Genomic DNA, 57,671 nt, shown 5'->3' on the forward strand with positions numbered 1-57,671 from the left:
GGCGTTAACTCCTAGGCTATATTGTTTTTCGTAAAAATCTTTTCTTTTTTTGAGTTCAATTACTTCGTGTTCATCTAATGACACGATTCTATTTTCAAAATTTGCTATAAGTTCTTGTTTAAATGCCGCCATTTCAGAATCCACACTATTCTGAAAAAAATAGATATTTATTGGTACTGATATTATAAACCCCATGAACCCTATAAAACTTAAACGAAGAAGCTGAGGGAGTTTAAAAATATCAGATACTTTTCTTCTCCTATCTGTAATAACTTTATCATCTTCATGCTCATCTTTGCCGCCTTGCTTTGAAAACGTATTTATAATGAGCAGGTACATAAACAGTAATAGAATTGAAAAAAAGCTGGACAAAGCAAATTCTACAAACCATCTATGAAAAAGCAATTCGAAAGCATAAAAAACAGAAACAAGACTCAAGGCTACAACAAACAACACAAGGAATCCTGTAAAATAAAAACGGTAAATAACCTTACTTTTCGTTTTTAGTAATATTCTGTAATCTATACCTATAAGATCAATTAACCTTTTAGGATATAACAGCAAATTGTTTCTTTTTAAATTTGCCATTACGCTTCGTTTATATAGTCATCAGGGTTTTGTGATACATCTTTAAGTTTTTTATCCTTCCACTCATTAATAGCCTTATCACTAATTTCACTTTGGCTCTCCAAAAGTTTAATCTTCTCTTTTAATAATTTTATTACCTGATGATGTATTACTAAATCTCTTTGTCTTCCTTCTCTATCTTGGTAGTAATCAGACTTTATTTCAATCCCTTCCTCTGCCTTAATTAACTCTTTTATATTTTCTTCCATATAATCATATGGACTCTTTATTAGCATTAGTTTAAAAAATATTGGGGTCAATTCAATTGCCATGAATAAAAGTGTAATGAATAGCGAGATCATCCATCCTGCTTTTTCATGTGCTAGCTTTATCCTCTCTAACAAGCCATCAAGTCCAGCAGCAACTTTTTCACTTACTTTCAACTTCTCTTTTCGCTCTACTTCTAGCTCTCTTTTTTCAGCTTTGATTCGCATATATTCAGAATTATTTTCAATAGAGCTTATCTCCCGTTTTATAGCATCCATTTGAGACTTAATGGCTTTTGCCCTCGGTCCAACTGTGACTATTCTAGCCTCTTCAATATACTGTTCTTCTAAACCAGCATACCTCTCTCTTTTATCTAATAACTGTTCTTCAAATTTTACTATTTCAACATCCTTTTTTCGTATTTCCGCATTAAAAATCGAGTCGGTTTGAGATATATAAATTTGTTGCTGTTCTATTTGCTTTTCGTGTAGTGCAATGTCTATTTCTGTTTTAAACATTCTAATTTCAACAGGCTTAGATATTGTCAATGCTATTATTGCCCCCATTAGCAATCTAGGTAAAGCCCCTCTAATTTCTTGCTTAGTAATTTCCTCAGTGCCGTCGCCTTTTCCAGTACTCGTAATAATAAACCTATCAATATTGAATATTATTAATCCCCAAATTGTACCGAAAACCATTGATAATATCATCGTACCAATATGTATACTATCATAATCTCCAGCAATATCAGATACTGTCTTAAAAGAATTAATCGCATTCCCTTTAGGTTCGAAAATAGTATAGAATGCATATCCACCGGCAATACCTGCCATTACCCCAGTTGCAATAATTATCCCCCCCAAACACAGGTACTTTATCTGGTCTCCATATGTGCTTCGTTCAAGAATATATCGATCAGCACCTGCCGCTTTCCAAAACAAGCGCATTATTTTGGTTGATCTTGGAGTTTTATAATACTCCCTTTCGGTTGCATATTTACTTTTACTCATGGTGTATACTTTGGGTGATTAAGTTTAGGAATTTTGTTGACTATTCTGCAATTTGAACTTATTAATCTGGGATTATTGGGTCTAGAATTCAACTTTGCATTAATTTGAATTAGCTGACCTGAATTATTCTTTATAATCCTACTGACTTCATCATTTTGTGATGCTAAGACTGATTTTAATAAATCTGAAAAATCACTATTAATTTGATATTTGTACTCTATCTCAATGCTTACAAGAGAAATCTTGTCTACTGTTTTCTTCCATAAATTCTTAATTAATATTTCTACTTGATCTATATCTTCTGGAAGACTTATAATTAGACTAGACTTTTTTTGAGATGAATGATAACCAAGCTGATCAATTGATAACAAACTTGCATTTTTAGTATTCCAACTAACAAGTAATAATTTATTCCCCTCAATTATTACATGCTCATATTTTAGAAAAGTAAACAGAGGCTTTCGAAACACCCAAAACCTAGACAGTAAGACCCCTGCCTTTTTAATTCTTTTTAGTGAAAATGTTTTCATTTTTCGGGTGTAAATCGGGTTGACAATACGTAATTATATAAAAAATATTTATATTTTAATAATTACGACTATATTTATACAATACATCTACTAGTAACAAAACCTCTAATCTGTTAATACGTCCAAACTATGAATTGCCGATTTGAAAACATTAGATGTTATTTTAGATAATGCTCTTCACAAGTCCTCTTCTTTGCATAAAGAGATCGCGCCCAATGATACTCATTCGTTTTATGTTATTGTTCTGTATAATCGCAGAATAGAGGGCGTGGTCAGGTCGGCACTAACTTTAAAAGGACAAGAGTTTTTTTATAGAGTGAACGAAAAAGAATTCTCTTGAGGCCAACTTTTTTAAACTGATGGTAATATTATCTATAAGATTATATCTACTGTTCAAAAGTGTATTCAATCTCATAAACTCCTTTTTTCAGTAAGTCACAATAAAATCATATAACAACAAATTTACTAAATATTAACAGCTGGAGTTTGGAGGTTTATAGCATTATAATTACTGTTGTAGAAGTAATTTTTACTATCAACTACCAAATATCCTTACATGAAACCCTTAAATCACAATCTACCATGGATTGAATCTCCTTTTTTCAATGCAGAATTAGAAGCTTCCGATCTAAGCAAGGAAGACAAATCATTTGTTAAACAATTTGCAGATGAAGGTTATGTGACGTTTGACCCTCAAATCAGTGATGAATTAATTGACAAGGTAATTAGAGAGCTTGAGCCGAAATTTAAAAAAATTGAAGGTGATGACTTGCGCATACAGGATGCATGGACTTTTAATGACAATGTTCGAAGGATTGCAACCATGGAAATAGTCTATGAAAAGCTTAGGTTGCTATACCAGCGAGAACCGATTCCTTTTCAAACTTTAAATTTTCCTGTAGGTACACAACAAAATACCCACTCAGACATGATACACTTTAATTCGATCCCTCAACGGTTTATGTGTGGGGTTTGGATAGCTTTTGAAGATATTGATGCTAATAATGGCCCTTTACATTATTACCCCCGAAGCCACAAATTACCATTTTACGACCTCTTGGATATGGGAATAAAAGCTAGTGACAATAGGGAAAAGAAAAAAGCAATGATGACATATTTAGATAACTATGAAACTTTTATTCAAGAAGTAGTTAGAACATTAGAATTAAAAAAAGAGATATTAAACATAAAAAAAGGGCAGGCATTAATATGGGCTGCTAACCTTTTGCATGGAGGAGAAAAAATAAAAACACCAGGAAGATCACGTCACTCACAAGTTACTCATTACTACTTTGAGAATTGCATGTATTATGCCCCGAGATACTCTGACATAGCTATCAATAAAATATACATGACAGACCTTGTCAATATAGAAACAGGAAAAAAATTAGAAAACAAGTATTTTGATTCAGTCGTACATAGAGATAGTAAATTACAGTTTCAGATTCAAAGCATAAAAATGCTGAGCAAAATATCACATTTATTTCCACGCTCTATAGTGGATATTGTGAGAAAAGCATTGCAATAGTCCTGATATTGTTCCTAATCATACTAAACCAATCTTTATTTATAAGCTCAAGACAATAACTATTCTTGGTAGGCTTATTAGGCATGGAAAAGCTCGCACATTCTTAAAACAAGGTTGCCTGTTTTATTTGTGGGGTTGAAGGTGTGGCATCAGTAGTAATATGAAAAAGTTCACTATGCCCATAGCGAGGAGCTACATGCACCTCTACATCATCGGCATGCTGCTTGAATAAGTCTAATGCCAGATCAGGGTTATTGTTATCTCTGGATAGGTGAGACAAGAAAAGATGGGTCATATATTCAGGCTTATACGCTTTGAAAAACTCTACAGCTTCTTTGTTAGACAGATGCCCTAAACCACCACGTATACGGTTTTTGAGTCTTATATGATACCTACCGTTCTCCAACATCTCTTCATCGTAGTTGGACTCCAGATAAGCCGCATGGCACTGCTGCATATAGTGAGTAAGATTATCACACACAGCACCTATATCTGTAAACACACCTATAGTGATACCTGCATAATTGACTACATAGCTGTAGGGGTCTATTGCGTCGTGTAGTTTACTAAAACCCGTCACTTGCATACCATGCACATCTATCACTTCATTATGTTCTATTCTACGATATAGATCAGGCTTAAACTTTAGATGACTAGCATAATGTGTTTTATGATTCAGATAGGCTGGTATCTTATATCGAGACGATAGTAGTTGTGCTCCTTTTATATGGTCGGTATGCTCATGGGTGATGAATATGGCTCGCACTTTGGTGATGTCCAAGCCCATCTTCTTCATACGTATCTCCGTTTCGCGGCAGGAGATACCCGCATCTATAAGCACGGCGTCTTGCCCGTTACTGATGTAGTAACAATTGCCATTGCTGCCCGAGTTGATAGATGCTGTATATAAAGACATGGTCGAGGCTGCAAGTTAACGATATATAATCTTTACTCCCTTAATATGCTTTTCATTTTCTTTCCTCTTGCCAGCTCATCTACCAGCTTGTCCATGTAGCGTATTTTTTGCATGAGGGGGTCTTCTATATCTTCTACACGGTAGCCACATATCAATCCTTTTATTTTTGTCACATTGGGGTTTAACTGGGGTGCTTCTTCAAAAAAGGCAGCTAAGTCGACTTTATTATCTATCTGCTTTTGTAGTAGTTTTTTATCGTAGCCTGTTAGCCAATGTATGATAGTATCCAACTCTTCTTGTGTATGTCCTTTCTTTTCCACCTTTTGTATATACAGGGGATAGATACTGGCAAAGCTCATCTTAAATACTCTAGCGTTATCCATTACATGGTAGTTTAATTAGAAATATTACTTAGGCACCTGCCTTTCTCATTTCTTTTATTACACGTTTAGTTCTTCTTTCAGCTCTGGCATTTTGCAGAGACACTACGGCCCATATTGCCGCAGGTAGCCATCCTATTAGTGTTATTTGCAAAATGAGACAAAGTAATCCACTCAATATTTTCCCCCTTAAGAAAAATGACAATGGCGGTAAGAGTATGGCTATTAGTAGCATGTTGGATTATTATATCTCAATTTATATCAATCTATTTGAAGCGCCAATTATAAACTATGCTTTTATGGTATAGAAGATTACTTATTAATGAGTAACTCCTCCTTCAAACATTACAGGTTTATTATTTTGTTCGCTTATGCCCATATACCCCCTGTCCATGAGCCAGGCTCTATAAAAATACACAAGCATTTCTGGCGTCATCACAGCATACCAAGCTCTAAAAAGGTTACTACTAGCCTTATCAAGATAATCAACTGACATTTCGCAATCTTCAACATCAATCTTTTTAAATGAATAACCACCACTTCTCATCAAATGCAGTTCTGCAATTTCACTTATAGGGTACTTGTAAACTTTATAATCTTCTTTGTAATGCTTGGAGGTATTACTATTCAGACTACTCGTGATATAAATAGAGTCTTTAGAAATTCGCTCTACAACTCCGAATAATGTTTTATTACCATCTTTAAATTTGATATGATAGCACGCATCTTCATGTATCATGAAAGTATCTTTCCTATTCTTATTTTTTGTACAAAGCTTGATAACCCATTCTTTCCCTGTTGTAAATATCTTTTCCAAAGAATCATTTTTCAACCTTACAACTGATATTGCGCTATCCAAAACTCTTTTAACACTATCTAAGTCATAATAAGCCACCACCTCTTCATTATACTTTTTATAAACAGTGAATGTACTTACATGATGCATATTAAAATAGCTTACCTTTTTGCTCGCCCATAGTGCGTTGTATTCAACACCTTCAATAGTATCATCATAATACTTAATGGTATGTAGTAGCAGTAGTTTTTCTTGATCGTCTTTCATCTTCAAACCTACCTGCGTATTATTAGTATACTTCAACCACACTTTATTTGCATTTTCATCAAAACAGTATACCTGCCCCATAACATAAGTATTCAACCCTGTAGCATTTATAAGGCCAGCTACTACGCTACTATCACGTTGTTTAAGTGTGAGGTTAGTAAACTGACCAATAAAGTCAACATTGGACATGGTGTATATTTTTTTACCCGAACATTGGTTATTAGTAAAAACTAATAAGACAATAATTAACCAATTTTTTATTATTGAAAACACACTCATCATAGGTTTAATTTCATCTAGCAATCTATTGAAATAGTTTGACACAAAGCTTTTATAAGTTACCGCTTTAAAAATTATAAACGTCTCTACTGTCTACAAGCCTTGCCTACGCACTGATTATATTATATTTTTATACCAAATAAGCAGTTATGAAACCTACATACATTCTATCAACTACACTATGTTTAGTAGTCATATTAGCCTCTTGTACTAAAAAACAAGAAGACGATAAAACAAACAATACAACCTCATCTGCAAAGCAACAACTACTAGAAGCCGGCAAATGGCAACTATCTGCTAAAACAGCAACTATTAACTACATGGGTAAAGACACTACTGCCGATCTATACCCTGATGTAGACAATTGTGAAAAAGATGATTTTGTAGAATTTTTCTCTAACAAAACTGTTATCAGAAATGAGAACATCATCAAATGTAATGGCAATCCACAGAGTAGTACATTTACATGGCAGCTATTAGACAATGAGTCCAAAATAGCCATATACGATAGCAACCCTGACACTTTGAATTTGGAAGTATCTCAAACACAATTGAAATTAAGCCAAACAAAACCTAATAGCTCAGGCATACCTGTTACCTTTAAGGAGACTTATAAGAATATTAAATAGGCAAGAGGCTTATATTATCTATATCTGCAACTTACACTGCTATGCGTAGCTCAATGCAGGTTCTACAAAAGGCTCGGGAATGCCATGAGTTTGATAGACCTCCTTCTCTTCAACAGCTTTTTGTAAAATAGTTTTATAGGTCTCATTCATCTGATATATCATGATACCATAGAAGAATGCTTTATCCAGCATTTTTCTATTATTAAATACGCTCCACGATATCATCTTCCAGAAGTACTTTCTGTTTCTATCTACAACACCCAATCTATACATGATCAGCAAAGCCATTTTCACTTGAGCCATGCTTAGTTTTTCTTTGATCTTCAGTGTATTCTTAGGGAAACTATAGGTCTCAAAAAACTTCATCAATCGTTCATAAGAACCTTTGGGAGTATAAATATGGTCGATAACATCAATAAACCCTTCGTATAACACTACAGGATCCATCACAGGTATCAGGTTGGTATCTCCCTCTGTAAATGCAAAAGGTTTTGATAAGCGTCGTTCCATCTTCATACGCTTGTACAGATCTGTACCCGGAGGAGCCTTAAGAATATTTACAATAGGTAAAGGAATACCACTTTCTTGTATAAACTGTATTTGCCTTTGAAAGATACTTGCATCGTCTGTATCAAACCCTACAATAAATCCTCCTGAAATAATAAACCCTTTACTATGGATATAATGAATAGTATGTAATAGATTTTTCTTAAGGTTCTGTGTTTTATGAGAAACTTTCAGGCTCTCTTCCGAAGGTGTCTCAATACCGATAAAGATGTGCCTGAAACCTGCATCTATCAATTTCTGCATCAGCTCTTCATCATCGGCCAAGTTTACCGTGAGCTGTGTAGCAAAATAAAATGAAGGTTTTGTCTTCTTGCGCCATTCTATAAGTGCCGGCAAAAGCTCTGCTTTAAGAATACGTTTGTTACCTATAAGGTTATCATCGGCAAACAATACCAACTGTGTATTGCCATCATCGTTTATAGCATCTAGCTCTTCTATTATTTGTTCAGGTGTTTTGGTTCTTGGTCGCCTGCCTAGCAATGCCGTTACATCACAAAAGTCGCACATGTATGGGCACCCTCTTGAGTACTGGATAATATCATACAAATACTCGCTTTTATCTATCAGGTCGAAAGAAGGTAATGGCGAAGTGCTAACGTCTGCAAACTCTTTAGTTCTATATATAGGCTTTAGCTCACCTTTCTCCAAGTCTTCCAGAAAAAGAGGCAATGTTATTTCCGCCTCATTTAGTACAAAGTAATCTATCTCAGGAAAGCGGTAATGCTCATGGGTAAACAATGTTCCACCCGCCACTATTTTTACACCCACCTCTTTACATAGCTTTACTATTTCTCCTACAGACTCCTCCTGCACATTCATAGCCGAAAGAAAAACATAATCAGCCCACTGTAGGTCAGTCGTTTTAATAGGCGCAACATTAAGGTCTGCCAATCTCTTCTCCCAACTATCGGGCAGTAGCGATGCTACCGTCAATAAACCTAATGGAGGGTATGCCGCTTTTTTATCTACTACGTGCATAAAATGCTTCATAGCATAAAAGGTATCCGGCATCTCAGGATATACTAAAAGTACTCTCAATTTCTCTAACGTTTAGGTTTACTTAAATGTAAAAAATATTTACAAAACAGGTGTGAAGTTACGGCTTATATAGCCATATCTCCTAGCTATTACTCTTCTTTATAGCTTTTTGAATAAATACATTACTAGGTATGGTGATCAGCTCCCCTTCCTTGGTTTTTATACTAATAAAGAAAATCCCTATATCACTTACTTTACCTTCTACCACTGCATCTTTTTCCGCTACAGATATATAGTCACCTATGCGTACCGGATGGTTGAAGAACAATATGATCGTTGCAGTAATATTGGAAAGTATAGACCATTGTGCCACAAACGCAACACCCAATACGGTTAAGAAAGAAGACAAGAAGAATAGTAACCTCGATTGGTTTACCCCCCATATGAGCATAAGCAGTAGCAAGCATACTACCACTACTATAAAGTGCAGTACTTTTTTAAACATTTTCACCCTAGAGCGCTGATACTCTAGCCTTACGGCTACTTTCTCTATAGCCTTTGTAAACAATGCTCCTACCAATAGGTATAATAGCACTACCGCTATCGACTCTACTATTTGTACTTTATACAGGTCTAACCATTCCATACTTTTTTAAAAGTACTAGAAATAGTAGTATAAAATATCTTTTATCACTACAATTATCAGACACTTTTCTTTTTTCTATTATACCATATAAACAAGACACTTATTAGCACATACGGTAGTGCAAAAAGCATGATCTTGATATTGGGACCAAGGAAACCAATAAAAAACAAGAAAAACATAATAACACTAAGGCAAACCATGCCTATAATGCTCAACACCTTACTAGGTTTCTTCTGAAAGAACGTAAACAATAACAATAGCTGCCCTAGCAAAGGAATAAGTATAAATGGATGTAGAAACGATTTTGACTTATCTGTTATACTAGTGAATAGACCATACTCTACCTCATAGACAAAGTTGCTGTAGTTATTTCCCCACTCCATATAGCCAAACAGTGAGGCAAGCAATAGACCTATATTAATAGCTTTTTTCATAATGCAAAGCTATAGAGCTATTTGCTGAAAACATTTGACAAAAGTCAAATTCTACGCACTTAGCTTTTTTCTTATTCTGCTCAAAGTCTCTAAACTCATACCTAGATAAGAAGCTATATAGGTAAGCGGCAGTCGTTGTATCAAATCCGGGTGGTTTTCCATAAAGAACAAATAACGTTCCTGAGCACTATTCTTCCTGAGCATTAATAGTTTTTCATCACTCATTATACAATAGTGCTCCGTCCATACCCTTGCAATAAAGTTAAACTCGGGGTATTGCTTATAAATATTTTGCAGGTCTTCATAGTTCATTTTCACCAATGTGCAGTCCTCTACCGTTTCAATATATTCTACGCCGGGTTTTCTTGTATAAAAACTATCAATAGACAATGCAATATGTTCCTCCTGCATAAATCGGGAACATATCTCTTCGCTATCTCTAATATAATAGCTGCGAATCAAACCTTTCACTATATAATAAACATGATTACATGTTTGCCCTGCTTTTAAAAGCAGCTGTTTTTTAGGGCAATCAACTACTTCATAATATTGTGTAAGCACCTCTTGCAACTCATTGCTAAGCGGGTAGATATTATTTACCTCATCAAGAAAAGTTTGAGACATTTTTAAATTTAGCAAACCTCTTTCACATTATTATAATCGAACCTATATACATAATGGCATAGTATTTGAAATACACAGTAGCCAAACATAAAAACTATGAAAAAAGCATTACTTCTAAACATAGCCATAATGGCAAGCATTATATTATTGTCTTCTTGTGAGCGCAAATACACATGCATATGTGTTTACCCAGGCTCTTCTATCAGTACTTCTAAAACCACTTTTAAAGCAAAGAGAAGAAGCGAAGCCGAAACAGCTTGCAGCAGACAACATACGGGAGCTATGGCAAGTGGTGGTTCTTGTGCTTTAGAGTAAGGCTATTTTTTCTTACCAGATGTAGATTGTGGTTTATCTAATTCTTTTATGCGAAGTAAGGTCAAGTCATGTTTATCAAAACAGATCAAATGATGATTACTCTTTTTAAATAAGAAGTCCTTCTTTTCGTATTTGTCGTATACGACCTTTATCGTATCTGCATCTAGAGATATATCTATGTTAGCATAAGCGTAAGAAGCACCTCCTTCTATCCATATTATTTCGGGAATGTAGGTCTCTGCCTTTCTTCTTATATGATAACCTTCTATGCTCTGATAAGCTGGGAATAGAGACTTAACATGAGTCCTATTTGTCTTATACAAATGAGACACATACTCTCTACCCTGCTCTGTGATGCACAAAATACCGTAATAGATAAACAGACTGTCTTCATGTACTATATCATACCTATAGCTTTTACCTTTATATGCCTGTCTATTATCCATTCTTTTTTTGAAAAACTCCTTGAAAGATTCGCGGGTGGCATGCTCTTTATATTCAGTTATTTCAGACACATAAATTCTTTCTTGTGCAAAAGTGTTTGCAGCTAAAAAAAACAATAGGGTTACAAGCATAGTTCTCATGCTTAAATATACCTTCAATCTGACAAATACAGTTAACTTATAACATAAAAAAACACGGTCTACAATAAAGCAGGCCGTGATAACAATTAATGCAAGTGATATTAGGTTGTAGGTGTAGCAGCATTTATTTTTTCCATAAACACTCTTTCTTCATGTCTTTTCTTAGCAATTCTTTTTCCTCTGAAGAAAAGGTAGAGATTAAAAAACAACATAACACCTAGGTAAATGCTAAAGCCTCCTATCTTGTAGCTTAGTGCCTCTATAGTGTCTTGTGTGCCTGCCAGCACTCCGTTGATCTCCAAGATATAAAGTGCAAAACCTAAGTTGAGTAGGTAAAAGCCTATTTTAAATAGTGTATTGGTAGCTACAGCTATCTCTTCTCTGCCAAAGAATATATCGCGCATAAATACCAAACCATTTTTAAACAATGTATGTGCAACAAATCCTGTAAGCAGTAATGCTATTGGTAAATAAATTAAATACGCGGTGACGATCAGTTGGTTGTTCATAATTGAAACTATTTATTAGTGAATGATTGTATTTGCCTTTTTGATAAAAAATAAATGAGTGCCATATTGAAGTAATGCGTGGATGCTAATATGAGGATCAACAAACCAATATTGCCTCCCAAGCTCGACAGTAATACCTCTATACTATCTACCTTGATCCAGTAACGAAGTTTTACAAATGCATATCCAATATTGAAAAGGTAATAGGCCAACAGCAAGATATTGTTCATCGTATCTGTTTGAGCTACATCCCCTTTAAAAAGAGCCAGAATAAAATGACGACCATTACGATGAAACAGCTTGCCTACATAAACAATGATAAAGACCATGGTAACCAGATAAACACCGTATGCAAGTATGTTGTAATTCATGACTTATCTTTTAAATGATCAATGGCTTCCATTTCTTTCTCCCAAATTCCTTTTACATAGTAAAGCTAATACATTTTTACTAAACTTTCAATAATTACTGAAAGTTTATTTTAAAAAGAAAGTTTTATTGATTTCTAGTACTTAGTACTTTAGGAGAATGGCTATCAAGTACAGCACAATAGATGAGTATCACCTATCCTTCCCTAAGGATACCCAGGAAATATTAGCAGTAATAAGAAAAACGATTAGTGCCGCAGCACCAGATGCCAAAGAAACTATCAGCTATAATATGCCTGCATTCAAACAAAATGGCATGCTGGTATACTATGCAGCCTACAAAAACCATATTGGCTTTTATGCGCTCCCGTCAGGCAATGCCGCATTTAAGAAAGAGTTGTCTAAATACAAAACGGGCAAAGGCTCTATACAGTTTCCTATAGACGAGCCTATGCCATTAGATCTTATTCATAAAATGGTAAAAATGAGGGTGCAAGAGAATCTAAATAAGGCAAAGAAGTAGATGCGCCGTCCCTTATTCATAGCCATACTATTCTTTCCCTTCAGGCATTCTTTCGTTATAGCTTACCATCCAGTTTATGTCAAACTTATCGGTGCACATACCAAAATAATCGCCCCAAAACGTAGGGCCAATAGGCATAGTAATATTACCCCCTTCTGATAAGCCATTAAAAAACTTATCTGCATCTTCTTTACTATCCGTACTAATTGAGATGGTGATATTATTACCTATAGTTACCTTAGGAGCCCACTCACCTCCTGTATCACTACCCATAAGTATGGTTTCTTTGCTGATGGGCAATGATATATGCATAATGAGGTTCTTCATCTCCTCTGGCAATGGTGGCTGCCCTTCTTGAGGTGGCATGTCTGAGAAACGACCTACGTAAGTAAAGTCGCCTCCGAAAATTGATTTATAATGATTGAAGGCAGCTTCGCAATTACCCAAAAAAGTAAGGTATGGATTAACAGTTGTCATACTAAGTAGTTTGTTTTAAAAATACTTAATAAAACAACACGGTCTGCACGTGCTACGAAACGACTAGTCGATTCTCAATAAATTCAGGTAACACCATTTTGAACCAAGCTGTGAATAATTGAGGTTCTTTTTTCATCCACTCGTAAAGGTCGTCAATAGCCACGTATTTATAACTAGCCACCTCCTCTTTATTGGGTATGATTTCGCCACTATAATTTCCGATGTAAATATGGTCGTACTCATTTTCTATTAAGCCCTGCCCTACTTCAGCCTTATATCTAAACGTAAATATCTTCTCAATCGAACAATCAAACCCCATCTCTTCTCTCATTCTTCGGTGGGCTGCTGCAGTGGTACTTTCACCAAAGCGTGGGTGCGAACAACAAGCATTACTCCATAAACCCGGAGAGTGATATTTATTCTTTGCTCTCTGCTGCAACAGCATCTCACCACTATCATTCATAATGAATACAGAAAATGCTCTATGCAATGTACCATCAATATGTGCTTGCATCTTATTAGCAAGACCTAAGTATTCATCTTGCTCGTTTACACATATCACCTTTTCTTCTCTACTTATTATCATGCTTCTTCAAGTTTTACATTGTTAACACTTATTGTTTTCGACACTGATTTACTTTTCAACCATTCGTACCCAGACACATTCATTAGCAGCATGAGCAATGCGTACATAGTATCTTCTACAGGTATTGTAAAAAGTCTTATCTCTAAATTATGGTTATCGTCATACCACACGATAGGACTAGACAACCAACTACCGGTAAGCAAACCGTTAGACAGAAAAAATGGTACAAGGATAATTAAGTACGTGATATAAAAGCGATCTATATAATTTACTTTTTGTCTCATTAACAACACTAAGAATACACTTAAAGAGAAAAAAGTGATAGCAGTGTACAGGCGCTCGTAATTAAATATCACTAATAGTAATAATACTCCTACTAGCAGATAGGTTCTTTGTCTTGCTACTTTTGCAAAAGAAAATTTTATATACTTACTCAATACATAATAGGTGTAGGTGCATGCGTAAGGGATGCATATAAAGAACAAGACCTCTTCTAGCGGCAGATTTCCTAATCTTATACCCATAATGTAATCATCATTAAAGCCCCAAATACCCATTCGGGTAAAAGCAGCATCCCATATTAAAAACAATACAGCAACAGCAATATTAGCTGGTACAAACCACCTCCACTCCTTATAAAAAGGAGATTTTGGATGAAATGATGCTATCAATGGAACGATGATGCACATCAAATCAATAAGTAGGTATATATATTGTTTATCCAATAGCTTTATCTTTTCTAAGCTCTTCTTTAAAATATTTCATGGGCACCCACAACATGCCAAAACACTCACCGTCTTCTTTACCCAAATGTTTATGGTGCATTTTATGAGCCCTTCTTATAGCACGGAAATAAAAATTATCTGTATGCCTTAGTATTTTAAACCGTTGATGAATAAAAATATCATGCACAAAAAAGTAGGTGAACCCATATATCGTGATACCTATACCTGCAAATAGTAGAATTGTAAGCGATGGCACAAAAGTGCCAACAGCCATCAGTGCAATACCGGGCAATGCAAATATTAGAAAGAAGTAATCATTTTTTTCGAAAAACGAACTTGAGGTCTTTTTATGATGGTCTGCATGCAGATTCCATAAAGAACCATGCATTAGGTATTTGTGTGCCAACCATGCTACTCCTTCCATAGACACGGCTGCCGTTATCGTTACGAGTATGTATATCCAAGTCATTATATTAGTCTTAAGCTATGTTTGAAATAAGATGTAAATAATAGACCTAATTTATGATGGTTAGGTATCCTTACTCTGGTTTCTAGCACATGGTCTGATGGCATTGATTTTATTTTTGCAAACAAACGCTTGTAGTAGACATAAGCAACGTATACGCCAAATCTTGAGCTTTCAGGTAATTGCTTAATCCCTTCTAGCGCCGCTGCAAAATCTCGTTCTATCTCATACTCTATTTTTATTTTGTCCGTTCTGGTAAACTCTTTCATATCTACTCCCGGGAAATAGGTTCTGCCCAATGCTTGATAGTCATCCTTCATATCGCGCAGAAAGTTTACTTTCTGGAAGGCTGCGCCAAGCTTCATGGCAGATGGTTTTAGCTTTTGATACAATGCCTTATCTCCCTCTGTAAAAACATGCAAGCACATCAAACCTACCACTTCTGCAGAGCCCAAAATATACTCCTCGTATGAAAGGGTATCATGGTCTGCTTTCCCCAAATCGGTTTCCATACTATTTAGAAAACAGTCAATTAGTTCTTGCTCAATACCATATTGATTCACCGTTTGTTGAAAGCTGTTCAATATAGGATTGAGGCTAATACCTCTTTCTATTGCTTTGTAGGTCTCTTCTTTAAATTCTTGTAATAACGTTTCTTTATCATAATCATGAAAAGTATCTACAATTTCATCAGCAAAACGCACGTAGCCGTATATATTGTATATCGCCGACCTTAACCTTTTGTTAAGGCATAGTATCCCTAGCGAAAAGCTAGTGCTATACGTTCTGGTAGTAACTCTACTTGTTGTCTCAGATACCTTGTCAAACAAATGCTTCATATATTGAGTATTGTTTTGTTATTATTTAGCCAGCTGCTCGTAAGCCAATTTCCCAGATATAAGCGACGGTGGCACTCCTGGTCCTGGCACTGTTAGCTGACCTGTATATATCAGGTTCTTCACTTTTTTATTTCTGATGGATGGTTTGAGTATGGCTGTTTGCTTTAGCGTATTAGCTAAACCATAGGCATTACCCTTATAAGCATGATAGTCTTTCACAAAATCATTTACGCAATAACTCTTTTTATAGATTACATGTGCTGCTATTTCATCACCACAATGCTCTTCAATTCTTTTTATTACCTGTGGAAAATACCGTTCCCTTATTGCTTCCGTATCCTCTATACCCGGTGCTATAGGTATGAGTATAAACAAGTTTTCATGCCCTTCTGGTGCTACACTACTATCTGTTTTTGAGGGGCAACAAACATAAAACAGCGGACGTTTTGGCCACTCTTTTGTTTCATATATCTCCTTGGCATGACCATCAAAATCAGCATCGAAGAATAGGTTGTGGTGTTGTAGGTTCTTTACCTTTTTGTTGACGCCTACATAATAGATCAAACTAGATGGGGCAAATGTCTTCTTATCCCAATACGCTTTCGTATAGTTTCTGTGTTGCTGTTGCAGCAGGTGCTGCTCTACAAAGCTATAATCACCCGATGCTATGATATAGTCTGTCTCTACACGGCTACCATTTACTATAATACTTTTAGCAGCATTTTTTTCTACATCTATTCTTGTCACCTCGGCATTGGTATGAAATTCAACACCCAGTTCGCGAGCCAAAGACTCCATCGCTTCAACAATTTTATGCATGCCACCCATAGGGTACCATGTACCTTGCGATAAAGCGGCATGGTTCATCAATGTGTATAAAGCAGGAATATCTTTTGCCATTGCACCCAGAAATAGAATAGGGAACTCCATCAGCTGAACCAAACGCTCGTCCTTAAAATATTGGGCTACATGTTTCTTTACAGAGCGGAATAAATGAGTTTTAGCCACCCCTCGTAGCACATCCATATTCATAAACTCAGTAATAGATAAGCCTGGCTTGTGCACCAAGTCCTGCATGCCTACTTGATATTTATAAGCCGCATCTTTCAAAAAACGTTGTAATTGCTTAGCAGCGCCCTGCTCTATCTGCTCAAATGTATTGTATAGTTCTTCTATGCTGGCGGGTATGGCAAGAGGTTCTTGCTCCTTGAAGAAGATTTGAAAACCAGGGTCTAGCTTTACCAGGTCGTAATAATCACTCACCTTTTTGCCAAAATCACTAAAGAATCGCTCAAACACATCAGGCATCCAATACCAGCTAGGCCCCATATCAAACACAAACCCTTGCTCTTCAAAACACCTAGCTCTACCACCTATAGTATCATTTTTTTCATATACCGACACTGCATAGCCATGCTTGGCAGCATAACATGCTGATGCCAAACCTGAAAAGCCAGACCCTATAACAGTTAAATGCTTTTTGCTATACATTGTAGGTACAAAGGTCAGCAAAGAGCGTTTAAGTTCAGTTATTTTATAAGTGTTGAATGATAGGCAAAAAGAATTTTGATTATTGGCGTTTTTTCCTTATATGTTTATCGTTGTAACAATATTGATTTTGAGAGAAGGATTAATATTGTTTTACTCTTTCCATTAATTGCTGCTTTATGCTTTCCCATTCAGACTTTAGAATACTATAAAACGCAGAAGATCTATAAGTCCCATTATCGCGAAGTCTATCATTTCTATGTATTCCTTCAAACTGTCCCCCTAATTTTTCTATAGCTTTTCGGGAACGAATATTTAATTCGTCTGTTTTGTACTGTACTCTTTCTAGGTCTAACTCTTCAAAACAATAAGTCATTAATAATAACTTACACTCAGTATTTACTCCGGTTGCCCAATAGTCTGGATGTAACCATGTAAACCCTATCTCAACATTCCGATTTTCTAGATCTATATTCAAGAACCTGGTACTCCCTATAATTTTTTCTTCTGCTTTTTTCTTTATAATAAAAGGAAATTGCTTTAGTTTTTCTTTTTTAGCTAATGACTTCTTTAACTCTTTATCCAACCTAGCAGCTATAGAACCATCAAAAGGATAATGTTCCCATATACGCTTTTCAGATGCTACCGTCAATAGCATTGGTATATGTTCTTCTAGCATGGGTTGAAGTTCAACCCCAATACCTGAAAGCACCAAATTTTTAGAAATAACATTCATCGCATCATTCATTACTCTCCTTCTGGTCCCTTCTCTATCAAATCCATGAACTGATCTAGCTTAGGTGTAATGATAATCTCGGTTCTTCTATTCTTAGTCTTGCCCATTTCTGTATCATTATCGGCAACGGGATTATACTCACCTCGCCCACCAGCTGTCATGCGTTTAGGGTCTACACCATATTCGTTTTGCAATGCCTGTACTACCGATGAAGCACGTAACGCACTCAAGTCCCAGTTGTTTCTAATATTCTCTCTTGTAATAGGAACATTATCTGTATTACCTTCAACTAGTACTTCATAGTCTTTGTAATCTTTGATGATCTTTGCGATCTTGCTCAATGTCTCTCCTGCACGAGTAGAAATATTATAACTACCTGATTTATACAGCATATTATCAGACAAAGAGATATACACTACTCCCTTTAGCACTTTTATATCTACATCCTTTAACTCTTCTCTACTTAGAGAGCGGGTCAAGTTATTGGTCAATACTACATTAAGTGAGTCGCTCTTGTTCTTTAAATTGACCAAGTGTTGTATGTATTCATTAGACGCTTTTATCTCATCTACCAGTTTAGCAATGTTCACGCTTCCTTGATTAGTAGAGGTCAAACATTTATCTAAAGCATTTTGTAACGATGCTGCATTTCTTCTTTCTGAAGCCAGTTGCTCTTCCAATCCTGTCACCCTTTCTCTGGATGCAGATAAGTTCCTTTCACAGTCTTGGTTTTTACTTGTCCATTCCGCAGTATTTGCGTTGGATGTTTGTTGTAATTTGCTGTAGCGCGATTGTAGGTCTTTGTATTTTTTAGTGCTTACGCAACCTGAGGTCAACAAGCCCAAAGCAAGCACTGCTAATAATGGCTTTCTCATACTCTAGATGTTTAGTTCTACACCGAAGGTAGAATAATTATAAAATGAATAACGAATAGTATTGTGAATAAATTGATAAAGTGTCGTATTACTGAATCAATGGATTATCTGCTATCGGCTGATAAGGACCAAAATTATCCTGACCAAATACACCAATAAGATTAAGTACCGTATCTCCTGCATTGATAAATGTATGCGGTGTGTTGGCAGGTATTCTTACAATATATGGTGCTGTAACGGTAAACTCTGTATCCGCAATATGGTAAGTAACAGTACCATTGAGTACCACATGCGCTTCCTCTACAGGGTGCACGTGTAATGGCGGGCCTCCTCCCTTTTGTGTTTCTGTGATCACAAAAGACATGGATGTCATATTATTATTCTTCCCTTCAGCTTGATATACTGTTTCTCCATTCCCTACTTCTATCTTTTTCATATCATCCAGTGCTATTACATAGCCTCCTTTTGCTTTTGGCTTGCTAGACTCGGGAGCGCTACAAGCGGCCAATAGTAATACTGTTAATAAGAATCCGTATCTCATTGTATAAAAATAAGACTTTAAACCATCTAGACGATAGGCTACTATGAACTACAGAACCCTAAGCGTATTCCTTCTAAAAATAAATAGGATGAAAATGCAAACCCGTCTCGGTATTGATCTCTAATGCCGGTGATGGTATCTTTATATACAACCTGTCAAATATTGCGTTCAAAAGCCCGCTCTTGGTATTGATAACCGACAAGTTGATATCAGGAGAAATATAAAACTGGCGTTCGCGAGGAATATTATTTGCATTTACACCAACACCATTCTCATCTGTCCAAGAGTTATTGTACGCGCCATACATTTGGTTGGCACCATAACCTAGTGCCACGTTCAACCATTTGGGCCACCACGATACACCAAACTGATGTACCCCGACGGATAGCCAATAAGTTTGTGCGTTATAGTCTTTAAGGATGCGCTCTCCCTGTCCTTTCCCAAAACGCTGTCGGGTTACGTACTGGTAGGTAGGGTCATAGCTTTTGTTATGATAGCTAAACTTAAATTGTATCCGTTGTTCTTTCCATAACAGCTCCTGACCAGCAAACAAAGCAACACCAGCTACATTTGCCCCCATATCACCATAGCTAAAACCCCATTCCGACGAATGACCATCTAAAAACTCTATGATAGAAAGAAAGGCTAAACTACTTGTTGACCCTATCAATACAGCTTTTTTCTTTCTGACACCTGTCCAACTATAAACATCAGTAAGAATGCCCGCTACTGCATAGCCACTATAAGCATGCCCTAGCTTGTCTACTTGATTCCATACCCCAATATCGTTGCGCGTATGAAAACTACTACGCGGGTAATCTTCATACCAAGCTTTATTCAATCCATAAAACGTAAAGCCCATAGAGGCGGCATGTAGTGTACCTACCAAAATCAGTCTGTTACGCTGAGTGTGGTCCTTTTTCTTTTCTTCTTGTGCAGTAGCTGGGGCTACTAAAATGACTGCCAACAAGCATAATAGAAAATGGGAGTATCTATTCATTAAGTGGCTATTCTATGATTGAACGGCGAAGATAAATGATTAATAAAACACGTCAAGTTAAGCAATTGTAAGGTACTTAGCCAAATATTTTGACTAGCCCCCCAAACACAAAAAGAATACCTACTGTAGTTAAACCAAAAAGCACAAGAGAAAGGCTGGATGTTGTGGTAATGGTAAGGATGCAACTGAGTAAACAAATAACAGCTCCTATCAATATCAAGATCAAGCCTTGTGAACGGAGCTTAGCAGTACGCATTTGATACGTTTCTTCTACGAGGTTCTTTATAAAATATGCTTCATGCCCTTCAGCCAAAAGCTCTTCTACAATTTGCTCTCGCTTTCTGCCTCGGTTCAGCAAGTCTACCACTTGTTGGGTAACAGATATTTGTTGTGTTGTTTGCATTGTAACAATGTGTGCAGACATACAAGTTAAAAATTACCGCATATATATGCAAATAAAAGCTTACTTGTCCCCTTTAAGGTCTACTGTAGGTATCCTTACTATTTCAACTGTTGCAGATGCTAGGTGAACTACCCCATTAGTAGCCTGTATAGCCGCGCCTATCCTTTCGTTCAGCTCATGCTTTACCCATCTTCTTTTTTTATAATCTACTATATAACGAAGGTTGAATTGCATCCAATTATCTGTCATGGTAATTGCCAATGTAGGGGCAACGTTCGCATCTTCTATATAGTACTTCTCTACTACAGTCTTCCAGTTGGCTACCGATTGCTCCACATATTCTGACAACAGTTCTGAAGCTATGCTAATAACAATAGACTTGGCCTTTTCCATATCCGAGCCATATCTTATAGGAAGATCGAACTCATCCCAAACAAAAGGAAAATCTTGAGAATAGTTATAAATGGGGCCTTTAAAAACAAAGGCATTGCTCAACTTTACTATCCTACCACTATAGTTATCACTACTTACCCATTCTCCAATTTCCATCATGGTTGTGTAGATACTATCGATATCTATTACATCACCTTTTATACCGTTTATCTCTATTCTATCTCCCGGCTTATACACCTTTACTAAAAAGATATAGAACGAACCCGCAATACTTAATATCAATTCTTGCAGGGTAATGGTAATACCTGCAGTAAGCAAACCTATTGCAAGCGTCAGGTCTCCTATCTTGCCTGTGAAGTAGGTAATAGTGAGCAGAATGATAAGTAGGTAGCCTAATATCTCTACCGCCTTTTGCGACTTGTACCTAACAGAAGTATCAGGCAATGCTTTTTTAAGCATTTTTCTAATTACAGATATAGCTACAATAATTAACCCTACCCACAAAAGGTATTTGATAATACTCCACGTGGCTGGGTGTGCATCTAGCCAGTTCTGAATATATTCTATTATTTCCATGAGTCTCTGAAACTAAAAATACGACTATTAACAATAACCATATATGACAGATGTCATGTATTCAATTGATACTATATCACTTTGCAAGTATTATGAATTAATTTTACACCTACCTACAATACACTATCATTTATTGTAACACTTAAAACCAAGCACCATGAAACTGAATAGCAAAAGCATATTCGCTGCATTATTGTACCTTTTTTTATTTTGCCTACAGGCACAAGCAAAGTATTACCCTTTAAAAATTGTAGACTACACCGGAAACACAAAGGGCGGCATACACGCCTATATGATCTTCTTGGCTCAAGACACTACCACAGCTGCCAACCATTGCGTTTTAGAACTCACTTATGACAGCACTAGCAAATTGTACAAGGGCAGCTTGGTAAAGATCGACCAAAACACGAATTCGTCTAAATACACTTACCGTTTAGATAAGCTTAAAGGCTTCAACAAAAAAACTAAGTCAGTAACTGTACTCATCCCCAATACCATTAGCGGTCGGTGTATGGTTTCTCTAAACTACCCCTTGTACATGCCTCCAGTACAATCTACGGTAGACTCTTCTTGGAGTCTGCAAGCACCAAGCGCAAGCAATATTACAGATGTAAACTATGACATTATTTACGACAAGTTCGAGTTTACATACAACCTTAAGAACACTATGTATATAGACCCTACCGCGGTAGACTTTTTTGCTATACCTATAGGGCTTAAAAGTTCTAACGATTCTAGCGGACCACCACCAAATGCTAATAGACCAGATCTTTTAAAAACAATTATTGGCGTACTGGATAGCAATAAAAACAAAAAATGGAGGGCTTTAGAGATAACAGATTCCAATACAGTTCTACGTATCGACGCTCCATACATGTCTCCTAATTTTGACACAAGCTACCTAACGGGCAATACATATAATTACATCGACAGTCTGACAAAATACTATGAATCAAATATTTTAAAGATCAATTGCGATGAGCTGAGAGATACAGGTGGGCAAATATTTGATACCTACCATACCAAACCCCAAGAGGATCCCGGAGCATATATGTTTACCAGCAAAAAAATAAAAAAGGGATTGTGGGTGTTTACTAACAAGCCTAAAAAAGGGAAGCCCATCGTAGTGAGTATAAACATGAATCAAGCCACCTCATTCAACTTTTTTGCTCCGGGCACTTCTCCATTCTTAACTACTAACAAAATGGTGATTAGTATCATAGTAAAAAACATAACTGCTGCCTTTACGGTTGGGCTACTACCCGCTCCTGACAGTATGCTGATCGATGACTCTTATATTAATGACACTACTAAATACCCTTACTACAAGTATAACAAACAACTAAAAGCACCTAAGATTACCGGACCTTGGTATAACTTATATACTAAGGCATTGCACAAAGCAATACCACAGATATATGCATTTGCTTTTGACGATGTACTTGGGCAAAGTGGCACTTTAATAAGTAGTGATAACTCTGATACCATTACCCTTACATTATGCGACATGGGTAATATCAAAATACCTAAACATAGTAGCCTACTACCTGTCTATGCCGATACACTTATATATAATAGTGGCTTTGTTCATATCGGCAACCAATATATTGACACGCTAAGATGGAAAGTGCCTAACAACCAGCCTAGCAATGCCCAATATTTTTTTATGGGTGCTGGTCCTGGCTTTACCATAACGCCTGAGCAATTCCTTTCTTTCCAGTATGGGAATTTCTTTTCCTCAACAGACACTATAGGCTGGGTAGCTATACCTGACTCTTTATTCGGCAATTGCTCAAACCCAATGATACCAATGACGGTAAATAGTTGTGGTGGCCCTAACACGCCATGCCCTACCAGTAGCAACTGGCAACAATGGCAAAAATCGGTAAGCTATAATCTTATGCCAAGTATCGACAGTCCTGTATATCCTGTTGTGGCTACTTATAATGGAGGCTTTAGTAAAAAAGGCAATTATTATGTTGACACCGTAAAATGGACAGTACCATCAAACCAGCCTTCTACAGCCAACTATTTCTTTATGGGTAGTGGTAGTGGCTTTACAATACCACCTGATACATTTGTGTACTATCAAGCAGGCACACAATATTCGGGCAAAGACACTGTAGGCATTATCCGCATTCCTACTTCTGTTTTTAATAATCAATTACCTCAAAACATATCGATACAGGTGATGACTTGTGGTGGCCCAGGACATCCCTGCCCTACTAAAAAGAATATTAATTACTGGCAGTGTGCTTCAGGATCAAATATTGAACCTCCTAAAAAATAAATAACGCTTAACATATACAAAGCGCCACCTAAAAGGGTGGCGCTTTAAATTGCCCTACAGTTCTGTTAAAAATCAGTTGCTAATGTGACTTTAGTCACATTTTTCATAAACGCTTATACCTAATTTTAAATATTGCTTCTGATAACAGCAGCATAGTATATAATGACTAAAAACTATTAAGTAATAAAAACCAACAAAATGAATACAGAAACAGAAAACATAATGACCATGCCACGCATAGGAGACATGGCACCAGACTTTGAAGCCGTAACCACTATTGGAAATTTAAAGTTTAGCGACTACAACAAAGATAGCTGGGTACTGCTTTTCTCTCACCCCGCTGATTTCACCCCTGTCTGCACAACGGAGATGTCTGCATTTGCTACTGAAGAAGAATACTTTAAGCAGCAAAACACAAAGCTAATGGGATTGAGTATAGACAGTATACACTCTCATATAGCATGGGTAAATAACGTGAAGAAGAACATGGGCATACTAATGAAGTTTCCCATCATTGCAGATATTGACATGAAAGTGGCTAAACTATATGGTATGCTGCAGCCCGGTGAAAGTGAAACGGCTGCTGTAAGAGCTGTGTTTTTTATTGATCCTACCGGAAAGATAAGACTGATCATGTATTACCCGCTTAACGTAGGTAGAAACATGGATGAGATAAAAAGAGTTTTAGCAGCATTACAAACAAGTGACGAGAACAAAGTAGCTATGCCGCTCAACTGGAAAAAAGGTGACAAGGTGATAGTACCTCCACCAAAAACCGTTACTGCAATGGAAGAAAGGGAACAGAGTGATTATGAGATGGTGGACTTCTACCTTGCAAAGAAAGACCTGTAAGGCACTAATCAATTATAGATAATAGTTAGCAAGTAGTGGGTTTTCTCATTACTTGCTTTTTATTTCAGATACATCGCCCCTTATTAATGTCGCAAACAAGCCCTAGCATTAGTACAAAAAGCAGCTAAGTTTGTAGCTATTAAAGCGAAACACTATGCAAAAAATAACTCCTTTCCTTTGGTTTGATAATAATGCCGAAGAGGCGATTAACTTCTATATCAAAACATTTAAAGATGCCAGTATAAACAACATAAATAGACGTACACCAGATGGGCCACTATTTACTGGTAGTTTTACTCTTTTTGGTCAGGAATACGGCGTTATTAATGGAGGTCCAATGTTTAAATTCAACGAAGCGGTATCATTTGTTGTGCATTGTAAAGACCAAGAAGAAGTAGATTACTATTGGGATGCACTAACCGCAGATGGCGGCGAGGAAAGCATGTGTGGTTGGCTGAAAGACAAATTTGGTTTATCATGGCAGATAATACCTGATAGATTAATGGAACTACTAAATCACCCCGATGCAGACAAAGCACAACGTGCTACACAAGCCATGCTAAAAATGAAGAAGATAGATATTGATATTCTTGAAAATGCATAAAACAAGGATAACGTTTCCTAAGCTATGCTACCTTTGTAGGTAATATGTCATTATTTACAATAGCAGCACTTATTACAATTACTTGTAACAAGCGTTTAGCTCTTTATGTGCAATAAGATGTAATTAATTCTCTTTCTCCTCCTCCAATATTTCACCATAATGTTGTATCAACCTCTTTCCAGCAATAGCAGAAAGTATCTTTTTATCTTGCTGACCTTTTTCAATATGTTGAATGTAATGATCAACAAACATGAACATGTAATCATTATGCTCCTCTTGCTTTATAAAACGTTTGCTTTTTATGTTAATAGCAATTGATAATGGAGTTTTTATAAAACCTCTCCTACTCCACCAACCCATCAATAGAGATGTTACAATTGCAATATTCGTTTCCCTATTTAAACATTTCTCACAGCCTACTTTTAGGTATGTTTTATGATAGGTGACCACCAAAAGACCAATAGTTGTAGCTACTAATGCTGCCTTGAGGGGCGTTACTGATTCCTCACATATAGGACATGTTGTATGACTTAAAATATCGCAAAACTTCAATAATTCTGCTCTACTATAGTTTTGTTGAGTAATAGCTTTCGTTATTGTTTTATCAATACCCCGCTTATCCAGTTCATGATGTATTATTTCAATAGCTTCAGGGGTAAGCCCTTTCGCATCCTGAGTTATTATTCTCAACAACTCATCATTTGACATACTTTGATACCTTTCTTTTATTATTTGTATATCCATTACTATTGCATTTATAAGACTATTGAAACAGAATTGTGTAACAATATATAATATCCCATGCTACCTTTGCAGGTAATATGTCATTATTCACAATAGCAGCACCTATTACAATTACTTGTAACAAGCGTTTGGCTCCTTATGTAGCGCAGGAGGTAGAGGAATTAGGGTTTACCATAGAGAAAACCTTTATAACAGGGGTACGCATCACAGGCACTATGGCCGATTGTATGCGACTGAACCTTAACCTGCGCTGTGCCAGTCAGGTCTTATATAGCATTAAGTCTTTTACTGCTGCAGATGCCGATGAGGTGTATAATAATGTACGGAGCTACCCTTGGGAAGACCTGTTGGAAAAAGACAGCTACTTTTCTATCACCAGCAATGTGTTTAATGACACCATCAACAATAATATGTTTGCCAACCTACGGGTGAAGGATGCCATAGTAGACCGTATGATGGACAAAACTGGTACCAGACCCAATACTGGTGCCGACCTAAAAGGAGCTGTAGTACATCTGTTTTGGAAACAAGAACAAGCAGAACTGTTTATCGATACTTCGGGCAACTCTTTAGCGAGACATGGCTATCGTAAAATACCGGGACGTGCCCCTATGCTTGAAGCCTTGGCTGCTGCAACAATACTGGCGAGTAAATGGGATAGAAGATCACCATTCATCAGCCCCATGTGTGGTTCGGGAACATTAGCTATCGAAGCAGCACTAATTGCTACCAATACCAAACCCGGACTATTTAGGACCAACTATGCCTTCATGCACATAAAAGGGTTTGACGAAGACGCCTATCTTGATGAACGGGGCAAGTTGGAAAACCAAATACAGGATGACGTAAAAGGACTACGCATTATAGCAACAGACTACGACAGACAAACCATCGTCAATGCACAAAAAAATGCTAAAGCAGCAGGTGTATATGACCTGATAGAATTCAACAAACAAGACTTTGCCGACACGCACGTGCCACAGGGCAAGAAAGGCATAGTAATACTCAACCCCGAATATGGAGAGCGCCTTGGAGATGAACCTGAATTAGAAGCCACTTATAAACGCATAGGTGATTTTATGAAGCAGAAATGCGGTGGTTATTATGGTTATATCTTTACAGGGAATCTAGACTTGGCTAAAAAAATAGGACTAAAACCCAGTCGACGAATAGAATTTTATAACAGTAAGATAGACTGCCGCCTGCTGGAATATGAGCTATACGAAGGCAGTAAGCGATAATAAAATAAGCACAAGAAATATGAACTTAGAATACACCTTGACCGAACAAGATTTTTTAGACTATCAGATGTATAGTGCTACCAAATCGGATAGGATCAATAAAAAACGTCAAAGAAGCCGAATGGGCATGAGCCTACTCTATTTGGCTTTTGGTGTTTTCTTCTTAGCCACACAGAGCTATGCCTTTGGAGCTGTATTTATGGGTTTAGCTATCATATGGTTTTTTGCTCGCCCTATGCTTGACAAAAAGCGGTATGAAAAACATTTCTTAGGTTTTATCAACGAGCATTATAAAGATAGCTTTGGCAGAAAAGTAATACTAGAACTTACTGACGACTACATATTTGCAAAAGAGGCAGGCATGGAGAGTAAAGTAAGCACCGAAGAACTGGTGGAGGTTAACGAACTGAAAAATCTAATACTCATCAAGCTCAAAAAAGGACAAGCAGTACTGCTACCCAAACACAGTATGGAAGGTAGCGAGCTACTTATTGCCAAGCTTAAAGAACTGGCACAGCACCTCAACATACCCTATACAGAAGAGCTAGACTGGAAGTGGAGATAACCACCTTCCCCCTTCCCCGACGAAATCCTACGGTTTACCGCCATTTCTTTCCGTTTCCCCGATATGTTTTTGACTATACAGTCATATAGTAGTCTATTTGCATTCGAAATAACGCATTAATTAATATTATATCTCTAAACAACATAGGGGTATCTCATTATAGCGTTGTCTTTGGTATAAATAATAGTTAAAACCCAAGGTTTTATAACATCATCAATTATTAAATAAAATACATTCGTTCTCCAAAACTAGTTCCCACAGCTATGTCTAAACTAAAACTGCTCTTTCTACTACTACTTTTAGGAAGCAGCCTAGTCTCTCAAGCACAAAAAAATAATTTTACCGTAAGCGGTACGATCAAAGCACAATCCTCCGGCGAAACCCTAATAGGTGCCGTAGTAAAAATAAAAGACCTTAAAGGTGCCGGTACGGTTACTAATGAGTATGGATTCTACTCCTTGACCGTGCCATCTGGCAGCTACGAGCTCGAGGTAAGCTACATTGGCTATGAGCTAAATACCATTGCCATTACTCTGGACAAAAACATTACCCAAGATGTAGACATGGTAGAGAAAGGCAAGCAGCTAAACGAAGTGGTTGTAAAAAGTGTACGTGAAGATGCCAACGTATCGCGTACGGAAATGGGGGTAATGAAGCTGGATGTAAAAACTGCTAATAAGCTTCCTGTTATTATGGGAGAGCGCGACATCTTAAAAACCATGACATTAATGCCGGGTATCTCTTCAGCAGGCGATGGCAATAGTGGTTTCTATGTACGTGGTGGCGGACCTGACCAAAACTTGATACTACTAGATGAAGCTCCTGTATATAATGCCTCTCACCTTTTAGGTTTCTTCTCTACCTTCAACTCTGATGCGATAAAAGATGTAACAGTATATAAAGGCACTATACCTGCAGAGTTTGGCGGTCGTTTATCATCGGTACTGGATATACAGATGAACGAGGGTAACAATAAAAAATACCATGTAAGCGGGGGTATAGGTCTTATCTCTTCAAAACTAAGTGTTGAAGGTCCTCTACAGAAAGGCAAAAGCTCTTTCTTGATATCAGGTCGTAGAACCTATGCAGACATGTTCTTAAAACTGTCGAACAACGAGAACCTAAAAAACAGTAAACTTTACTTTTACGACCTTAATGCAAAGGTTAACTATAAGATCAATGATAAGAACAGAATATATCTTTCAGGGTATTTTGGTAGGGACGTTTTAGGCTTCGATAATATCTTTGGGTTTGACTGGGGTAACTCTACAGCTACGCTTAGGTGGAACCATATTGTAAACAGCAAACTCTTCTCTAACACCTCTGCTATATTTAGCGACTATCGCTACAACATAGGCATTACTAATGCAGGCTTTAACTTCGACATCAAATCCAAAATACAAGACTGGAACCTGAAACAAGAGTTTACCTACTATGCCAATACTAAGCATACTGTAAAGTTTGGTTTCAATACGATACACCACACTATTGAGCCGGGTAATATAGTAGCAAAAGGTGCAAATTCTCAAGTAAATAATACTAATGTAGAAGATCGTTTTGCTTGGGAAAATGCTGTGTTCGTAGCAGACGAATGGAAAGTAAATGAAAAGATAAAACTTAACTATGGTTTACGCGCTACATCATTTACACTATTAGGAGCAGGCTCCTTCTATACCTACGACCAAGAAGGCAATGCTACCGACAGCGTGAAGTACCAAAGCGGGGAGTTTGCTAAAACCTATTTCAATCTGGAGCCTCGTGTTAGCATCAACTATATGCTAACCAAAGAGTCTTCTATTAAAGCAGGCTATTCCAGAAGTGCGCAGTACTTGCACTTAATGTCTAACTCTACAACAGGCAACCCTACCGACCTTTGGATACCTAGTAGTGAAAATGTAAAACCTCAAGTAGCTGACCAATACACTTTGGGCTACTACAGAAACTTTAATGATAACAAATATGAGTTCTCTGCTGAGGTATACTACAAAGACATGCAAAACCAAATAGACTATAAAAATGGTGCACAGCTGAATGTAAATACAAAGATCGAAAGCGAACTTCTATTTGGTGTAGGCAGGGCTTATGGTATTGAGCTATTCTTTAAGAAAAGATATGGACGTTTCAACGGTTGGGTAGGCTATACGCTTTCTCGTACTGAACGTAAAATAAATGGTATCAACAATGGTGATTGGTATGTGTCTAGATACGACCGTACGCACGATGTATCTGCTGTAGCCATGTACGACCTTACTAAACGCTGGACCATATCTGCTATATGGGTATACAACACAGGTAATGCGGTGACCTACCCTGCCGGCAAGTATAACATTGACGGGCAAACCTATTTCTACTACACAGAAAGGAATGCTTCTCGCATGCCAGCTTACCATCGTCTAGATCTAGGAGCTACCTATACCAAGGTTACTAAAAAAGGACGTGAGAGCAGCTGGGCATTCTCTATATACAATGCCTATAACCGATTCAACCCATTCTCTATTGCATTTGAACAAAATGCAAACAATCCACAACAAACTCAAGCTGTACAAACATCGTTGTTTGGCATAGTACCATCTATTACTTACAACTTTAAATTCTAAACAATGAAAAGGATATTATATATAGCACTTACAGCCATAGCAGGCATATCTATCTCATCTTGCACAAAGGTGATAGACGTAAATCTTAATAATACAAAACCCGTAATAGTAATAGAGGGAGAGATAACTGATACTACTGGCCCTTACAAGGTTAAGATCACCAAGACTATTGACATAGACAAGAACAACAACTTCCCTGGCGTATCAGGCGCAGTAGTTACTATTGCCGATGATGCTGGCAATTCAGAAACCTTAGTAGACATGGGTAGTGGTGGCATCTACGAAACGAGAACCCTACAAGGCACTCCAGGCAGAACTTATACATTAACAGTAGTAGTAGAAGGCACAACCTATAAAGCTACCAGTACCATGCCTGCAAAAGTTGCTTACGATTCTCTTGGCTATAAGGAAGTCAACACTCCTGATGGTAAAGAGCCATACCCTACTGTGTACTACAGAGACCCTGAAACCAAAGGCAACTACTACAGAGCTAAGCAATATGTAAATGGAGTCTTTGATGGAGAGATATTTGTAGAGTCAGACGAGTTTATTGACGGTAAGAATAGAGCCGCTATTCTCTTTAATGGCCCTAGAGATGATGAAGATAAAATAATCAATATAGTTGGAGAGGTTACTGTAGAGATGCAATGCATAGACAAAAAGAACTTCGAATATTTAGAACAGCTGGTAGAAGCAAGTGGCAATCCTCAATCTGCTACACCAGCCAACCCTGTTACTAATATTTCGAATGGCGCCTTAGGGTATTTTAGTGCACATACCAGTAGTTTCAAAAAACTACCAGCACTAACACTACTGCAGCTATAAGAAGCTACCATAGACAGAGCAACCATAATAAAGCCCCGCAATTTGGCGGGGTTTTATCGTAAGAGCATCTATTCCGGCTTATGTTGCCCCCTTCTATCTCCCATCTTCATGCGTCTCTGCTCCAACGCTTCTTTTTGTTCTGTTGTCAATATCTTTTTAAACCCTTCATGATAGGCTTTTCTATCATAATCGTCTCCTGAGAACTCTTGATTCAATGTTTTTAACTGGGCCTTTTGCTCATCGGTAAAATTCATTCGCTTAGCTACTTGTTCGGTCATTTGTTTAGGGTCGCGATGGCGAGGTCCTTTATCGCCTCTCTGTTGAGCCATAGCTGGGGTTGCTAATAATAGTCCGCACACACCTGCTAAAATTGCCATTTTCTTATACATGGTTATCTGTTTTATTATCATGAGTAATATTACTCTCACTATAAGACAAGCTCCATGCCAGAAGGTTTAACCGTAGATTCATTTTAACGTTGCATTCACTATATATTTCGCATTTTTATACTTATCGTATCTTAGAGACAAATAGGTAAACATGATAAAGATAAAAAAGCCACTTCTAGTTGCTGTAATTGCATCTTTAATAACTAGTAATACAACACAGGCGCAAGAGTTTGTATTGGATAGCATCGCAGCTAATACAACACCATTGCTCATACCAGGATCGGGCATGAGCCAAATGACTTATGCGCTATATAAAAAAACAGGGCATAAGGATAAAATTACTCTTGCTATGCTGGATCCTATGCTGGCTCCAATGATGACACAAGAGTTAGACACCAAAGGCCTTGGAGATGTACTGGCCTTTGCCGGTAATGACCAAGCCTCACTATTTCTTTTTTACGACAATAGTAAGAAGAAAGCCACATTAGCCACATTTGGACCTGATGGCAATATCATTACAGAAAAAGCATATAAAGGGATAACAATAGGAGACGATGTGACTCTTTACCGTGCACTTAGCCCTGAAGGTTTTGTTTTGGTATCACAAACCAGTAAAAAGGCAGGATTTAAAGTAGAGGGTATTGACAGTAAGTTAGATATCAAATGGACGTATAACGGCAAGCAGAAGATGGTAGCGGTTGACCAAAGTATGGATATTCTTAATATTACTGCTGTTAGCCAAAGTGCGCAAGGAAATGAGACCTATAGTATTATCTCTATACAAACAGAAACCGGAGATGCTGCTGCAGAAAATGTTCTGAAACATGAAGAACAATTGCTTTATCCAACATTCACTTCTAACAAAGAAGGGATGGGCTTTACCGGAGGTTTATTTTTCAAAGATGGTAACCCTAATAACAAAACACCTGATGGTATTTTTATAGCACAAGTATCTCCTGATGGCGAGATGGCTGAATTTGCGACTGTCCCCTATAGTCTTATAATTGAAGACATAAAAGACGAACAGGTTAGTGAGCAGTTAGCCAGCGGAAAATACAAGCTGATGCCAGTAGCTACAACACGCAAAATGGATGGTTCTGGCTCAATATTGGTATGCGAATTGTTTAGCAGAAAAAAAACAGCTGATGGTAATACGAGATTTGAGGTCATGGACATGGTAAGTATCAATTTTAATATTGAACAGAAGTACGAAAGCTTATCAGTAATAAAGAAAGAGAAGAAAAGTGCAACGGTAAAAGGAGAACTTGCAAAAGCAAACCACGACTGGAGTGTTGCTACTTGGCTACTACAAAAAGGCTTTTTCGATTTCAAGCTCTTACAAGACTTTGGCGGCCGACAAGCTTTGGGATATACGACCGTAAACAACGGAGAACAAAGCCTCTGCTTCAACAACCTAAGTGCTGCTAAATCAGATTGTGTTCCTTATGGTACTCGTATATTATCAGGATCTAATACACAAACAACATATACTAGTGGGCAAAATGCACTAGCAAACTCGGGCATATTATCTACATCTATGGAAGCTGTTGTAGTATTTGAAAACAATGGAAAACAAGTGCTACTGTACACACTCCCTTTAATAGCAGGAGAGCCTAATATAACCGAGCCAATGCATCACGGTGAAGAGCCTCATCATGAAGAAGAGCCACCCGTTGAAGAGAACTAAGTAACTAAATGATAAACTTAACGTAAACAAAAAGCCACCTGAAAAGGTGGCTTTTTGTTATATACAATTAGGTATAAAAAGAGACACCACCCGTATTGGGTGGCATCTTATCAAACAAAACAAACAAACGATTTATAATAATCCACTAAGGGAAATATTGATCTAAAACTTAACGTAAATTATACTTGCTTTTACGTCACACAAAGATATCACAAAAACATTTTTGTAGAAAGGGTATTATAACCCTAGCAGCTTTATGGGGCTGCGAACTATTAAAATCGACAATAAAAAAGAGACTAAAACACTGAATATCAACATATTAAGAAGAAACCAGCACATTTGTTAATGACTAGTTAACGGCTAAGAAATCTATTTAATGTATATACAATTATTCTTATAGCTACTTTATAAAAATAATCTCCCAATAACCTGGTTGATTTTCATCAGGCATAAATACAAACTGTTGGTCCTTGCCTTTGTAGGTAATAGTTGTTCCATTTGCACTATAGGCTATAGCCTCATCTTGCCTGATACTTGTTTTAAATATATAATTATAAATACTAGTCATTACAGGCCTATCTCCTTTTATATGAGCATAAGTCACTATCCTGCGCACAGGTGTAGTATCGTCCTGGGCTATTTCTCTATGCTTATACATTATCTTTAATGTTTCATAAGATGCCGACTTGTATACATAACTTATCCTTCCTCTTCGCTGACTATCGACAAATATTAGTTGATAGTCTTTTTGTTCAGCAATTATATCCTTGATCATTTGTTTAATAACTACTTCAGTAGTATCCGTAGGTAAGACTTTAGGCACAATACCATACCCTTCATCTTCCTGACCACGAACATTGGTAACACCTACCATTAATAAGAAAGCTATTAGTAAATACTTCATTCTGTGATACTATTGTATTATTGCTAATATAAAAAAACAGATGCTATTTTCCCCATATATAGAAAAGACCATGCCAAACATAACACATTCATTCTCTTTATAAGGCTATTAGCACACCTATACTCTTTATATAAATGCAAAAGCACTTTGCTGGTGCAAAGCGCTTTAAATATTTAATTAGTTATGTTAACTGTTAATGTGCTACAACCACTCTTTCAGTAAGCTGAATGTTAGAGTTACTTAACTTAACAAAATAATTTCCGGAAGGTAATGATGCTACAGAAATAGACGTAGTGTAATCAATAGTAGCATCTACATGTCTATTGAGTAAGACTTTTCCTGTCATGTCCACTAATGCAAGATCAAAAGCTTGTGGTTTGTCCCATTTTACAGCTACATTAACTTGGCTGCCTGCAGGAGTAGGATAAGTACTTATATTACTACTTAGAGAAATATTATTAATAGATGTTGGATTATAGTATTCATACAAAAAGCGAACTTGCTCATCACCTGTAGTGCTGATAAAGCTATTGCTAGTCGCATCCCATGTTTTACTAGTCATTACAGTAGGCTGATTGTTAGCATTGTAAGCCCATATCTCTGTACGCACATTTATAAACATATTCTGGCTGTTACTGTAGCGCTGCATTTTCTTTTCAACCAATATATCATTCCTTGCAGCATCATAGTAAAAATAGTTCCTTGTTGATTTTAACCAACCAGTACCATTCCAAGTATACATTACCTCTTCTTCTACATTAGGAGTTCCCGTATTATTATATTCCCATTTATTGGTGTTCACCCAATATTTAGAGATATCATCCCATTTTTCCAAGACATAGGTCGAAACATCTCCATTAGTACCATAAGTGTAGGTTTTACGCTCACTATAGGTCAACTTCCCGTTCTTTACCTCTTTATCTATTGTCTGCGTTATCTTATTATTGGTGCCGTATACAAACTCTATTTCATAGAGTTTGGAGTGCATTTTGGTAATATTATTATTGCTATTGTATACCAAGCTAGAGCTAACACTATTGGCCCAAATAGTGCCAAACCATACTTGAGATACTGACGACGTCATTTTGCCATCGGCAGAGTAGCCGTATAAATATCTTGCCGAATCGGTATAGTTACTTAAATGATTTTTCCATACACTATAAGTAAGGTTAGTAATACGGTCATTATTATCAAATAGCTGAGTACGTTTTAGTTTATTTACAAAAGTCTTTGTAGCTGCATTGTATTCATATGTATTACTCTCGTCAAACAATATATTTCTGTCATCGTTAGGAGCTTCTGCCGTTACATCTCCTCCTCTGCCATATCCGTACTTATAAGTTATTGAGTCTAGCGTTACAAACTCGCTATTATTATGCTTAGCATATACCTTACCTATTAATCTGAAGTGCGATGCTGTAGTTGCTTGACTACCACTGGTAACAGTACTATTAAAATGAGGGAAAGTGCCTTCTATATCAACACCAGCAACGATACTAGCCTCCGGCAGAAAGAGCTCTTGTGCATGTACTACTCCTCCCAGAAGCATTATTGTTGATGCGATGAATAATAGTTTTTTCATAATATTAACCAGATTAATAGAGCAACATTAGCAACCGTTGTCTATATCGCTTAACATAAATCTAACATATTTTTTTACAATATGACAAATTACTTGTTTCCTGTGACAATTAAATGACACATATATTACAAAAGACGGTAGAAATATGACAAATGTTGGGCGGAATAGTTGTATAAATCCTTTAGTAGTCATTGACATTCAAATAATTCTGACACAACGCTGTTAATTCCCGGTTAATTGTTTACAAACTTGGTGTTAACCAATTCTAAACACAGCGTTAAGCAAACATCATTCTTTGGAGCTAGGCTTGTTCTTGTTGCATCTTTGTGTCAACAAAACAAACAACAACGTCTCGGGCGTTTCAAAACAAAGAATAACACACACAAGCACAAAACAAAAACACACACAGTAAAAAACACAGTCATGCAAAACACGATCACTCTTCAACAACAAGCAACTTTACACATCGGAAAAGCTATAGCAAAAAAAGATGCACTTAAAAAGAATGCACTCTTTGTTGCTATCATTACTTGTATTGTTTTAGCAGTTAACCTTTAAGTTTTTTACTAAATGTCTGTATGCTACAGATAATGGTGTAGTAGAATGTGAACAGCAGCTACATGGCATAACAACTAGTTCTCTCTTATCCTCTATATGTAACAGAAGCCTCCAGTCTTGGGGGCTTATTTGTTTTACACATATAGTAATAAGCCATACTAAAATTAGCATTTAAAAATTCCACCTATTTACATTTCACGACCTTTTATGAGTATTTCCGACCAATAATAAAACGGCATTAGTAAAAACATAGGTCTTTACTCAATTTCATAGTGGATATAGCTACACTCTATCTATGTATCCCGGACTAAGCCGAAAATCCGAACAAGAGTAGGCATCATCAGAAAATTATTAATCATGAAAAAATTATTTTTATTGGGCATACTAGCCTGTTCTTTAATTGCTCCAGAATTGATTGCGCAAACAGTCAATGGCTCTGGAACACCTAGTTATCATTCTAAATGGACAGGTTCCTCAACAACTACTAGCACATTGTCAAACGCAATTTTATGGGATGACGGCACTACCGTTTATTTAGGCCCTACACCCTCGCCATGGTTTGGAGGTCCAACACCTTGGAATTTTATGTATATACAAGGCACAGCAACAAATGCTGGAGGAAGGAGTGTAGGTATTAATGCTGAATTATTTGATGTTTCGCCAAGTGGAACAGCTCAAGGTATTGTAATGAATGTCCAAAATAATAGAACGAATATTGGTTTTAACTCCTATGCAGCAAACGGAGTTAGCTCGATAGCAGGATTATTTGCTGCCTCTGCTTCAACAGAACAACAATCGAATACTGTAGATGGTATACGATCAACTTCAACAGGTAATAACAATACAACACATGCTTATGGCGGCGACTTTACAGCAACAAATGGGATTGCTAATTCTGCTGTCAGAGCTACAGCGCAAGCTACAAATTATACATTGTACAATACTGGTGTAGAAGCATTTGCAACATCAAACGGTTTTAATGCTAGATCCTTTGGCATACATGCTTCTATTACAAATTCTTCACAAGGAACTGCAACATCTACTAGCACAACAGGAAGTTTTGCTGGTTTTTTTGAAGCTAGCGGAGCCCCAAATGCAGCTGGATATTTTAACGGTAATGTTTGGTATACAGGAGCATTGAATTCTACTTCTGACAAGAAATTTAAAGAGAACATCAAACCTATTGAAAATGCAATAGATATAATTACAAAATTACAATCTAAGACATACACATTTAAAAGCGATTTTAAAACATTTAATTTCGATGAAGGAAATCAGTTTGGCTTTATTGCACAAGATGTAGAAAAAGTGTTGCCAGAGCTAGTTAATAAAGCTACAAATCCTGCTAGGTATGATGTAAATGGTATCAAAACAGCCGAAGAAGTAGAATTTAAAGCTGTAGAATATGTGCAGCTTATACCTATTCTTACTGCTGGCATTCAAGAACAGCAAGCAATTATTAAATCACAAAATGAGAGAATTGAAACTTTAGAAGATCGGTTAAGAAAAATTGAAGCTGGCACTACTGGTATAAATACCAATGGTAATCTATTAGATGGAGCTGAGTTGTTTCAAAATGTCCCTAATCCTTTCAAAGGTTATACTTCAATAAGCTATCGTCTGCCTGGAAACACCACAGAAGCAAAAATCATGATATTTGATATGAATGGCAGTAAAATAAAACAAGTTCAACTAGAAGGACAAGGCCAAGGAAAGGTTGATATTAATGCTACTGAATTATCAGCTGGCATGTATTTATATAGCCTAATGATTAATGGTGCGGAAGTAATTACGAAGCGTATGGTTGTTGAATAATATAGATATTTTCAAATTTTAATAAACCTTTACTGTTAACAATTGGTGCTCATTTTTTGAGCACCAATATTTTTATTTGCTATTTTTAGAAAGTGCTACCGAAAATACGCCTTACACTATTAGTTATTGTTTTATCCTACTCTCATGTCTTAGCACTTCAAAGTGACTATGATTTATTTACTACAAGAGAAGGTTTACCACACAATAATATACTATCAGTCATTCAGGACACTGATGGATTTATATGGCTAGGCACATACAATGGACTCTGTATGTATGACGGTCAAGAATTCAGGCACTACCCTGAAATTTATACAAAAAAAAACAATAGTTGGGAAAATGTAATTAACACCCTGTTCGAAGACAGCGAGCATAATATTTGGGTAGGTAGTTGGGATGGTTCTATCAATTGCTATGTAAGAAGAAATCAAAAATTCATAAGATACAAGTCATCTATACAAAATTCCAAAGCAAACTGCATATATCAAGACAGCAATAAGCATATATGGATAGGATATAGTAATGGCAGTATTGGTTTAGTACAAAATGACAGTATTCATATTAAATCAATATGTGATAAAAACATATGGAACATTAAAGAGGTGGGCACTAATCGTCTTTTCTTGGTTACTGAGGAACGACTCTATAAGTATAATACTATCAATAAAAAATTAACAACTGTACCTATTTATAAAAACATGATAACATTTGACTCCAAATCAAATGAAAATAGTTTTCTTATACTAAACGACAAAGGAGTAACAAATATTAATATAGAAGAAACAATTAGTGAAAATCATATTCCACATATTCTAAATAATAAAAGTACAGCATACATGAAAATCGCACTAGCTAATAGTTCTGATTTTTATGTTACAGACGGATATAATATATATAAATACACAAAAGACTTAGAGTTATTAGATAGCTTTTATGTGAGTGATAATATATCCTATTATAAAGGCACAATTGTAAACCAGTTTATTGAAGATCGTTCCGGAATATTCTGGTTGGCTACTACTACGGGACTCTTGAAAATAGATAAACACAAAAAACAGTTCTCTATTTACAATAATAACAGTAGCATTACTACACTAACCCACAACTATATCAGAACATTGTTTATTGATAAAAAAAACAATTTATGGGTTGGATTTCGTTATGGGAAAATAAATAAACTTACCTACAACAAAAAAAAGAAGCATTATGTACTTTCTAATGTTTACTCTATAAACACACCATATAAAAATCTCACAAATGCGTATACAGTAAATACCATATTACAAACAAAAGAAGGAATAGTCTTATATGGTGGAGAGCAGGGTGTACTCTATTTATCTAAAAATGGCGTTTTTGAGTACTTGCTACCTAAACAATATCACGATGTGGTAGTACAAGTTTGGTCGTTATTTGAAGACCAGAATGGTAATATATGGATAGGAACTAAAGGTAAAGGGTTATACATATACAATAAACATGATAAAAGCTTATACAATTATCAACATGAATATTCACAACATACTTCATTAAGCCATAATGATGTTTGGAAAATATATAAAGACAAAAAAGATAGAGTATGGATAGGCACAAAGAATGGACTTGATTATATTAATGACATAGAAAATATTTCACAACTAAAATTTTCACACCATACTATTAGTGGACATAACATATCTAATGCGTGGAGTATCGTACAAGACAATAATAATAACATCTGGATTGGCACAACCGAGTCTGGATTATATAAAATTTCTGCCAATCTAGTAGAAACCTCTCATATAGAATCATTAATAGGGCAAGCAATATCAGGATTAGTTGTAGATGCAAATAATACATTGTGGATAAGCACAATAAATGGAATGTATAAGCATGCTTCTGGAGAAGACATTATTTTTTTTGATGAAAGCGAAGGGTTAGTCAGTTCTGATTTTAACTTTAACGCAGCAGCCTTTAATGGCAATCAAGTATTCTTTGGTACAAAATTGGGAATAATCACTTTCAACCCTAACAGTATAACACAAAGAAAAGTGGCAAATTATCCCGTTATCGTATCAAACCTATATGCATCAGGAAAAAACATAATCAGAAAATTATATGATAATAATATTCTCGATTTAACATGGAAGGAAAATGATATTATTATTGATTTATCCTTACTTGATTACACCAAACAAAATATACAATTCAGATACAAACTAATAGGCAATAATAACAACTGGTCATACCTAGGAAAAAATCAAAACAGAGTAACATATACTAATATTCCGCCAGGGAAATATCAATTTGTCACACAAGCTAGTCACAACAAAGAACAATGGCACCATGAAACGGTTTTCAATATTATTATACATCCCGCATTTTGGCAGACATGGTGGTTTAAAACATTTACTCTATTACTAATAGTTATTTTAACTGCACTTATTGTACGTAAATGGTTTTTAAATTTATTGAGGAAAGAAAAAGAGACAATAGAACTTGAAAAAAAAATGGCTTTATTAGAATTAGATGCTTTGAGGTCACAAATGAATCCTCACTTCATTTTTAATACTATAAATTCGATTCAAGGATATATTATAGAACACGATGAAATAGAAACGAATAAATACTTAACAAGTTTTGCCCGTTTAATGCGTTTATTTCTAGAGTCTTCAAAAAAAAGATTTATTCTTCTAAAAGATGAGATTGATCTTATTAAACTTTACGTTACTCTAGAGCAATTACGATTTGATGATAAATTTGATTTTGAAATTATTGTTGGGAAAGACATAGAAGTTACAAGGTGCTATATACCTTCATTGCTTCTTCATCCTATAATTGAGAATGCCATTAAGCATGGACTAATACACAAAAAAACAAAAGGTAGACTACTATTAAAAATCACAAAAAAAGATACTCTTATAAAAATACTAATTGATGATGATGGTATAGGTCGTAAACAATCTGCATTTATTAATTTAAAACGAACTCCTACTCATAAATCACGAGGAATGGAGATGATTTTTGACAGAATAAAAACATTTAACTTTATTGAAGAACAAAAAATAAAAATTGAGATAATTGATAAAGAATATCCTAATGTTGGTACAACTATAATATTATATATCCCTGTTGACCAAAATAAAACATATCACCATGATTAAAACAGTAATTGTAGATGACGAACCTAAAAGTCGTAAAACCTTAAAAACTCTATTAAGTAGACATACTAATAATATTGATGTTTTATCCGAAGCCAATAATGTTGCTAATGGCATAGCCATTATCAATAAATTGAAACCACAATTAGTTTTTTTAGATATATCAATGCCAGATGGCAACGGTTTTGATTTACTAGAGAACTGCTCACATAGTTTTGAAATAATTTTCACAACAGCATATACAGAATATGTTATCTCTGCTTTAAGAGCTAAAGCAGCTGATTATCTTTTAAAACCCATAAATATAGACGAACTGCAAAAAGCAGTAAAGGTAGTTGAAGAAAATATTATTGATAGAGAAAAAATTACAACAAAATATACCTTATTACAAAGAGACTTAAAAACCCAAACAAATAAAATAGCCATAGCAACAGTAAATGGTCATGAGTTCATTGATAAAGAAAACATTCTTTTCCTAGAAGCTAAAGGTTCATACACTCAGATAATGTGTATAGACGAAAGAAAAATTATAAGTTCAAAAAGTTTAAAACAATTTGAAGAAGCTTTATCTAGCAATCTTTTTTTTAGAACTCACAACTCATACATAGTCAATTTATCTCACGTAAAATATTTTAACCAGGGAGATGGCTTTTATATTAAAATGAGTAACAACTCTTGCATTGCTCTTGCAAGAAGAAAAAGAAAAGATTTCCTTGCTTTATTTTCTATCTAATATCTTCTCATCTTATTAGCATGTACTGTGGTCTAATAAAACCAATTATATGCAATGCTATTCGTAAAGTTTCTGCTCACTAAAACATTAACTTTCAACAAGTTGAAACCTTATTCTCTAATATGAAAAAAGGTAAGCCCCCCCCCTCTTGGAGGCTTGTTTATTTATATCATCTAGACAACATTTTACATATGCTATCAAAATATGGTTAGTCATTAGTAGATATACAAAAAAGCCATTACAAATAGTAATGGCCTTTTTATTGTTTAAAGCGTTTCGTTTTGCTTTTTAACTTTCTCAAGATTATCCTTTTTGAGTTGCTTTAGTTTCTGCTTCAACTCATCATTCTCAACCGATAATATTTTAGCAGCTAGTATACCTGCATTATGAGCACCGTTTACTGCAACAGTTGCCACAGGTATATCATTTGGCATCTGCGCGATGGATAAAAGTGAATCCCACCCATCTAATGAATTACTAGACTTAATAGGCACACCTATTACAGGCACTGTAGCTATAGCTGCTACCATACCTGGTAAATGCGCAGCACCACCTGCTCCTGCAATTATTACTTTTATACCTTTTTCTTCAGCAGTACTTGCATAGTCAAACATCAACTCAGGGCTACGGTGAGCCGACACTACCTGAAAATCGTAGGCTATACCAAATTTCTTTAGCACGTCTACTGCTTTTTGCATTATTGGAGCATCCGAACTGCTACCCATTATTACAGCTACCATAATTATTTTGTTTTAATCATTTTTCTAATTGTTTCTGCCTTAAGCATCGCCGCATCAATATCTTCATCTGTCACTACTATATGCCCCATCTTTCTTCCTTCTTTACTTGGCTTTTTACCATACCAATGCAAGTGCACTCGCTCCATTCCTAGAAGGTTATTTAAAGACTCATAAACCTTTTCTCTATCCTTCTCGTTAGGCTCCAGAATGTTTACCAGCACCGACTTCATATTCAATGTTGTGCTACCCAATGGTGAACCTGTTATAGCTCTTAATAGTTGTTCGTATTGCGATGTTGTTGCAGCCTCTATAGTATGGTGCCCACTATTATGAGGTCTTGGAGCCAACTCATTTACCAATAAAGCACCATCTTTTGAAACAAACATCTCTACTGCCAATACACCAACAAGTTCTATTGCCTTAGCTACTTGTGTTGCCAGCTCTTGAGTTTTATTGTAAAGTTCCTCAGGTATAGATGCCGGTGCCAGTTGATAATCCAAAAGGTACTTCTCTGGGTCAAACACCATCATAACCGGGTCGAAACAAACGATGTTTCCTTGCTCGTTCCGCGCTACTATTACTGATATCTCATGTTTTATATCTACACACTCTTCTAGTACCGATGGTTGAACAAATGCTTCTGCAACATCCTGCTCACTCCTCAACATCATAACACCGTTGCCATCATAGCCATCCCTTCTTTTTTTAAGGCATAGCGGCAAAGCTGCTATATGTTCTTTTATTTCTTCAAGCCCCTCTACAGACCATCCTTTGGCTACAGGGATATTATGGTCTTGCAAAAACGTCTTTTGATGATACTTGTCTTGTATAATTTCAATAGTGTTGGGCGATGGAAAAATTTTTACACCTTCTTTTTCTAAAGCTTTCAATGCGGCCACATTTACAGCTTCCATTTCTATAGTGATAATATCCAGCCCCTTACCAAAATTGTAAACATCATCGTAGTTAAGCGTATCACCTATAGTAAAGTTGGCAGTATACTTGGCACTGTTCACCTCTTTACTCTTGTCTAAAACAGCTATATCTACACCAAAATCAATTGCTGATTTAAGCAACATTGCCCCTAGCTGACCACCACCTAATATGCCTATCTTTTTGTTACTGGCTATCATGAACTTTTACAATTTTAGCTGCAAAGATATACTTACAAGACGAAATGCTGGTAACACCACTAGCTATATATGATTTAATTTTATTTATATGCAAAATAAATGGTCAACAATTGCGCTACAACTTCTCTATTGTAGTTGCATAAAAGTAATTGCAGAAGTTGGTTTTCTCTTATATGTATATAGTCAGCATTTGGAATCATTTTCTTAATCTTGCCTTATGATTCATGTGTTAGAAGACAGTTTGACCAAAGGTTATATCAGCCTTACCATCAATGAACCTGAAATAAAACGCCCCAATAGCAATAGTCTACTAACTATAATGTGGAATAAAGGCAAAGAGCAAACCATATATATCGATGATGTAGCTTATCAACTACCTCATAATGCTATCCTCCCTTTAGTATCCGAGCAAGAATATATACTAACAGATACATCTGCTTTAACCACCTGGCAGTTCAATAGGGAGTTTTACTGCATCATTGACCACGATAAGGAAGTAAGCTGTTCCGGTTTCTTATTTTATAGTGCAGGCGATATTCGCATGCTGCTACCCAACGATATAGAGACAAGGAAACTAGGGCTTCTGGTGGAAGTATTTGAAGATGAATATGAAACCAGAGACAATATACAAGCCGAGATGTTACGCATGTTGCTCAAAAGACTTATCATAAAGCTTACCCGCATTGCTAAAGAACAGTATTTACATGCGTCAACACTATCTAGCAACGAGTTGGATATTGTAAGACAATACAATCTTCTTGTCGAGAAAAACTTCAGGCAATACCATAAAGTAAAGGACTATGCAGAGATGCTGTATAAGTCACCTAAAACATTAGCCAACTTATTTACCCAATATAATAGCAGAACACCATTGCAAATAATACATGATAGAATAATACTGGAAGCCAAAAGATTACTTCATTATACAGACAAGACTGCCAAAGAAATAGCCTATGACCTAGGCTTTGAGGAAGCACCTCATTTTAGCCGCTTGTTCAAGAAAGAAACAGGCTGCTCTCCTACCGACTATAAGCAGTCTCAACACAATTTTGGTATTATAGGGAAGAATTGATACGTCATCGGGCAATACTGTCATTCTTTGAGGGGTTTTGCCGTCGCACCTTTGTGTTATCAAATTAATTAAATCGATAACAATAAAAACAAAGACAAAATGACGACGTTCAATGTTCCAACAAAAGCAGACGTAACACCAGAAGCTCAAGCTATTTTTGATAACCTAGAAAAAGGCCTTGGCATGGTTCCTAACCTATATGCATACATTGGCAACTCTGCTAATGCACTTGGTTCTTATCTTCAATTTTCACAAGCACAGGCAAAAGGCACATTTAGCTCTAAAGAAAGAGAAGCTATCTTTTTAGCAGTATCTCAAGAGAATGGTTGTGAATACTGTCAAGCAGCCCATACTTATCTAGGCAAAGCCAATGGTTTTTCTGAAGAAGAAACAATAGCGATACGTGTAGGTAACCATGGTGATAAGAAAATAGATATTATCACAAGATTAGCAGCAGATATTCAACATACTAAAGGATATCCTTCAAGAGAGTTATTGGAAGATTTCTTTGCCCTCGGCTACTCGCATACAGCACTTGTAGATCTTATAGCCTTAGTGGCAGATAAGGTTTTCATGAACTACATACACAACATCACAAAAGTACCTGTAGATTTTCCTTCTGCACCAGTATTGGCAACGCAAGAAGTCTAGTATATATTTTATGTGGATTTAGTAAACAGAGCTATCGGGTGTATGCCCGGTAGCTTATTCTTTTTCCTCCTCATTCTTTAGCATAGGCTCATGCAGCTCTACGGCCTTGCCACGTTTACTTTTCTTTAGCATACGCATATTGAGTATCTCTACTATAAAGGAGAAAGCCATAGCAAAGTAAACATAGTTTTTCAAGTGCATCTCGTGTGCACGTTCCGGATCCCAGCCTTCTACTATCAATACCATACCTACCAGCACTAAGAAGGATAATGCCAACATCTTTAATGTAGGATGCTTGTGTATAAAGTCTGCTATACGCGCACTAAATACAAACATGATAAACATAGCGATCACTACAGCTACTATCATTATCTCTACATGCTTGGCTATACCTACAGCCGTTATCATACTATCAAAAGAGAAAACCATATCTACCAACACTATCTGGCTTACTGCGGCCATAAAGCTTTTATTAGCCTTTCCCTTTAGGCTAGGGTCTTCTTCTGCACCTTCTAGCTTATGGTGTATCTCTTTTACTGTTTTATACAGCAAGAACATACCACCTGCAAGCATCACCAAACTGGCTAGGTCAAACCCCTTATCAAAAAGCGTAAAAACAGGCTTACCTTTTTGTTGTATCAACCAGCTGAGCCCTAGCAATAGTAGTATACGCATACCTATTCCCGCAAACATCCATACGCGCCTTGCGTTGAGCTGTTGCGACTTGGGCATTCTACCCATTATTATGGATACGAATATTACATTATCAATACCCAATATCACCTCTAGGAGTGTTAGGGTAAGTAAACTGATCAGGCTATCTATGGTTAATAAATGTTCCATTATCTATTGATTGGCTAATATGCCTTTACAAATATTCTTAGCTATCGCAGGACCTTCGTATATAAATCCTGTATACACCTGCACAAGACTAGCACCAGCATTTAGTTTCTCCAGAGCATCTTCAGCAGTAAATATCCCCCCCACAGCTATCATTGGTATACTACCACCACTTTTTTCATGAATATACTTGATGACATCGGTAGATCTGTTAGTAAGTGGCTTTCCGCTAAGCCCACCTGCCCCTATTTGCTCCACTTTGTTAGCTGGTGTTTTCAAGCTACTGCGGTCTATTGTCGTATTGGTAGCTACTATCCCGTCGGTTTTTGTAGTAGTTACTATTTCTACAATATCATCCAGTTGTTCATTGGTAAGGTCGGGAGCAATTTTCAGTAGTAAAGGTTTTGGATTACCCATTTCCTTATTCAACTCCTGCAGTCTGTTTAATATGGCCATTAGTGGCTTCTTGTCCTGTAGTTCTCTTAAACCCGGAGTGTTGGGGCTACTTACGTTCACCACAAAATAGTCTACAACCTCATATAATTCTTTAAAACATATTTCGTAATCACTCAGCGCATCCTCATTAGGGGTTACTTTATTCTTGCCAATATTACCACCTATGATAATATTTTCCTTTCTGGCTCTAAGTCTTATGGCTGCTTCTTCTGCCCCACCATTGTTAAAGCCCATACGGTTAATGAGTGCCCTATCCTCTGGCAAACGAAACAAACGTGGTTTGGGGTTGCCAGGTTGTGCCTTGGGGGTAAGTGTACCTATCTCTACAAAGCCAAAGCCTAAATGAGAGAGCTCATCTGTCCATCTGGCATCTTTATCAAAGCCCGCACCAAGCCCTACAGGGTTGGGGAACTTAATACCCCACACTTCTTTTTCCAGTCTATTATCCTTTATTTGAAACAGGTTCTTGAGCAATTTTCTTAATGGCGCAAAACGATATGCCCATGACAAGCGATCCATAACCCAATAATGCACCTGCTCTGGCGGAACAGTAAATAGAACCTTCTTTATAATACCATACATCGCACGCAAAGATACAGTATGTGTATTGTAACTTTTTTAACATTTTCTAACAAGCTAAAATAACTTGAAACCTTATCTTTAGCATGATGATGCGTGGATACTTCCCCTTGCTAGTAGTTACACTTATATGTGGCCTACACCAGATGGTGTATGCTCAAAACGATATGCAGGGTAAAATATTGGATCACAACACCAAACTACCGGTGAAAGATGTACAAGTGCTTAATGTACACACTGGAGATGTTTTGGTATGTGATGAAGAGGGCGTGTTCAAAATATCCGTATCAGGAGGCAACCTTGTAGAGTTTAGTAAAGACGGTTATAAAATAATACGTGTACGTGTGCCGGAAGGCAAACTTCCCTCTTATTTTAAAGTTATCATGCAAGAGTCGGGCACAGAAGTTGTCGACTACATATATGCAAGAGGCGCAGCGCCTGACTACAAAACAGATAGCATGCGTTACCGAAGAATATATGGCTCTACCTTAGATGTCCCTAAACTAACAGGATTGGATGTAATACGCCACCCTTTTAGCGCCATGAGCAAAAAGAACCAACAGATTTGGGCTTTCCAAGATGAATATAAATGGTACCAAGAGCAAAAATATATAGACTATACCTTTAACGAAGACTTGGTCAACAAAGTAACAGGCCTTAGCGGAGATAGTCTACACTCTTACATGCAAATGTTTAGGCCTACCTATAAATATCTACGTAGCATGAACGAATATGCCTACCTCAACTATATAAAAACCACTGTTGAGGCTTATAGAAGAAGAGGTATACGTGCACGTCAGCCAGTTATCAGAAGCTCCCAGTAATACTTCTTTTTTCCTATTCTACAATTTGCCCCAGCTCACCTACATTGCTAGGGTGTATGATGCTTCCAGTATGCTTATCGGGTCATTTGTTAACCGCTCGTTAACGAGTTGCAAAGCCGTCGTTAACAACCCCCATTTTCTTTGTAGGCGTAGCACTGTGTTGCATCTTTGCAACAACAAACAACAAACAACAAACAACAAACAACAAACAAACGAACAACTGAACAAACCATAACTAACACCACAAAAAACAATTATTATGGAACTCGATATAGCAAGAAAGATTTACAGCGGCAAGTACAGTATGGTAATGGACTTCGAGTACTATACTTCGAAACTTGAAAAAGGCTTCCAGCTGTTGAAAGAAAAAGCTACTAAAAGACAATGTAGCAAGGAAGAAAGAGAAGCTATGAAAGTAGCTCTGGAGTACAACTTGGAAACCATGTTTACTTCATAACATAGATCAATATCAAATAAAACGATACACGACAGGCTTCTATACGAAGCCTGTTTTTTTGCGCCTAGCTACATTATAGTAGCAATGCAGAAAGTATATAGTCAAAAAGTAAAATGAGGATACAAGAGATAACTACCGCTGTAGTAGATGCCCTGCCTATCTCTAAGGCTCCGCCTTTTACATAGTATCCATAATAGGACGGGATAATGGTAATGATCAAGGAGAATGTAAACGCCTTAGCTAAAGAGAAGAAAATATCATAGCCTTTAAACTCCATAGACAAGCCTTCTCTAAACTCTTCCTGCGTTATAATACCTGATAGTGTACCTGCTAAAAAGCCGCCGAAAATACTTACTGAAATAGAAATGATGATCAATAGAGGTATAATGATGGCTGCAGACAATATCTTAGGTAGTATAAGGTATGTTTTGGTATTGATACCCATGATCTCAAGCGCATCTATCTGCTCACTCACACGCATATTCCCCAGCTCTGATGCTATCTTACCACCTACTACACCTGCCAGCACTACACATATCATGGTAGGGGATAATTCTAATACTGTAGAGTCTCTATTTATCTGTGCTATAATAGGTGTAGGCACTAATGGGCTCACCAGTTGATAAGCAGTCTGTATGGTCAAAACAGCCCCTAAAAAAAAGGAGATGATTAATACAATAGGTAAGGAGCGTATGCCGATATCATAGCATTGCTCTATAAACTCCTTCCAATACACTTTTATATTCTCCGGCCTACGTATAGACTGTGAAAGCATAATGGATATACGACCCAGATGTTCCAGAAACCTTTTGATCATGATTATCTCACAAATGTAAGCAATACATAAATACAAATCCCGTATCTGTAGGATACGGGATCTATATAATTTATTATGTTTTAGGCATTTACTATGCCATTTGTTTCAGTTCTTCTATCTGTGCTTCTCTATCTACCTCATTCTTCAACTTATCTTTCTTATCCATATCCACCAATACCGGTGCTGCTACGAATATAGAAGAATAAGTACCTGTGAACACACCTATCAACATTGCGAACGCAAAACCTCTTGTTACCTCTCCACCGAAGATGAATAGTATCAATACAGTTAAGAACACCGTTAAAGCAGTCATAATAGTACGGCTTAGCGTATCATTAATTGCACGGTTGATAACACTAGTTTTAGCTTCTTTAGGCGACTTACGGAAGTATTCACGTATACGGTCGAATACGATCACGGTATCGTTCATAGAGAAACCTATTACAGTAAGTATCGCTGCGATAAAGTGCTGATCGATCTCTAAAGAGAACGGTACAATATCCTTAAAGAAAGAGAATACCGCTAGGGTTACACACACGTCGTGGAATAGTGCCACAAGCGTACCCAAAGAGTACTGCCATCTGCGGAAACGTGCTAGGATATAAATAGCAATAGCAAACAATGATAAGAATGTTGCCCATTTAGCACCACTTACCAAGTCGTCAGAAATGGTAGGTCTTACCGTTTGTGAACTTTGGATATAATCAGTAGAGAATTTCTCCAGTGAACTGCCAGTGATAAAACCTTTCTCGCTCAATCCTTGGTATAAAGCAGCTTGAACATTTGCTTCAGCATCTTTATCGTTAGAGTTGATCAAATATGCAGTAGTAATATTTACTTGGTTTTCAGTACCTACAGTTTTCACTACAGGATACTCATCGCCTAAGTAAGGTTGTAAAGCTTCACGTAGATCAGCTACTTTGTGATCCTTATCAAACTGGATAGTATAGCTACGTCCACCTTCAAACTCAACACCATAGTTAAAGCCATTGAAGAAAGCACCAATACCCGCTATCAATACAAATACTGATATAACATAAGCGATCTTACGCTTACCAACGAAATCAAAGTTGGCTTTGCGGAAGATAGACTTAGATATATTAGTAAAGTATTTGAAGTGACGGTCACGCTTGGTCCAAATATCAGTAACTAAACGAGATACCATGATACCACAGAACATTGATAATAATAGACCGATGATCTGTGTAGTAGCAAAACCTAGTACCGGTCCAAGACCGAAGATAAATAGTATTACCGCAGTAATTAGTGTAGTGATGTGACCATCCAATACAGGTGCGTAAGAACGCTTATATCCATCTGTTACTGCCTGCTGATAACTCTTACCTGCTGCCAGCTCTTCTTTAATACGCTCAAATATGATTACGTTGGTATCTACCGCCATACCAATTGTTAGTACAAGACCAGCAATACCAGGCATAGTAAGTGTAGCATGTAAAGATGCTAGGATACCTACAGTAAATAACAAGTTCAATATCAATGCGATGTTCGCTACTATACCACCAGTATTGTAGTATACAAGCATTAAGATGAATATAACTGCGAACGATATTAGTAATGAGTTTCTACCAGCTTTGATAGATTCAGCACCTAATGTAGGACCAACTACTTGCTCCTGAACAATACGAGCAGGTGCATCTAATTTACCAGACTTAAGGATATTAGCTAAGTCAGTTGCTTGCTCTACTGTAAAACCACCTTCAATTGAAGTATTACCATTCGGGATAGCACCATTTACTCTAGGAGAAGAATATACTCTATCATCTAGTACTACAGCAACAAAGTTTCCTACATTCTCAGAAGTCATTTTAGCCCAAATACGAGTACCGGTCTTATCCATAGACATAGTTACCTCCGGTTGTCCGGTAGTAGGGCTATAGTCCATACGTGCTTGTGTTACGTGGTCACCCTCTAGTTTAGATTCGTTAGCACCAGGAGCTTTCTTAAGTGCATATATTCTTAACTGTGCGTTAGGATCGCGTCTGCTATCCTCATCTTCTGCACCGTAAACGATCTTAACGTCATTAGGCAATGCATTACGAACAACATTTAGTTTTAAGTATGCATTCAGTTTAGCGGTGTCTTTCTTATTGATATAACCTACTTCTGGTCCGTCTATTACACTACCTTGTTGTGTAATAGATGGTAACCATACTGAGTACAATAGTGGGCTTTCTTTTTCAAACTTAGCACGCTCTGCCGCTAGAGAGTCAGCACCTGCAAGACCATTAGAATCAGCACTTGCAGCACTACCACCTAGTAGTTCATTGATACTTGCATCCTCTTTGTTCTCTGCCACTTTAGCTTCGTCAGTAGCTGCTCCATCAGTTGTAGTTTCTTCTTCCGAACCTCCTGAAAGGTAACGAGCCAATGCATCATTTGCTGGCTGTAGGAAGTTTACAAACTCATTGTTAGAGTATACTTCGAAGAACTGTAGCTTAGCTGTAGATTGTAAATAGTTACGTACACGCTCTGGGTTACGCACACCAGCAAGTTCTACTGTTATGATACCTTTATTTTCATCAAGGTTTACGTTTGGCTGAGATACACCAAACTTATCTATACGCTTTTGTAGTACGTTGTAGATGTTTGTAATCGCAACTTTAGACTCTTTTCTTATTTTAGCTATCACCTCTTCGTTAGTAGAGTTAATGTTGATCTCTTTTTCAGAAGGCTTAGTAAATAAATAAGCTAGTCTTTGGTCAGGATTATTGGCTTTGTAAGCCTCACCAAAAAGTGTCACGAAATTTTCTTGACTGTTTTCTTTGGCCGCATTGGCATCAGCAATAGCCTTGTTTAGAATAGGGTCAGTTGGTTTGTTGGAAAGAGAACGGATCAATTCGTCCAAACTCACTTCTAACACAACGCTCATACCGCCTTGTAAATCAAGACCTAGGTTCAACTCTTGACCTTTTGCCTCTAAGTAGTTGTACTTCTTAGGGAAGCTGATTACTGTTTCACCCTGTAGGCTGTCAGTAATATGGTCGTAGAAACGCTCAATAAGTTGTTCCTTTTCTTTGCCTTGGGCATCTGGGTTTTCCAGCATGGCCATGCGTTCCGCGCTTGCTCTAGCTTTCTTTTCAACGTTGCGAACCACAAATGTGAAAGACAGCTGGTATAGCGAAATTAGGATAAGTGCAATGGTAAAGATCTTTACCAAACCTTTTAACTGCATAGGTTTTGTCTATTAAATAATATTATTTGTTTAAAAAAACAGAGTGGGCAAAGATAGGATTTAATATAAAAAAATGAAGATTTGAGATAAATTATAATATCACTCCCTTTTTGACGGCTAAAACACCCTGATTATTTAATCTAAAGTTGAACATTTGCGGTGGTTTTGTCATAAAAATAATTCTTTAGCATTTTTATAACTAATAACTTATTTTTACGAACAGTATTATTTATACAAAAAAATCATAATCTGGCATGATACGTAAAATTACGCTTTTATTCCTAGCGTGCTTAGGGGTGCATTTTGCTTCATACGCACAAAAATGTGGGTTTGATATCGCACACCAAAGCCTAATGAGCCAAAATACATCTTATGCTCAAAAGGTGAACCAATTTAACACCAACTGGGCTAGCTTCATGGCTTCGCAATCTAATCCTAATGCCTTACTAGTGACTCTACCTAGTGGACAACAGGCTTATGAAATACCTGTAGTAGTGCATGTGATGTACACAAATCAAAAAGCTGCATACAATGTTAGTGATGCTAACATAGAACGTATGATAGATTATTTGAGTCATGCTTATCAGGCTACTTGGCCTAGCTATCCTGGCACAAGTAGTCGTGGAACACGTATCCCGGTTACGTTCAAATTGGCTAAACGTACTCCAAACTGTACTTCTACTAACGGTATTGTTCGTTATGAAGTAACTAGTACTGCTAATAGTGACTACTACAACGATGGTATCAAACTTAGCTCTACTAACGGTACTGCCGAGATCAACATTAAAAACCTTAGCCGTTGGCCAAACTCTGAATACTACAACATATGGGTAGTAAACAAGATAGATGGTGCTGACGGACTACCTGGTACTTCAGGACCTTACACTGCGGGTTATGCTTACTTCCCTGGTGCGCCAGCTACAATAGACGGTACAGTAATGCTTGCTAGCCAAGTAGACTCGGGTAAAGCTACTATTACGCACGAGTTGGGACACGCTCTTGACCTATATCACACGTTTGAAGGTGATGCTGGTGGTGCTAGCTGCCCTCCTAATGGTAACTGTGCTACCCAAGGAGACAGAGTATGTGATACAGAGCCTCATAAGCGTTCTGTGTTCAACTGCCCTTCTGGTACTAATATTTGTACTGGTACTCCATACGGTGGTGTTCAACACAACTTTATGGACTACTCTAACTGTAAAGACCACTTTACAGCAGGACAAAGTACCAGAGTTATGGCTGCTTTCTTTGGTGAAAGAGCATCTCTTATCACGTCTTTAGGAGCTACACCATTACCAACTACATCATTACCAACTACTTGTATTCCAACATATGTAAACACTACTACTCCTCAAAACTACGGCCCTCGTAATATTGTAATTACTAAAGGTACTACTAAGTTGATGGATGTTTCGAGCAGTGGTTATATAGGAGATGGTAATCTAGTACACTATGACAGAACCTGTGAGCATATGGTAACACTTACCGTTGATAGTACTTATAACTTCAGCGTTTCTACTGTGCCAGGAGAAAAAGCTAAAGTATATATCGACTATAATAACGATGGCGTTTTTGGTAACTCTGCTGGTGAATCAATATCACTTAGCAACGGAAACCCTCACACTAATAGCTTCACAGTGCCTTCTGGTACTAACGTAACACAATGTATACCTATTCGTATGCGTGTTATCTCTGATTTTACTACTGGTAATATCGATTCTTGTGGTCCTATCAATTATGGACAAGCAGAAGATTACCTTGTACTTATTAAAGGTAACAATGCTACATCTGCTACGGTGACAATTACCAACCCTCCTAAAGGTGGCAATCCATCTTGTTTTGGTACTGAGTTAACCTTCAACACTACTACTACAGCTACTCCTATTGCTTGGCAATGGTATATCAACAGTTCACCAGTTAGCGGACAAACAGTTGACTCTTTCAAGTCTACGATTTTTGCTGACAATGACACTGTAAAAGTAAGAATGATATATGGTAGCTTATGTGGTTTCGACACTGTTTTCTCTAACCAAGTGATCGTAGACAGAGTTACTTCAGTAGCTCCTCAAGTTACTATAGGTGTTACAGGCGGTAGCCTTCCTACATGTTTTGATGATACAGTTACCATATCAGTTACAGGTAATGTAAACCCTGGTGGTGCTCCTACATACTATTGGACAGCAAACGGTAACCCAATAGCAGGTGCTACAGGTACTACCTTCAAAGCATATCAACTAACTGCTAACACGCAAATAAGAGCCGTAATGAAGTCGAGCGCTGGCGCACCTTGTGCTACACCAGACTCAGGCATCTCTAATGCATTAGCAATGACCTATACTACTAAAACACCAGTTACTACTATTGCATTAACTATTGGTACCAACCCGGGTTGTGCTAACCAAACATTACAGTTTACCGCAAACACTACTGTTGGTGGTACTACTCCATTATACCAATGGTTTGTTAATGGATCTCCCGTAACAGGCGTTTCTACCAATAACACATATACGTCTTCTACGCTAAACAATACTGATGTGGTAAGATGCCGTACAACATCTAGCTCTGTATGTGCTTCTCCTGCTTCAGTTAATTCTAATAATATCGCAATCGTTCATACTAAGATCACTGCGGACATCTCTATTGCTCAAACAAGTGGTGGTAACCCTGCTTGTCAAGGCAAGAACGTGATATTTGCAGCTAACACAACTAATGCGGGTGCTAATCCTAATTTCCAATGGCTAGTGAATGGTAACATAGTAGCAGGTGCTACTAACCCGATATTCATTACCAACTCTCTTGGGAACAACGACAACGTATCTTGTGTACTTATAGCTACAGACCCTTGTGTAGAAAATCCTTTAGACACTTCGTCTGCTATTGTAATGAATATTACACCTAGTAAAGTTCCGAAGATCAACGTTACGATCACTAAAGGTAAAAACCCTGGCTGTTTAGACTCATTAGTAGAATTTACTGCTACTGCAACAGACATAGGTGCTAATCCTAATTTCAGATGGTTAGTGAATAACTTCCCTGTTGGTTTTGGCCCTGTATTTAGTACATCTACACTACTAAATGGTAATACTGTTGTAGGTGTGGTTAACCAGACAGACGGTAATTGCTACCTACCTGATACTGTGTTTGCTACTCCTATTAAAATGGTTCGTACAGTTACTCCAAACCCTCCATTGATATCTCTAGTAGGTAATGAGATGATCACAAACATCAGTGGTTCTTTCATCTGGTTCGGTCCAGACAGCCTACTTACAGGTCAAGGAGAAGATGGTAGACTATTACCTAAAGCTATCGGACCTTACTATGCTTTAACTAATGATAATGGATGTTGGTCTAAACCTTCAAACATATTGACGATAACGCTTCTTGACATCAAGTCTCTTGACATGAAGAACTTCTCCATCTTCCCTAACCCTACTAAAGATCAGGTAAGAATGGACTGGAAAGGAGAGCGTGTAAACATGGAAATTGGCGTATACAATACTGTTGGTCAATTAATGTTCACAGACAATGTTAAGAATGCTTCTAGCAAAACAATAAACATGGCTAATCTTGCTAACGGTATGTACTACATAGTACTTACTGACGAGCAAGGCAATAGCGGAAAAGTAAAGGTTACAGTAGCACGATAGTTACTGCCCACATACCAAAATAATAAAGGCTGCTCAATGAGCAGCCTTTATTATTTTGACACTATAAAGTTGTCCAACTATTTATATTTCTCTTTCGTATACTCGTTTAACCCGCTCTGATATACCTGTTAATATTTCATAAGGTATTGTACCTGCCCACTGAGCAAGCTGTATTACAGGTAGCTCTTCTCCAAATACCATTACATCATCCCCTTCCTTTACGCCTTCTATATTGGTAATATCCAGCATGCACATATCCATGCATACAGACCCTACAAGCTTTGCTTCCTTACCATGAATAAGCATATAAGCATTACCATTACCCAGAGCTCGAGGATAGCCATCGGCATAGCCAATAGATACAGTAGCTATCTTCATCTCCTTAATAGCTACCCCTCTCCTGTTATACCCGACAGTATCCCCTGCAGGTATTTTTTTTATTTGTGCTACCGTAGTTTTTAATGTACTTACTTGTTTAAACTTGCTCGCCATCTGCTTATCGCTACCTACACCATACATTCCTATACCCAGCCTCACCATATCACATTGTAGCTCAGGGTGTCTTGTAATACCTGCTGAGTTTACAATATGCTTTAGAAAGCTGTACCCCAAACTATCTTCCAATCTTTGGGTCATCACTTTAAACTGTTGTCCCTGTTCTTCTGTAAAGTTGTCCAGTGTTTCATCTTCGCTGGCTGCCAAATGGCTAAATGCAGACACAACTCTTAAATGATTACTGACAGAAGTATCGACAAGAATTTCCAAACAAGCATCTAGATCCTCTTTATCAAAGCCTAAACGGTGCATGCCAGTATCTAACTTCACATGTATCGGATAGGCATTTAAATTCATTGTCTTCGCTATAGCTACTATAGCCTTTAGCGAACGCATGTTATACACTTCTGGCTCTAGCTGCC

58 protein-coding genes (2 of these 58 cut by a window edge) are annotated in these 57,671 nt (G+C 36.9%); 21 read left to right on the plus strand and 37 right to left on the minus strand.

The window, feature by feature from the left end:
* The 3 genes in view from R2800_15230 to R2800_15240 are tightly spaced (each overlapping or abutting the next) and all read right to left on the minus strand, a layout consistent with a single transcriptional unit that may run on beyond the window.
* A protein-coding gene (locus R2800_15230) for a DUF4407 domain-containing protein (GenBank protein MEZ5018411.1) crosses the window boundary here: on the minus strand, window positions 1-588 show its 5' portion. Its footprint begins 447 nt before the window's first position; only the first 588 of its 1,035 coding nucleotides appear in the window; its start codon is at window positions 586-588; its stop codon lies off the left edge, out of view.
* Window positions 588-1,844 (minus strand): DUF4407 domain-containing protein, encoded by a 1,257-nt coding sequence (locus tag R2800_15235; protein MEZ5018412.1) that lies wholly within the window; start codon window positions 1,842-1,844, stop codon window positions 588-590. Before R2800_15235 ends, R2800_15230 begins: the two co-directional genes overlap by 1 nt.
* Window positions 1,841-2,374, minus strand: coding sequence for a hypothetical protein (locus R2800_15240; GenBank protein ID MEZ5018413.1), 534 nt, complete (start codon window positions 2,372-2,374; stop codon window positions 1,841-1,843). Before R2800_15240 ends, R2800_15235 begins: the two co-directional genes overlap by 4 nt.
* 556 nt (window positions 2,375-2,930) lie before the next feature.
* Here R2800_15240 and R2800_15245 point away from each other — a divergent pair.
* Entirely contained in the window at window positions 2,931-3,902 is a 972-nt protein-coding gene (locus R2800_15245; GenBank protein MEZ5018414.1) for a phytanoyl-CoA dioxygenase family protein, read from the plus strand.
* A 103-nt stretch (window positions 3,903-4,005) separates the two neighbouring features.
* On the opposite strand, the gene R2800_15250 is transcribed toward R2800_15245, so the two are convergent.
* The 4 genes from R2800_15250 to R2800_15265 form a co-directional block, all read right to left on the minus strand.
* The gene (locus R2800_15250) at window positions 4,006-4,818 is read right to left on the minus strand and encodes an MBL fold metallo-hydrolase (protein ID MEZ5018415.1); all 813 of its coding nucleotides are present in this window, start codon (window positions 4,816-4,818) and stop codon (window positions 4,006-4,008) included.
* Window positions 4,819-4,850: 32 nt separating this feature from the next.
* Window positions 4,851-5,201 (minus strand): DUF2200 domain-containing protein, encoded by a 351-nt coding sequence (locus R2800_15255; protein ID MEZ5018416.1) that lies wholly within the window; start codon window positions 5,199-5,201, stop codon window positions 4,851-4,853.
* 28 nt (window positions 5,202-5,229) lie between these two features.
* Window positions 5,230-5,433 carry a YqaE/Pmp3 family membrane protein gene (locus R2800_15260; protein ID MEZ5018417.1) on the minus strand — a complete coding sequence of 68 codons (204 nt, stop codon included), beginning with the start codon at window positions 5,431-5,433 and terminating at the stop codon, window positions 5,230-5,232.
* An 84-nt stretch (window positions 5,434-5,517) separates the two neighbouring features.
* On the minus strand, window positions 5,518-6,450 hold the full coding sequence (locus R2800_15265; protein ID MEZ5018418.1) for a hypothetical protein: 933 nt from the start codon (window positions 6,448-6,450) through the stop codon (window positions 5,518-5,520).
* Between the two features lie 239 nt (window positions 6,451-6,689).
* Between R2800_15265 and R2800_15270 the strand changes: the two genes are divergently transcribed.
* Window positions 6,690-7,169 (plus strand): lipocalin family protein, encoded by a 480-nt coding sequence (locus tag R2800_15270; GenBank protein ID MEZ5018419.1) that lies wholly within the window; start codon window positions 6,690-6,692, stop codon window positions 7,167-7,169.
* A gap of 39 nt (window positions 7,170-7,208) precedes the next feature.
* On the opposite strand, the gene R2800_15275 is transcribed toward R2800_15270, so the two are convergent.
* The 4 genes from R2800_15275 to R2800_15290 form a co-directional block, all read right to left on the minus strand.
* Entirely contained in the window at window positions 7,209-8,774 is a 1,566-nt protein-coding gene (locus R2800_15275; protein MEZ5018420.1) for a radical SAM protein, read from the minus strand.
* An 82-nt stretch (window positions 8,775-8,856) separates the two neighbouring features.
* Window positions 8,857-9,360, minus strand: coding sequence for a mechanosensitive ion channel (locus tag R2800_15280; protein ID MEZ5018421.1), 504 nt, complete (start codon window positions 9,358-9,360; stop codon window positions 8,857-8,859).
* Window positions 9,361-9,416: 56 nt separating this feature from the next.
* Complete coding sequence (locus R2800_15285; protein ID MEZ5018422.1) at window positions 9,417-9,794, minus strand: hypothetical protein; 378 nt, start codon at window positions 9,792-9,794, stop codon at window positions 9,417-9,419.
* 51 nt (window positions 9,795-9,845) lie between these two features.
* A complete protein-coding gene (locus tag R2800_15290) occupies window positions 9,846-10,418 on the minus strand; it encodes a Crp/Fnr family transcriptional regulator (GenBank protein ID MEZ5018423.1) in 573 nt (190 codons plus the stop codon).
* Window positions 10,419-10,514: 96 nt separating this feature from the next.
* On the opposite strand from R2800_15290, the gene R2800_15295 reads away from it, so the two are divergent.
* Complete coding sequence (locus tag R2800_15295; protein ID MEZ5018424.1) at window positions 10,515-10,733, plus strand: hypothetical protein; 219 nt, start codon at window positions 10,515-10,517, stop codon at window positions 10,731-10,733.
* 2 nt (window positions 10,734-10,735) lie between these two features.
* Here R2800_15295 and R2800_15300 read toward each other — a convergent pair whose 3' ends face one another.
* The 3 genes from R2800_15300 to R2800_15310 all read right to left on the minus strand — a co-directional run bounded on the left by R2800_15300 (window position 10,736) and on the right by R2800_15310 (window position 12,197).
* Window positions 10,736-11,248 carry a hypothetical protein gene (locus tag R2800_15300; protein MEZ5018425.1) on the minus strand — a complete coding sequence of 171 codons (513 nt, stop codon included), beginning with the start codon at window positions 11,246-11,248 and terminating at the stop codon, window positions 10,736-10,738.
* Window positions 11,249-11,418: 170 nt separating this feature from the next.
* Window positions 11,419-11,826 carry a hypothetical protein gene (locus R2800_15305; GenBank protein MEZ5018426.1) on the minus strand — a complete coding sequence of 136 codons (408 nt, stop codon included), beginning with the start codon at window positions 11,824-11,826 and terminating at the stop codon, window positions 11,419-11,421.
* Between the two features lie 8 nt (window positions 11,827-11,834).
* Window positions 11,835-12,197, minus strand: a complete 363-nt coding sequence (locus tag R2800_15310) for a hypothetical protein (protein MEZ5018427.1) — start codon at window positions 12,195-12,197, stop codon at window positions 11,835-11,837.
* 157 nt (window positions 12,198-12,354) lie between these two features.
* Between R2800_15310 and R2800_15315 the strand changes: the two genes are divergently transcribed.
* On the plus strand, window positions 12,355-12,717 hold the full coding sequence (locus tag R2800_15315; protein ID MEZ5018428.1) for a DUF1801 domain-containing protein: 363 nt from the start codon (window positions 12,355-12,357) through the stop codon (window positions 12,715-12,717).
* Window positions 12,718-12,744: 27 nt separating this feature from the next.
* Here the strand turns inward: R2800_15315 and R2800_15320 are convergent, their stop codons facing one another.
* From R2800_15320 to R2800_15375, 12 genes are all read right to left on the minus strand, one after another.
* Window positions 12,745-13,194: a VOC family protein gene (locus R2800_15320; GenBank protein MEZ5018429.1), complete on the minus strand. Its 450-nt coding sequence runs from the start codon at window positions 13,192-13,194 to the stop codon at window positions 12,745-12,747.
* Between the two features lie 52 nt (window positions 13,195-13,246).
* Window positions 13,247-13,780, minus strand: coding sequence for an isopentenyl-diphosphate Delta-isomerase (idi, locus tag R2800_15325; protein ID MEZ5018430.1), 534 nt, complete (start codon window positions 13,778-13,780; stop codon window positions 13,247-13,249).
* Window positions 13,777-14,505 (minus strand): lycopene cyclase domain-containing protein, encoded by a 729-nt coding sequence (locus R2800_15330; GenBank protein ID MEZ5018431.1) that lies wholly within the window; start codon window positions 14,503-14,505, stop codon window positions 13,777-13,779. Before R2800_15330 ends, idi begins: the two co-directional genes overlap by 4 nt.
* A complete protein-coding gene (locus R2800_15335) occupies window positions 14,498-14,974 on the minus strand; it encodes a sterol desaturase family protein (GenBank protein ID MEZ5018432.1) in 477 nt (158 codons plus the stop codon). Before R2800_15335 ends, R2800_15330 begins: the two co-directional genes overlap by 8 nt.
* Complete coding sequence (locus R2800_15340) at window positions 14,974-15,810, minus strand: phytoene/squalene synthase family protein (protein MEZ5018433.1); 837 nt, start codon at window positions 15,808-15,810, stop codon at window positions 14,974-14,976. The genes R2800_15335 and R2800_15340 overlap by 1 nt, the downstream gene beginning before the upstream one ends.
* 21 nt (window positions 15,811-15,831) lie before the next feature.
* Window positions 15,832-17,301, minus strand: a complete 1,470-nt coding sequence (gene crtI / locus R2800_15345; GenBank protein ID MEZ5018434.1) for a phytoene desaturase family protein — start codon at window positions 17,299-17,301, stop codon at window positions 15,832-15,834.
* 139 nt (window positions 17,302-17,440) lie between these two features.
* Window positions 17,441-18,046, minus strand: a complete 606-nt coding sequence (locus tag R2800_15350; protein MEZ5018435.1) for a GNAT family protein — start codon at window positions 18,044-18,046, stop codon at window positions 17,441-17,443.
* A complete protein-coding gene (locus R2800_15355; GenBank protein ID MEZ5018436.1) occupies window positions 18,046-18,909 on the minus strand; it encodes an OmpA family protein in 864 nt (287 codons plus the stop codon). The genes R2800_15350 and R2800_15355 overlap by 1 nt, the downstream gene beginning before the upstream one ends.
* An 88-nt stretch (window positions 18,910-18,997) precedes the next feature.
* The gene (locus R2800_15360) at window positions 18,998-19,450 is read right to left on the minus strand and encodes a cupin domain-containing protein (protein MEZ5018437.1); all 453 of its coding nucleotides are present in this window, start codon (window positions 19,448-19,450) and stop codon (window positions 18,998-19,000) included.
* 73 nt (window positions 19,451-19,523) lie between these two features.
* On the minus strand, window positions 19,524-20,450 hold the full coding sequence (locus R2800_15365; GenBank protein MEZ5018438.1) for a DUF2279 domain-containing protein: 927 nt from the start codon (window positions 20,448-20,450) through the stop codon (window positions 19,524-19,526).
* Window positions 20,451-20,526: 76 nt separating this feature from the next.
* The gene (locus R2800_15370) at window positions 20,527-20,874 is read right to left on the minus strand and encodes a hypothetical protein (GenBank protein MEZ5018439.1); all 348 of its coding nucleotides are present in this window, start codon (window positions 20,872-20,874) and stop codon (window positions 20,527-20,529) included.
* A 39-nt stretch (window positions 20,875-20,913) separates the two neighbouring features.
* A complete protein-coding gene (locus R2800_15375; protein ID MEZ5018440.1) occupies window positions 20,914-21,822 on the minus strand; it encodes a mechanosensitive ion channel in 909 nt (302 codons plus the stop codon).
* 157 nt (window positions 21,823-21,979) lie between these two features.
* Between R2800_15375 and R2800_15380 the strand changes: the two genes are divergently transcribed.
* The 3 genes from R2800_15380 to R2800_15390 all read left to right on the plus strand — a co-directional run bounded on the left by R2800_15380 (window position 21,980) and on the right by R2800_15390 (window position 25,568).
* A complete protein-coding gene (locus R2800_15380; GenBank protein MEZ5018441.1) occupies window positions 21,980-24,112 on the plus strand; it encodes a beta-1,3-glucanase family protein in 2,133 nt (710 codons plus the stop codon).
* Window positions 24,113-24,310: 198 nt separating this feature from the next.
* Entirely contained in the window at window positions 24,311-24,964 is a 654-nt protein-coding gene (locus tag R2800_15385) for a peroxiredoxin (GenBank protein MEZ5018442.1), read from the plus strand.
* A 154-nt stretch (window positions 24,965-25,118) separates the two neighbouring features.
* A complete protein-coding gene (locus R2800_15390) occupies window positions 25,119-25,568 on the plus strand; it encodes a VOC family protein (GenBank protein MEZ5018443.1) in 450 nt (149 codons plus the stop codon).
* Window positions 25,569-25,691: 123 nt separating this feature from the next.
* Here the strand turns inward: R2800_15390 and R2800_15395 are convergent, their stop codons facing one another.
* Window positions 25,692-26,312: a hypothetical protein gene (locus tag R2800_15395; protein ID MEZ5018444.1), complete on the minus strand. Its 621-nt coding sequence runs from the start codon at window positions 26,310-26,312 to the stop codon at window positions 25,692-25,694.
* 77 nt (window positions 26,313-26,389) lie between these two features.
* On the opposite strand from R2800_15395, the gene R2800_15400 reads away from it, so the two are divergent.
* The 4 genes from R2800_15400 to R2800_15415 all read left to right on the plus strand — a co-directional run bounded on the left by R2800_15400 (window position 26,390) and on the right by R2800_15415 (window position 31,540).
* Entirely contained in the window at window positions 26,390-27,553 is a 1,164-nt protein-coding gene (locus R2800_15400; GenBank protein ID MEZ5018445.1) for a class I SAM-dependent RNA methyltransferase, read from the plus strand.
* Between the two features lie 19 nt (window positions 27,554-27,572).
* Entirely contained in the window at window positions 27,573-28,118 is a 546-nt protein-coding gene (locus R2800_15405) for a YcxB family protein (GenBank protein MEZ5018446.1), read from the plus strand.
* A gap of 263 nt (window positions 28,119-28,381) precedes the next feature.
* The gene (locus R2800_15410) at window positions 28,382-30,715 is read left to right on the plus strand and encodes a TonB-dependent receptor (protein ID MEZ5018447.1); all 2,334 of its coding nucleotides are present in this window, start codon (window positions 28,382-28,384) and stop codon (window positions 30,713-30,715) included.
* A 3-nt stretch (window positions 30,716-30,718) separates the two neighbouring features.
* A complete protein-coding gene (locus R2800_15415; GenBank protein MEZ5018448.1) occupies window positions 30,719-31,540 on the plus strand; it encodes a DUF4249 family protein in 822 nt (273 codons plus the stop codon).
* A 68-nt stretch (window positions 31,541-31,608) separates the two neighbouring features.
* Here the strand turns inward: R2800_15415 and R2800_15420 are convergent, their stop codons facing one another.
* Window positions 31,609-31,929 carry a hypothetical protein gene (locus tag R2800_15420; protein MEZ5018449.1) on the minus strand — a complete coding sequence of 107 codons (321 nt, stop codon included), beginning with the start codon at window positions 31,927-31,929 and terminating at the stop codon, window positions 31,609-31,611.
* A 151-nt stretch (window positions 31,930-32,080) separates the two neighbouring features.
* Here R2800_15420 and R2800_15425 point away from each other — a divergent pair, with 151 nt between their 5' ends.
* Window positions 32,081-33,616: a hypothetical protein gene (locus tag R2800_15425; GenBank protein MEZ5018450.1), complete on the plus strand. Its 1,536-nt coding sequence runs from the start codon at window positions 32,081-32,083 to the stop codon at window positions 33,614-33,616.
* A gap of 400 nt (window positions 33,617-34,016) precedes the next feature.
* On the opposite strand, the gene R2800_15430 is transcribed toward R2800_15425, so the two are convergent.
* Together R2800_15430 and R2800_15435 are read right to left on the minus strand one after the other, a co-directional pair.
* Window positions 34,017-34,520 carry a hypothetical protein gene (locus R2800_15430; protein ID MEZ5018451.1) on the minus strand — a complete coding sequence of 168 codons (504 nt, stop codon included), beginning with the start codon at window positions 34,518-34,520 and terminating at the stop codon, window positions 34,017-34,019.
* 193 nt (window positions 34,521-34,713) lie between these two features.
* Window positions 34,714-36,102 (minus strand): T9SS type A sorting domain-containing protein, encoded by a 1,389-nt coding sequence (locus R2800_15435; GenBank protein ID MEZ5018452.1) that lies wholly within the window; start codon window positions 36,100-36,102, stop codon window positions 34,714-34,716.
* A 423-nt stretch (window positions 36,103-36,525) separates the two neighbouring features.
* Between R2800_15435 and R2800_15440 the strand changes: the two genes are divergently transcribed.
* The 4 genes from R2800_15440 (at window position 36,526) to R2800_15455 (ending at window position 42,345) form a co-directional block, all read left to right on the plus strand.
* The gene (locus tag R2800_15440; GenBank protein MEZ5018453.1) at window positions 36,526-36,660 is read left to right on the plus strand and encodes a hypothetical protein; all 135 of its coding nucleotides are present in this window, start codon (window positions 36,526-36,528) and stop codon (window positions 36,658-36,660) included.
* Between the two features lie 357 nt (window positions 36,661-37,017).
* Window positions 37,018-38,475 (plus strand): tail fiber domain-containing protein, encoded by a 1,458-nt coding sequence (locus tag R2800_15445; GenBank protein ID MEZ5018454.1) that lies wholly within the window; start codon window positions 37,018-37,020, stop codon window positions 38,473-38,475.
* A 92-nt stretch (window positions 38,476-38,567) separates the two neighbouring features.
* Window positions 38,568-41,615 (plus strand): two-component regulator propeller domain-containing protein, encoded by a 3,048-nt coding sequence (locus tag R2800_15450; GenBank protein MEZ5018455.1) that lies wholly within the window; start codon window positions 38,568-38,570, stop codon window positions 41,613-41,615.
* On the plus strand, window positions 41,608-42,345 hold the full coding sequence (locus R2800_15455; GenBank protein MEZ5018456.1) for a LytTR family DNA-binding domain-containing protein: 738 nt from the start codon (window positions 41,608-41,610) through the stop codon (window positions 42,343-42,345). The genes R2800_15450 and R2800_15455 overlap by 8 nt, the downstream gene beginning before the upstream one ends.
* Window positions 42,346-42,611: 266 nt before the next feature.
* Here the strand turns inward: R2800_15455 and purE are convergent, their stop codons facing one another.
* Together purE and R2800_15465 are read right to left on the minus strand one after the other, a co-directional pair.
* Window positions 42,612-43,085: a 5-(carboxyamino)imidazole ribonucleotide mutase gene (gene purE, locus R2800_15460; protein MEZ5018457.1), complete on the minus strand. Its 474-nt coding sequence runs from the start codon at window positions 43,083-43,085 to the stop codon at window positions 42,612-42,614.
* A gap of 2 nt (window positions 43,086-43,087) precedes the next feature.
* Complete coding sequence (locus R2800_15465) at window positions 43,088-44,218, minus strand: 5-(carboxyamino)imidazole ribonucleotide synthase (GenBank protein ID MEZ5018458.1); 1,131 nt, start codon at window positions 44,216-44,218, stop codon at window positions 43,088-43,090.
* A gap of 217 nt (window positions 44,219-44,435) precedes the next feature.
* On the opposite strand from R2800_15465, the gene R2800_15470 reads away from it, so the two are divergent.
* Both R2800_15470 and R2800_15475 read left to right on the plus strand, forming a co-directional pair.
* Window positions 44,436-45,290, plus strand: a complete 855-nt coding sequence (locus tag R2800_15470; protein MEZ5018459.1) for a helix-turn-helix domain-containing protein — start codon at window positions 44,436-44,438, stop codon at window positions 45,288-45,290.
* 99 nt (window positions 45,291-45,389) lie between these two features.
* Window positions 45,390-45,941: a carboxymuconolactone decarboxylase family protein gene (locus R2800_15475; GenBank protein MEZ5018460.1), complete on the plus strand. Its 552-nt coding sequence runs from the start codon at window positions 45,390-45,392 to the stop codon at window positions 45,939-45,941.
* Between the two features lie 54 nt (window positions 45,942-45,995).
* Here R2800_15475 and R2800_15480 read toward each other — a convergent pair whose 3' ends face one another.
* Together R2800_15480 and R2800_15485 are read right to left on the minus strand one after the other, a co-directional pair.
* The gene (locus R2800_15480; GenBank protein MEZ5018461.1) at window positions 45,996-46,784 is read right to left on the minus strand and encodes a TerC family protein; all 789 of its coding nucleotides are present in this window, start codon (window positions 46,782-46,784) and stop codon (window positions 45,996-45,998) included.
* Window positions 46,785-46,787: 3 nt separating this feature from the next.
* Window positions 46,788-47,819, minus strand: coding sequence for a quinone-dependent dihydroorotate dehydrogenase (locus R2800_15485; GenBank protein MEZ5018462.1), 1,032 nt, complete (start codon window positions 47,817-47,819; stop codon window positions 46,788-46,790).
* An 83-nt stretch (window positions 47,820-47,902) separates the two neighbouring features.
* On the opposite strand from R2800_15485, the gene R2800_15490 reads away from it, so the two are divergent.
* Window positions 47,903-48,640 carry a hypothetical protein gene (locus R2800_15490; GenBank protein MEZ5018463.1) on the plus strand — a complete coding sequence of 246 codons (738 nt, stop codon included), beginning with the start codon at window positions 47,903-47,905 and terminating at the stop codon, window positions 48,638-48,640.
* Between the two features lie 259 nt (window positions 48,641-48,899).
* Window positions 48,900-49,097 (plus strand): hypothetical protein, encoded by a 198-nt coding sequence (locus R2800_15495; protein MEZ5018464.1) that lies wholly within the window; start codon window positions 48,900-48,902, stop codon window positions 49,095-49,097.
* Between the two features lie 73 nt (window positions 49,098-49,170).
* Here the strand turns inward: R2800_15495 and R2800_15500 are convergent, their stop codons facing one another.
* Both R2800_15500 and secDF read right to left on the minus strand, forming a co-directional pair.
* Window positions 49,171-49,914: an ABC transporter permease gene (locus R2800_15500; protein ID MEZ5018465.1), complete on the minus strand. Its 744-nt coding sequence runs from the start codon at window positions 49,912-49,914 to the stop codon at window positions 49,171-49,173.
* Window positions 49,915-50,005: 91 nt separating this feature from the next.
* Window positions 50,006-53,107 (minus strand): protein translocase subunit SecDF, encoded by a 3,102-nt coding sequence (gene secDF, locus R2800_15505; protein ID MEZ5018466.1) that lies wholly within the window; start codon window positions 53,105-53,107, stop codon window positions 50,006-50,008.
* Window positions 53,108-53,361: 254 nt separating this feature from the next.
* Here secDF and R2800_15510 point away from each other — a divergent pair, with 254 nt between their 5' ends.
* Window positions 53,362-56,754 carry a M43 family zinc metalloprotease gene (locus R2800_15510; GenBank protein MEZ5018467.1) on the plus strand — a complete coding sequence of 1,131 codons (3,393 nt, stop codon included), beginning with the start codon at window positions 53,362-53,364 and terminating at the stop codon, window positions 56,752-56,754.
* Between the two features lie 81 nt (window positions 56,755-56,835).
* Here the strand turns inward: R2800_15510 and R2800_15515 are convergent, their stop codons facing one another.
* Window positions 56,836-57,671, minus strand: the 3' end of a protein-coding gene (locus tag R2800_15515; protein ID MEZ5018468.1) for a bifunctional UDP-N-acetylmuramoyl-tripeptide:D-alanyl-D-alanine ligase/alanine racemase. Its footprint extends 1,672 nt past the window's final position; only the last 836 of its 2,508 coding nucleotides appear in the window; the start codon falls outside the window, past its right edge; its stop codon occupies window positions 56,836-56,838.

It is taken from the genome of Flavipsychrobacter sp. (assembly GCA_041392855.1).
Taxonomy (GTDB): domain Bacteria; phylum Bacteroidota; class Bacteroidia; order Chitinophagales; family Chitinophagaceae; genus UBA5543.

Coding starts and splice junctions, on each gene's coding strand:
- R2800_15295 (MEZ5018424.1), top strand. CDS start 10,515: ATGAAAAAAGCATTACTTCTAAACATAGCCATAATGGCAAGCATTATA.
- R2800_15335 (MEZ5018432.1), bottom strand. CDS start 14,974: ATGACTTGGATATACATACTCGTAACGATAACGGCAGCCGTGTCTATG.
- R2800_15435 (MEZ5018452.1), bottom strand. CDS start 36,102: ATGAAAAAACTATTATTCATCGCATCAACAATAATGCTTCTGGGAGGA.
- R2800_15415 (MEZ5018448.1), top strand. CDS start 30,719: ATGAAAAGGATATTATATATAGCACTTACAGCCATAGCAGGCATATCT.
- R2800_15270 (MEZ5018419.1), top strand. CDS start 6,690: ATGAAACCTACATACATTCTATCAACTACACTATGTTTAGTAGTCATA.
- R2800_15510 (MEZ5018467.1), top strand. CDS start 53,362: ATGATACGTAAAATTACGCTTTTATTCCTAGCGTGCTTAGGGGTGCAT.
- R2800_15265 (MEZ5018418.1), bottom strand. CDS start 6,450: ATGTCCAATGTTGACTTTATTGGTCAGTTTACTAACCTCACACTTAAA.
- R2800_15430 (MEZ5018451.1), bottom strand. CDS start 34,520: ATGAAGTATTTACTAATAGCTTTCTTATTAATGGTAGGTGTTACCAAT.
- R2800_15385 (MEZ5018442.1), top strand. CDS start 24,311: ATGAATACAGAAACAGAAAACATAATGACCATGCCACGCATAGGAGAC.
- R2800_15380 (MEZ5018441.1), top strand. CDS start 21,980: ATGAAACTGAATAGCAAAAGCATATTCGCTGCATTATTGTACCTTTTT.
- R2800_15290 (MEZ5018423.1), bottom strand. CDS start 10,418: ATGTCTCAAACTTTTCTTGATGAGGTAAATAATATCTACCCGCTTAGC.
- R2800_15320 (MEZ5018429.1), bottom strand. CDS start 13,194: ATGACAACTGTTAATCCATACCTTACTTTTTTGGGTAATTGCGAAGCT.
- R2800_15240 (MEZ5018413.1), bottom strand. CDS start 2,374: ATGAAAACATTTTCACTAAAAAGAATTAAAAAGGCAGGGGTCTTACTG.
- R2800_15375 (MEZ5018440.1), bottom strand. CDS start 21,822: ATGGAAATAATAGAATATATTCAGAACTGGCTAGATGCACACCCAGCC.
- R2800_15370 (MEZ5018439.1), bottom strand. CDS start 20,874: ATGTCTGCACACATTGTTACAATGCAAACAACACAACAAATATCTGTT.
- R2800_15455 (MEZ5018456.1), top strand. CDS start 41,608: ATGATTAAAACAGTAATTGTAGATGACGAACCTAAAAGTCGTAAAACC.
- R2800_15305 (MEZ5018426.1), bottom strand. CDS start 11,826: ATGAACAACCAACTGATCGTCACCGCGTATTTAATTTATTTACCAATA.
- idi (MEZ5018430.1), bottom strand. CDS start 13,780: ATGATAATAAGTAGAGAAGAAAAGGTGATATGTGTAAACGAGCAAGAT.
- secDF (MEZ5018466.1), bottom strand. CDS start 53,107: ATGCAGTTAAAAGGTTTGGTAAAGATCTTTACCATTGCACTTATCCTA.
- purE (MEZ5018457.1), bottom strand. CDS start 43,085: ATGGTAGCTGTAATAATGGGTAGCAGTTCGGATGCTCCAATAATGCAA.
- R2800_15280 (MEZ5018421.1), bottom strand. CDS start 9,360: ATGGAATGGTTAGACCTGTATAAAGTACAAATAGTAGAGTCGATAGCG.
- R2800_15470 (MEZ5018459.1), top strand. CDS start 44,436: ATGATTCATGTGTTAGAAGACAGTTTGACCAAAGGTTATATCAGCCTT.
- R2800_15475 (MEZ5018460.1), top strand. CDS start 45,390: ATGACGACGTTCAATGTTCCAACAAAAGCAGACGTAACACCAGAAGCT.
- crtI (MEZ5018434.1), bottom strand. CDS start 17,301: ATGTATAGCAAAAAGCATTTAACTGTTATAGGGTCTGGCTTTTCAGGT.
- R2800_15400 (MEZ5018445.1), top strand. CDS start 26,390: ATGTCATTATTCACAATAGCAGCACCTATTACAATTACTTGTAACAAG.
- R2800_15360 (MEZ5018437.1), bottom strand. CDS start 19,450: ATGAGATACGGATTCTTATTAACAGTATTACTATTGGCCGCTTGTAGC.
- R2800_15500 (MEZ5018465.1), bottom strand. CDS start 49,914: ATGATCAAAAGGTTTCTGGAACATCTGGGTCGTATATCCATTATGCTT.
- R2800_15285 (MEZ5018422.1), bottom strand. CDS start 9,794: ATGAAAAAAGCTATTAATATAGGTCTATTGCTTGCCTCACTGTTTGGC.
- R2800_15425 (MEZ5018450.1), top strand. CDS start 32,081: ATGATAAAGATAAAAAAGCCACTTCTAGTTGCTGTAATTGCATCTTTA.
- R2800_15250 (MEZ5018415.1), bottom strand. CDS start 4,818: ATGTCTTTATATACAGCATCTATCAACTCGGGCAGCAATGGCAATTGT.
- R2800_15350 (MEZ5018435.1), bottom strand. CDS start 18,046: ATGAATGATGCGATGAATGTTATTTCTAAAAATTTGGTGCTTTCAGGT.
- R2800_15395 (MEZ5018444.1), bottom strand. CDS start 26,312: ATGGATATACAAATAATAAAAGAAAGGTATCAAAGTATGTCAAATGAT.
- R2800_15255 (MEZ5018416.1), bottom strand. CDS start 5,201: ATGGATAACGCTAGAGTATTTAAGATGAGCTTTGCCAGTATCTATCCC.
- R2800_15260 (MEZ5018417.1), bottom strand. CDS start 5,433: ATGCTACTAATAGCCATACTCTTACCGCCATTGTCATTTTTCTTAAGG.
- R2800_15235 (MEZ5018412.1), bottom strand. CDS start 1,844: ATGAGTAAAAGTAAATATGCAACCGAAAGGGAGTATTATAAAACTCCA.
- R2800_15315 (MEZ5018428.1), top strand. CDS start 12,355: ATGGCTATCAAGTACAGCACAATAGATGAGTATCACCTATCCTTCCCT.
- R2800_15245 (MEZ5018414.1), top strand. CDS start 2,931: ATGAAACCCTTAAATCACAATCTACCATGGATTGAATCTCCTTTTTTC.
- R2800_15410 (MEZ5018447.1), top strand. CDS start 28,382: ATGTCTAAACTAAAACTGCTCTTTCTACTACTACTTTTAGGAAGCAGC.
- R2800_15465 (MEZ5018458.1), bottom strand. CDS start 44,218: ATGATAGCCAGTAACAAAAAGATAGGCATATTAGGTGGTGGTCAGCTA.
- R2800_15310 (MEZ5018427.1), bottom strand. CDS start 12,197: ATGAATTACAACATACTTGCATACGGTGTTTATCTGGTTACCATGGTC.
- R2800_15405 (MEZ5018446.1), top strand. CDS start 27,573: ATGAACTTAGAATACACCTTGACCGAACAAGATTTTTTAGACTATCAG.
- R2800_15420 (MEZ5018449.1), bottom strand. CDS start 31,929: ATGTATAAGAAAATGGCAATTTTAGCAGGTGTGTGCGGACTATTATTA.
- R2800_15490 (MEZ5018463.1), top strand. CDS start 47,903: ATGATGATGCGTGGATACTTCCCCTTGCTAGTAGTTACACTTATATGT.
- R2800_15365 (MEZ5018438.1), bottom strand. CDS start 20,450: ATGAATAGATACTCCCATTTTCTATTATGCTTGTTGGCAGTCATTTTA.
- R2800_15340 (MEZ5018433.1), bottom strand. CDS start 15,810: ATGAAGCATTTGTTTGACAAGGTATCTGAGACAACAAGTAGAGTTACT.
- R2800_15440 (MEZ5018453.1), top strand. CDS start 36,526: ATGCAAAACACGATCACTCTTCAACAACAAGCAACTTTACACATCGGA.
- R2800_15495 (MEZ5018464.1), top strand. CDS start 48,900: ATGGAACTCGATATAGCAAGAAAGATTTACAGCGGCAAGTACAGTATG.
- R2800_15390 (MEZ5018443.1), top strand. CDS start 25,119: ATGCAAAAAATAACTCCTTTCCTTTGGTTTGATAATAATGCCGAAGAG.
- R2800_15355 (MEZ5018436.1), bottom strand. CDS start 18,909: ATGAGAAAGCCATTATTAGCAGTGCTTGCTTTGGGCTTGTTGACCTCA.
- R2800_15485 (MEZ5018462.1), bottom strand. CDS start 47,819: ATGTATGGTATTATAAAGAAGGTTCTATTTACTGTTCCGCCAGAGCAG.
- R2800_15480 (MEZ5018461.1), bottom strand. CDS start 46,784: ATGGAACATTTATTAACCATAGATAGCCTGATCAGTTTACTTACCCTA.
- R2800_15445 (MEZ5018454.1), top strand. CDS start 37,018: ATGAAAAAATTATTTTTATTGGGCATACTAGCCTGTTCTTTAATTGCT.